Below are 57,671 nucleotides of genomic sequence, written 5' to 3'. Positions count from 1 at the left end.
TGATCTGCAATACCTGCATTGAAGTTGTTCCACACTACAGAACCTAGAGTGTTAAGATCTTTTTCTAATCCTAATAAATTATCTAATTTATCGGCAACAATTAAGTATTTTACCTCCTTGACACCATTCTTGATCACATCAATAGTGTGCTGTTTTCGTTCTTTCCAAGACTTTGATTTATCTTCTGTATGTGCAGCCACAAGTTGGGCAACTTTCTTACCAAAATGTTTTTCTATATCTTCTATTTCATAAATAGTGTCCTCCACGACATCATGTAAATAGCCTGCACAGACTAATTCATCAGAAAAACCTTCACTTTCAAGCCTCTGGGCTACCCGTATTGGATGGGTTATATAATCTGCATCGGAGTTCTTTCGCTTCTGCCCTTTATGTGCATGAGTTGCGAATTCTTTTGCCTTCTCTTTCATTATAAATGCTCCTTTCAAGCTATTAATAATTGAAAATCGTTTAGTATGTTAATGTATTCACCATTTTGTTAGATGTCACGTCTTCTAACCTAAAAGTTCATCACTTTACTTTCATTCAAGATTAGAAACAAGTAAACTGTAGTTAGAAAACATGGATTGGAAGTGAACAAAATGGCAGAACAAGGAATTAATAAACGTAAAACAGAACATATTCGTTTATGTCTGACTGACCAAGTCGAAGGTGTAAATAAATCAACTGGATTAGAAGGAATCTCTTTCATCCATAATGCGTTACCAGAAATTAACTTTAATGATATTAATATAGAAACTACATTTTTAAATAAAGCAATTAAAGCCCCATTTCTCGTAAGCTCTATGACTGGGGGATCGGAACTAGCTACAGAAATAAATCATAACTTGGCGATAGCTGCGGAACAAAGAGGATGGGTAATAGCACTTGGCTCAACTAGAGCATTACTTGAAGGTGATAAACATCAAGACTCTTTCTTAATTCGTAAACAAGCACCATCTGTTCCATTAATTGCGAACTTAGGAGCAGTGCAACTTAATTACGGTTACGGCACTGAGCAGGCACAAAAAATTGTAGATATGACAGAAGCAGATGCTTTATACCTTCATTTAAACACACTGCAAGAAGTAATCCAAGATGAAGGGGATCTAAACTTTGATACATTGCTCCCTAAAATAGAAGAACTATGTAAGGTCTTATCTGTCCCAGTGGGTGTTAAAGAGGTAGGCTTTGGTATAGATGGAACAGTTGCGAAAAAATTACATGATGTTGGTGTATCTTTTATAGACGTGGCAGGAGCTGGCGGTACATCTTGGAGTCAAGTCGAGAAGTTACGTTCTAAAGATCCATTAAGAAAACGGGCTGCTGAAGCATTTAATAACTGGGGAATTCCAACTAAAGACTGCATTGTCTCCGTACGTAGTGAGCTAAACAATGTTCCTCTTGTTGCTAGTGGGGGGATGAAGACCGGACTAGATGCTGCAAAAGCAATTACAATTGGTGCAGATGTTATTGGTTTTGCTCGATCATTACTACAAGCAGCAACAGAATCTGCTGAAGCTGTAATAGAAGTTATGGAACAAATTGAATTTGAATTGAAAATTACGATGTTTGGTATCGGAGCAAAGGATTTAGGAGAATTAAAAAATACGAAACGAGTAACTATAATGGGCAAATCTTTATTAGATGAGAGAGACTAAGCGATAAAAACGCTTAGTCTTTTATATTTTCAGCTTAATAATAAGCTCTTAACTAAATTCTGAAGCAATTAAAATAAGTGCTAAGCTAGGCACATTTTTCCAAGCACAACTTTAACTTTTTTATGTAGTATTGTGCTAAAATATTTTTAATAGGAAGAGGTGTGCGGTAAATGAAGATAGAGATATGGTCTGACTTTGTATGCCCGTTTTGTTATATCGGTAAACGTAGATTAGAAACGGCCTTAAATCAATTTGAACATCGTGAAAAAGTTAAGATTGAATATAAAAGTTTCGAATTAAATCCAAAGGCAACAACAAAACCAAGTCAAAGTTTTCATGAGTATTTAGCTACAGAGAAGGGGATATCGATTGAACATGCTAAGGAGCTAAATGAACGGGTTGGTAGGGAAGCATTAAGTGTTGGATTAAAATATAATTTCGATACGATGCAACATACGAATACATTCGATGCTCATCGCTTAGCGAAATATGCTGAATCCAAAAACTTAGGTGAAGAAATGACGGAAAAACTTCTTTATGCCTATTTTACGGATTCAGATTTAATTAGTGATTATGCCACTCTGAAAAGACTCGCGCTTGAAGCTGGATTAGATAAAGAAGAAGTGGAGGAATTGTTAGAAACGAATCGTTATGCTAGGCGTGTTCGCGAAGATCAAGATTTAGCCAAGCAAATTGGCATTAGGGGTGTACCTTTTTTTGTTTTTAATGAGAAATATGCAATTTCTGGTGCACAATCAGAAGAATTTTTTCTAGAAGTATTAACAAAGGTATGGAAAGAAGAAAGTCATCGTTTAACATCAAGTGAATCAAAGACATCTTATTGTACTGGTAACGAGTGTAATCTAGAAGAATAAAGATGTTACTTGAAAGCTTGCTAAATATATCGCAAGCTTATTTTTATGCACTTGTTCAACGTTCCTTTTTGTACTTTGCACTCCCAGTCATTTATTTAAGGAGAATTTATCTAATTTCTTGTTCTTCTTAGAAGACTGTACTCCTTTATTCTCAATTAGAATGATAACGGTTACCTTAAGTGCTTGATTTTATTGTTTCCTATCTATATAATGAAGGTATACTTGGAATGATAATCATTTTCAATTAGTGCATTAAAAATACACAGATTACGAGGATTACAGATGAAATTGTGGATGTTAATTATACTAGGTGTAGTTCTTTCCTTTGTATCGCTATTTATAGGTGCGATTGATATAAAAGTTACGGATTTACTAGAATTAGATTCTGATAAACTCGAAATCTTTCTAGTTAGCAGAGTACCTCGATTGTTAGCGATTATTTTGGCTGGAGCTGGGATGAGTATAGCTGGATTAATTATGCAAAGCTTAAGTCGCAATAAATTTGTATCACCAACTACGGCTGGTACATTAGATGCAGCAAAATTAGGTATAATGATATCTATGTTGTTTTTAACAAATGTGACGTATACACAACAAGTAATCTTTAGCTTTGCTTTCGCTTTAGCAGGAACATTTATCTTTATGCAAATTCTAGAACGAATTAAATTTAAAGATGTTATCTTTGTTCCATTAATTGGAATTATGTATGGTAATATTTTGTCGTCTATAACTACTTTCTTTGGGTATGAAGCAGATTTACTGCAAAATATCTCTTCGTGGTTAATGGGGAGTTTTACTTTAATAATCTCAGGCCGTTATGAACTTCTTTATATAAGTATTCCAGCCATTATATTAGCTTATTTATTTGCAAATAAATTTACGGTTGCTGGCATGGGTGAAGATTTTGCCAAAAACCTAGGATTAAGCTATAAGTTTGTTTTAAATATAGGGTTAGTGTTAGTCGCAATCATATCAACATCTGTTGTATTGACTGTAGGTGTAATACCGTTTCTAGGTCTTATTGTACCCAATATAGTTTCACTATATATGGGTGACAATCTACGAAAAACTATCCCCCATACAATGGCACTGGGCGTTGTATTTCTATTAATCTGTGACATTATTGGGCGTGTCATCATTCATCCTTATGAAATTCCAGTAAATGTTACAGTTGCCGTAATAGGAAGTGCGATCTTCTTAATTATGTTGTTTAGGGGGAGAGCATATGCGAAAAAATAGTATAAAATTATTATCTTTACTAGTTCTAGCTATTATTTGTATATTATTATATGCCTTTTATGATATAAAAGGTGGGTTTGATTATGCTTTTCCAAGACGAGTAGTGAAAATTGCTGCCATGGTTGTGACCGGGATTGCAATTTCATATGCTACTGTGGTCTTCCAAACAATTACTCAAAATCGTATTTTAACTCCATCTGTTATGGGGATGGATTCGATGTATGGAGTCGTACAAACGTTAATCTACTTCTTTGCAGGATCAATGTCCATTTGGGTAGTGAATAAATACTTAAATTTTGGTGCTGCTATTCTAGCTATGGTATTATTTGCTTTAATCTTGTATCGATTTTTATTCCGTTCTGATAAGCATCCAATTTATTTACTTCTATTAATAGGTATGATAATTGGGACGCTTTTAGGTAGTTTGGTAACATTCTTACAAGTTTTAATTGATCCAGTAGAATATTTAGGTCTACAGTCGATGTTATTCGCAAGTTTTACAAAAGTTAAAGTAGAATTGCTATATATTGCGATGGTTATTCTGGCAGCTTCATTTATATATGGTTTTCAAATAATGGGTAAATTAGATGTGATGTCACTTGGGCGTGAGAATGCAATGAACCTGGGGATTAACTATGACCGAATGGTAATGAACATATTAATTTTATCATCGGTGTTGATTGCTACATCCACAGCATTAGTTGGCCCAATTACATTTTTTGGACTAATAGTAGCAAACTTATCCTATCAATTTTTAGTAACATATAAACACTCTATCTTAATATTAGGTGCGAGTTTAATAAGTATTATTGCTTTAGTTGGAGGCCAATTCCTTGTAGAGCATGTTTTAGAATTACGCACAACATTAAGTGTCATCATTAACTTTATCGGTGGGGTATACTTCATTTACTTATTACTAAGAGAAAGTAGGGCTACAAGATGATTAAAATTAGAGAATTGACAAAGCGTTATGGTAAGAAAAATGTTGTAGAAAATGTTTCACTTACTATCCAACCCGGAACCATTACCTCTTTTATTGGGCCGAATGGTGCTGGGAAATCAACACTATTGTCAATGGTTAGTCGTCTATTAGATGCAGATACAGGTGAAGTATTGCTTGATCAAAACAATGTGAAGAAGTGGAAAGCTGATGCTTTTGCCAAACGTGTGTCTATATTAAAGCAATCAAACTTTATGAATGTTCGCTTAACAGTCAGAGAATTAGTTTCGTTTGGACGCTACCCTTATTCAAAAGGGCGGTTGTCGGAAATAGATGAAAAATACGTTAATCAGGCTTTAGATTATATGAATTTAAGGGAAATACAGGATCAATATATTGATGAGCTCTCTGGAGGGCAAAAGCAACGAGCGTTTATTGCTATGGTTATCGCTCAAGATACAGACTATATCTTGCTGGATGAACCATTGAATAATCTGGATATGAAACATTCAGTACAGATTATGAAGATATTACGTAAACTTGTAGATGAACTTGGAAAAACTGTTGTTATTGTATTACACGATATTAACTTTGCATCTGTTTATTCTGACCGTATTGTTGCATTAAAAGATGGAAAATTAGTAAAGAATGGACCTACAAGTGAGATTATAAACTCTGCGTCTCTCCGCGAAATTTATGATATGGATATACCTGTACAGGTACAAAATGGTTGTCGTATTTGTGTATATTTTAATTCTCATGCTTAATTGAGATTACATTACGTCTTAAATAAATAGTTCGTTGACACGACTATTAGTTTAAGACGTATTTTTGTTTTACGTATAATTTCTGTTAACTACTTTATACTTAAAACGGAGGCCTTTCATAGTTTTTTGTAAGCGCTAAAAATTTTAGATAATTTTTTCGTTTTATATATTGACTATTAGTAAAGTCCAATCTATAATGAAAATTGTTATCAATGATAATGATTATCATTCTTAATAAAATACATATAGGGGGAAAACCTAATGAAAAACTGGAAAATACTTAGTATTATGTTTTTAATGGTAATTTTTGTCCTTGCTGCTTGTGGTGGAGATGATTCTGCAAGTAATAATGAGGATAATTCAAATAATAATCAAACAACTGGTGAAGAAGGATCATCTGGAGAATCTAGCTCAGCATACCCGATGACAATCTCTCCAACTGTATCATCTAGTGAAAATAGAGATGGAAGCGAATCATATACGTTTGAAGATGTAACATTTGAATCTAAACCAGAAAATATTGTTGTGTTCGATTATGGTTTCTTAGATACTTTGGATGCACTTGGTGTAGAAGGAATTGTAGGAGTTGCTAAAGATTCTTCATTACCAGAGCATCTTAGTAAATATGCAGGCGAAGATTACGGAAGTATTGGAACGTTAAAAGAACCTTTACTTGAGGATATTGCAGCTTTAGAGCCAGACGTAATCTTTATTTCTGGACGTCAAGCTCCATACTATGAACAGTTAAAAGATATCACACCAAATGTTGTTTTCGTTGGCGCAGTACAGGAAGACTATTGGAACACATTCTTAGCTTCTGTAGATATCGCTGCTAAGATGTTTGAAAAAGAAGCGGAAGCAGAAGAATACCTAGCAAAATATGATGAAGCGTTAAAAGAAATTGAAGAATTAGCTGGTAATTATGAAACTAGTTTAGTGACGATGTATAACGAAGGCAACTTATCAGGATTTTCTACAAATTCTCGTTTTGGCTATGTCTATGATGTTTATGGATTCAAACCGGTAACTGAAGATATTGAATCTTCTTCCCACGGTTCTAACTTCGGATTTGAAGCAATTTTGGAATTCGACCCAGAAGTATTGTTTGTAATTGATCGTACTGCTGCTGTTGGCGGTGAATCAAATATCGAAAAAGATTTAGAAAATGCTATTGTTAAACAAACTGTTGCTTATCAAAATGATCGAGTAGTATATTTAGATGGACCTCTTTGGTACTTAAGTGGCGGGGGATTACAATCTGAACTAGCAAAAATTCAAGAAATCTTAGATGAATTAAAATAATTTACTTGCTTATCAAAAGCTCTCATTAGTGGAAAACACTATTGAGAGCTTCTTTTATTATGAGTCTAATGTGTGAGTAAAACGATTATATACTATTCTTGCAATGGATATCTAAATTATGGTTGAATAGAACTACAACGATAGGAAATGAGGAATAACATGAAAAAATTCTTATTCATATTAATGATAGCGCTACTAGCTGTACTAGCGGCATGTGGAGAGGATAAAGAAGGAAATAAAGAGCCAAAAGATATCGTATTAGAAGAAGATGAAAAAGTTGATGAGGAAAAAATTGTCATCACTATTAATGAAGAGGATGTTAATGGTAAGCAATACAATACGACATATCTCCAAACAAAAATCTTAGCCTATCAATTAGGTCAAGATATTGATGATAAAGAAAATATTAAAGATATAACACTGAATGAAATTATTGCTCAGGAGCTAATTAAACAGGAAGCAGAAAAGCATGGAATATTACCATCTGAAGAATTAGTTCAGGAAGAATTAGATGCATTAAAGGAACAAGGGGAAGAACAGTTTAATGCATATAAGGAACAATTTGGTTTAACAGAAGAATCCCTTAAAGACCAGATTCGGTTTAAACAAATTCTAAATCAATTTATTGATCAAGAAATTGAAGTAGAAGAAGTAACGGAAGAAGAAATTAAAGAGGCATATGATAACTTGAAAGAAGATATGGAAAATATTATGGAATATGAAGAAGCGGAACCAATTATTAAAGATCAACTTACACAACAACGTGAAGCTGATGCACTTAAAGTTAGAGTAGAAGAATTAATGGAAACAGCTGAAATAAAAAAGCATATTTAGAAGAGAGGCACATGGCAATGACCGTGTGCTTTTTTACTTTCTACAAACTTATAAAAAGTTTCATGAAATCTTACTATATACAATGTAAATGCACATTTTTTTATTGATATACTAGAAATGAATAAATTATTATAAGCTGGTGTTTACTATGTATATCAAGAAGCTGTTTTTAGTAACTGCAGGGCTTGTCTCCTTATTGTTGGCAGTTATTGGGATATTTTTACCATTAATACCAACTACACCACTTCTATTATTAGCAGCAGCTTGCTTTATAAGGAGTTCAGAGCGATTATATGAGTGGTTAATCACAAATAAGTATCTAGGCCCATATATTAAAAATTATCGAGAGGGTAATGGAATCCCTTTACAGGCTAAAATTATTGGAGTTACATTACTATGGATTTCTATGCTCTTTACAATCTTCTTCGTGGTACCTCTTCTTGTTGTGAAAGTACTATTGGCAGGGATAGCTGCATATTTTACGTGGTTTATTTTAAAGCAAAAAACATTAATAAGAGCTCATTAATATGAATTAGGAATGTAATATATTATTATGCATATATATTCAGATAGTGTTGTATATAAGAAACTCTAATAAAGCATACACTAGGTATTTATTCTGTATAATGTGGCATGAATTGCAAAAATACCTTACAATAAGACAGATAGCTTTATTTTGTACTTTAATTAAAGGAATGATTTTTTGTGATCAATCATCATGTATATGAAAAGCTGATTCACATTACATCGGAGAAAAATGTAATGGTTAATGAGCCTTTAAAGAGTCATACGTACACCCGTTTAGGTGGATTAGCTGATTTACTTGTAACTCCAGAAACATATGAAGAAGTTCAGCAAATTGTTAAGCTTGCAAAGGAAGAAGATATTCCTTTTACGTTACTAGGAAATGGATCTAACCTAATTGTAAAAGATGGCGGTATCCGTGGTATTGTCATGAATTTAAATAAATTAAATGAAATAAGAACGGAAGGTACTAAAGTTATTGCCGGAAGTGGTGCTAGAATAATTGATACCTCTCGTGAAGCGTTAAAACAAAGTCTTACAGGCCTAGAATTTGCATGTGGCATTCCAGGTTCAGTAGGTGGAGCATTGTATATGAATGCTGGAGCCTATGGTGGTGAGATAAAAGATTGTTTAGAAAGCACACTTGTTATTGACCATAATGGTAATCTTTTATCACTCCAAGCTAAAGATCTGGACTTAGATTATCGTACAAGTAATATTCCAGATAAAGGATATATTGTGTTAGAAGCAACATTTGCTCTAAATGAAGGTAACTATGATGAGATTAAAGCAGTAATGGATGATTTAACGTTTAAGCGGGAGTCAAAACAGCCGCTAGAATACCCATCTTGCGGAAGTGTATTTAAGCGTCCACCAGGTTATTATGCTGGAAAGCTAATACAAGATAGTGGTTTGCAAGGTACGCAAATAGGAGGAGCCCAAGTTTCCCTAAAACATGCAGGATTTATTGTGAATATAGATAATGCCACGGCAAATGATTATTTACAATTAATCAAACATGTTCAAAAGACTGTAAAAGATAAATTTGGAGTTACGCTTGAGAGGGAAGTACGAATAATCGGTGAAGATATAGAATAAGAAGCTGTGCAGGTGCACAGCTTCTTTTTGCTTGTATAAGAGTATAAAGGGGGACTGTCCCTAACTAACTTCTGAAACGATATAAGAACTGCTGTAAACGTTCGTTATCGGATTCCTCAAGAACTTCTGAAGCTGAGCCCTGTTCAGCTATTACTCCATCGTCTAAGAAAATAACCCGATCAGCTATTTCTAGAGCAAAATCCATCTCATGGGTTACGAGTACCATTGCCATTTCCCCTTCCTCAGCTATATCGCGGATTACTTCTAATACTTCGCCGACAAGCTCTGGGTCTAAGGCTGAGGTAACTTCATCAAAAAGCATAATTTTTGGTCGCATAACTAATGCCCGTGCCATGGCAACTCGCTGTTTTTGTCCACCAGATAATTGACTAGGATAATTATCTAGCTTATCTCCAAGACCAACTTTTTCAAGCATTTCAACTGATCTTTCCCTAGCAGTTTCTTTTGATTCTTTTTTTACTTGAATTGGTGCTGTCATACAATTTTCTAAGATGGTCATATGAGGAAATAGGTTAAAATGTTGGAATACCATGCCAATATCTCCTCTAACTTCACGTAGATGTTTTTCATTTGCAGGTATAGTTTTACCGTTCTTTTTCATATGCCATAGATCTGTACCATCAACAATGATTTCTCCTGAAGTTGGTTGTTCTAATGTCATTAACATTCGTATAATTGTCGTTTTTCCTGATCCACTTGGACCAATCAATGCTACTTTTTCTCCAGGGAAAATATCTAAGTTTAGTCCTTTCAATACTTCTACTTCACCAAATGATTTATAGACATCTTTATATTCAACAATAGGTTTTGCTCCTCGTTTAGGAGTTATCGATTGTTTCATTTCTTTTACCAATTCAGCCATCAAATAACCGCTCCTTTACTTTCCTGCATCACAGCATTTTTATCGAAACGACGATTCATTTTTCGCTCTAACTTATTTATTAAAATAGCAGAAGGATAGCTTAAAACTAAGAAGATAAGCGCGACAATTGTATACGCCTCTAAGTTACGATAGTGCTCTGCCCCGTATGTTTCTGCTAAAGCTAAAATTCCTACGACACCAATTGTAGAAGCTAGTGGAACTTCTTTAAACATGATAATTAAATAGTTTCCTAGCATTGGAATAGTAGGTGGTATTGCTTGTGGTAAAATAATTTTCAGCCATGTTTGTCTAGTGGAATAATTAAGTGCAACAGAAGCTTCCCATTGACCTTTATCCACACTGTCGATCCCTGAACGATATACTTCGCCAATATACGTACTAAAATGAATTCCAAGACCTAAAATTGCACATGTAATGGATGATAACGTAACACCGATACCTGGAATCATTGGCCAAGCATAATAGATAAAGAATAATTGGATTAATGGAGGTGTAGAACGAATGAACTCCATCGTCCAAGTTACTAACCAGTTAATAGGCTTAAACTTAATACGCCTTAAAATAACCCAAACAAATCCAAAAACTAAAGCAAATAAGAAACATGCAAATGTTAAACCGATTGTTACGCCTATACCTTTTAAAATAAAGGGAAATGCATCAAAGAACATATCCCACTTCCAATTTATATTCACCCGTTAGCCACCCCTCTCTTTGATATCTCTTCGCCTTTACGTGTAAGGAAAATTAGTGGTAGTGCCATGATAAAGTAGAATACGAGTAATAATAAGTAAACTGTAGGTGCCATGGAAAGATTGGTACTTCTTAATATATTTCCATGGTATAAAATATCTGTCATTCCTATTAGTGATACGAGTGATGTTGCTTTAAGCATTTGAATGAGATAGTTTCCGAATTCAGGTAACATCATACGAAGAGCTTGAGGAAATACAACGAGTCGCATTCGTTGGAAACGGGTTAAATTAAGAGCGATAGAGGCTTCTGTTTGTCCTTTATCTACTGCTAAAATAGAACCACGGACAATCTCAGACATATAAGCACCGTAGTTTAATGAGATTGCTAAAACCCCTGCCATTAGGCGATTGTCGATACCAATATTAAATAACATTGGAATTGCATAATATAACCAGAATAACTGCACAATTAAGGATGTTCCTCGAAATATTTCAACGTAAAAACTTGTAGTGCTTCGAATTATTATGTTATTAGATAATCTACATAAACCAGCAATGAAGGCAAATAGATAACCAAATATCACAGAGAGAATAAAAACGGTTATTGTAATATGAATTCCCTTCATTAATACTGGGAAAACTTCTATTATTGCATTAATTATAATCACTCCCATATATAGAAAATAAAACTCCATAGGGAACAGACCCCTCATCTGGGGTAAACCCTATGGAGTCATGTTGTTTATGATCTAGATTTCACCATTGCAAATTTTTTCAGTTGTAATTTCATCCGGAACCATATTCATTTGCTCACTGAAGCCATTCTCTTCTAATAGTTTGGCAACAGTACCGTCAGCTTTTAATTCTGCTAGAACTTCATTATATGCTTCTAAAAGTTCTGTATCGTTTTGATTAAATGCTGCCGCTCCGTAACTTGGAACTCCTTCAACATCTGGTTGTTGGAAAGTCTCTACGAATTCGAGTTTATCGGAATTAGCAGAATTCATTGCGTCCTTAATAGTAAATTCTGTAGCGGTTGTAGCATCGGCACGTCCTGATTCTACAGCGGCAATGGAGGCTGGGATATCAGGTACAGAAAGTATTTGGTCGGGATCTACTCCTGCCTCTTTTAAAAAGCCATTCTCTGTCGCTCCTTGCATTACTGCAACAACGACATCCGGATTATTTGCAATATCTTCGTAGCTTTCTAGATTCTGCGGATTTCCATTTTGGACAACTAATCCTTCCCCATATTTCATTTCAGGTTCTCCGAATGCAACATTCTCACAACGGTCAGGTCTAATGGCCATTCCAGCTGTAATAACATCAAACTGTCCAGCATTTAGCCCTGAGATTAATTGACCAAAATCAAGAAGTTCAGACTCTACTTCTTCCACCCCTAATTCAGCAAATACAGCTTTAGCAATATCTACTGCGGCGCCTTTTAACTCGCCATTTTCTTCATAAGCGTATGGCTTTTCATTTGCAAAACCAATAGTGACCTTTCCTTCGTCTTGAAGCTTGGCCAATTTGTCATCCTCACCTGATCCGCATGCAGCTAAAAATACTACAGATAAGCAAAGAAATAATGCTACTAATATTTTCCTCATAAAATAGATAGACCTCCTAGTTTTATTAAAAAGAATCAAACTAAATAGTTTGATATATAAATAAGTTAGAAACAATAGCGACTGTTAAAGTTATGTACAAAATCATAAATGAAATGCCGGCATTATTAATGTACTGCAAACAGTTACATCTTTAATGGTATAGGTTTCTAAAATTTGATACAAACGTGAAATTTTTAGATAATTTTTAATTATTTATGGTTAAATTAGGTTTATCCATAACATCTCTACGATTCTTAAAGATGCTAGTATATAGTGGCAAATACTTTAAAATCCTCAATAATTGCCAAAGTGCAATTTAATATACTTACACTAGAAAATAATTAATTTCATGTTAGAATTATAAACAATAGGATAAAGAAAAGGGGGATTCACATGATTTGGGTTGTTGCAGTTATTAGTGTAGTTATTACAATTATCGTTGTTTGGTTATCAATATTAACTTTAAATAAGGGATACGGCTATAACCATAAAGTAGATCCACTCCCGTCACAATCAGAAGAAAATCAATTGACAGGTGAAGATAATACTAATCTTAAGAAATAAATAAACAGCAGCGAAGGATTAAAAGGGCTTCGCTGCTGTTTATTATTTGGTTGATTTTGTTTCTAATGGCTCTAAATTTGCTTCTATTTCAGCTCGTTGATCTTCTAAAAATGGTGGCAATGCTAATTTTTCACCAAGATGTTCCACATCTTCATCAGTTGCAAAACCAGGGCCATCTGTCGATAATTCAAAAAGAATACGATTTTGGTCCCTAAAATACAGTGCTTTAAAATAATATCTATCTACAATCCCAGAATTGGGCATTCGAGCCTCAATCAATTTCTCATACCATTTTGTAAGCTCTTTATCACTATCCACTCGAAATGCGACATGATGAACACTCCCTTTACCAGGTCTTTCTCTAGGAAGGTCATTCCGTACTTCTAGATGCACTTCTGCACCATTACCGCCTTCACCAGTGGAGAATACTAATATATCTTTCTGTCCAAGAACAGGGGAAGGATAACTTCCGATTTTCTTAAATGACAATACTTTTGTTAAGGCTTTTACTGTAGGTTCTGAATCTGGAACGGTAATTTTTACTGGACCTAATCCGACGATGCCATTTTCTACAGATGCATGACTATGTTTCCATGGTATCCCTCCAGCAACCCCTTGGTTCTTTTCATCGGAAATTAAAGTTAATCGTTGGTTCTCGTGATCACGAAAATGAATAACATGATGGCCATTCTGTTCAGAAATTCCATCATGGTCTACTTGTAAATTATTGAAACGTTGAACCCAATAGTTTAACGCGTTATCATTAGGAACACGTAACGATACTCTAGAAATACTATTATTGCCCTGATAAGTACGGCCGGCATTAGGTATTTCAAAAAAGGTTAAGTCAGTTCCTGGATTGCCGATTTCATCAGCATAAAATAAATGATACATGGAGGTAGCATCTTGGTTGACCGATTTTTTTACTAATCGCATACCTAGAACTTTTGAGTAAAACTCATAGTTCTTTCTTGCATTAGCTGTTATAGCGGATACATGATGTAAACCTTTTAAGATCATAAAATAAAACCTCCTTAATTTAAATATCTCGAATTAGAGATAATAATATTATTATACACCAGTGATTTTGTCTTGTCTATGAGCTTTTAACATAAACAGTTTCAAAAAATATACACATATAAATGTTCCTATATTAAAATATAATATAAGAACTAAGGGGGAGAAATCATGTTCATAGTAATTAGCTTACTAATCGGTTATATTTTTGGCTGTTTACATGGTTCACAACTAGTTGGTAAGTATAAAAAAATAGATATTAAAAAGTCAGGTGTAAAAAATGCTGGGGCATCCAATACGACCATCCTATTAGGGTGGAAATACGGTGTTTTGGTAGGATTTATTGATATTTTTAAAGGGACTGTTGCCGTACTCCTTGTATTATTAATCTTAAATGCAAATGATATTACTGGTAATAATCAAATACTTCTTGCATATCTAACATCATTGGCAGTTATTTTGGGCCATAACTTCCCTATTACAATGAAATTCAGTGGCGGAAAAGGAACGGCATCACTTGTAGGTATACTGCTTGCCATTGATTGGAAGATTGCATTAATTGGTATTGGAATATTGATTATCGTTACATTAGCTACCGACTATCTAGCTATCGGTGTAATGTTAATGTATATTTCCTTTTTAATAACCACTTTTTATTATTTTGGTTTGGAGCCTACATGGATTGTCATGATTCTTACGGTATTAAGTATTGTGAAACATATCGATAATTATAAACGTATTAGAAATAAGCAAGAAACGAAACTGTCTAGTATGTTTCGTAAAAAAGTAGCTTAGTCATTGGAGGAAACATATGGTTGATATTATTTTATGGATTATTATTGTGGCATTATTTATTTTAAGCTTTGTAGGTCTTATTTATCCAATCATTCCGTCTGTAATTGTGATATGGGTTGGTTTTTTACTGTATCAGTTTGCAATTAATGGAGAGGAATTAGGCGTTGTTTTTTGGATAATTATGGCTGTGTTCACAGTTGTCTTATTTGTAGCAGATATAGTGGCAAATAGCTACTTTGTAAAACGGTTTGGAGGCAGTAAATGGGGGGAGCGCGGTGCAGCAGTAGCTGTTATTGTAGGTTCGTTTATTATTCCACCATTCGGTATTATAGTTGTTCCTTTTATTGCAGTTTTATTAATTGAAATGTTACAAAAGAGATCGATAGGTGAAGCATTTAAAGCATCTTTAGGGTCATTATTAGGTTTCTTAAGTGGAACATTTGCAAAAGTTATCATTCAGTTTGTAATGATCGTGCTCTTTATTTTTAATGTAATAGTATAGGGGAGGAAAGGTATGTTTAAGACAAACATTTTTGATGGCTATGTTGTAAGAAAAGCAGAAATCGATGATTATAACGGCATTATTGATTTACTGAAGGCAGCAGCAAAATGGGTACAAGCAAAAGGTATAAATCAGTGGGGCTACTTGTTAGCTGGTGGAGAGGATTTAGAGATAAAGAGTGACATCTTAGCTGGGGATACATATATTGTTGAAAATGAAATTAAAGATATAGTCGCAGCATTTAATATGTCAAGCAAGCAAAATGAGTGGGATATAGAAATGTGGGGGAAACGAGCAGACAATGCCTATTATATCCATCGTCTTGCTGTTCATGAGAATTATCACCATAAACAAATTGGCAAACAGCTCTTATTATGGATAGAAGAAAATATTCAAATGAAAGATGGATATATTCGGTTAGACTGTGTTGGAAATAATCCAAAGTTAAACAATTTCTACAAGAGAGCAGGTTTTACTTTCGTACAGTATGTTGGCGAGGGCGAAGAAAGGTTTTCTTTATATGAGAAAGCATTTTGATGATAAACTTGACTTTCTTAAAGCTGGTGATTATATTAAACTTAATATAGTATATCGAAACGTTGAAAAGGATTAGTACAATAAGTAAGTCTATTCAGAGAGGGAATGGTCGGTGAAAATTCCCATAGACACTAATTGGAACCTGCCTTGGAGTTCGCCTACAGAAAAGGTAAAACCTAGAAGTAGTGCGCGGTTTTTAGACCGTTATCAAATGAAGTGTACTATTTGCTCTTAAACTTTGGGTAATTAGTAAACAAGGGTGGTACCACCAGTCCTCGGTCCCTTATGGATGGAGGTTTTTTTGTGTTTAAAAAAGATTTAAATAATATAAAAAGAGGTGCACAAAATGGCAAAGAAAAACAAAGATTTTGTTGAAAAAATCACTGCAATGGAAGATGATTTTGCGCAGTGGTATACCGACGTAGTAAAACAAGCTGAACTAGTAGAATATGGCCAAGTTAGAGGAACAATGATCATTAAACCTTATGGCTATGCAATCTGGGAAAATATAAAGGGTGAGTTAGATCGAATGATCAAAGAAACTGGTCATTCCAATGTACAATTCCCTTTGTTCATTCCTGAGAGTTTACTACAAAAAGAAGCAGACCACGTAGAAGGATTTGCTCCTGAAGTTGCATGGGTAACACATGGAGGGGACGAAGAATTACAAGAACGTATTGCTGTTCGTCCAACATCAGAAGTGTTGTTCTGTGAATATTACTCTAAAAATATTCATTCCTATCGTGATCTACCTAAGTTATATAACCAATGGGGAAATGTAGTACGTTGGGAAAAGACAACGCGTCCATTCTTGCGTTCTTCAGAATTCCATTGGCAAGAAGGGCATACTGCACACGCAACAGATGAAGATGCAGCTCAGGAAACGGATCGCATGTTAGGGGTTTACGCTGATTTAGTAGAAAATTATTTAGCTGTACCAGTTTATCGTGGCCGTAAAACGGATAAAGAAAAATTTGCAGGCGCAAAATATACATTAACTATTGAAGCTTTAATGCATGACGGAAAAGCATTACAATCTGGAACGAGTCATCACTTTGGCTCTGGATTTGCTGAAGCATTCGATATTACTTACTTGGATAAAAACGGCAAGAGTCAGTTTGTTCACCAAACATCTTGGGGATTATCTACTCGTATTATGGGTGCGTTAATTATGGTTCATGGGGACAATCGTGGATTAGTTGTACCACCACGCATTGCTCCTACTCAAGCTATGATTGTACCAATTGCACAACATAAAGAAGGAGTATTAGATAAAGCATATGAGTTACGTGACCAATTAAAGTCACTAATTCGTGTTGATATTGATGCAAGTGATAAAATGCCTGGTTGGAAATTTAATGAGTATGAAATGAAAGGTATCCCAGTTCGTATTGAAATGGGTCCAAAAGATATTGAAAAAAATCAAGTAGTTCTTGCTCGTCGTGACACTGGTGAAAAAGAATTTGTTGCATTAAGTGAATTGCAAGATCGTTTACCAGCATTACTAGAAGAAATTCAACAAAATCTATACAATAAAGCACTTACACATCGAAACGAGATGACATCCTCTGCAACTAATATGGATGAATTTAAACAAGTCCTTGAAGATAAAGGAGGATTTATTAAAGCGATGTGGTGTGGTGATGTGGCATGTGAAGAGAAAATTAAAGAAGATACAACTGCTACATCTCGCTGTATTCCATTTGAACAAGAAAAAATTGCAGATACTTGCGTATGCTGTGGTAAAGAAGCAAAAGAACTAGTGTACTGGGCAAAAGCATATTAATACTTAAATCAGGTAGTAAGAAAAATTTTCTTACTACCTGATTTTTTTTGTGAAAAAGTATTGTATTTTTATGAAAATGGTGGTATAAATATACAAGTAAATCAATAAATATACATAAAGGTGAATACAAAATGAAAAATTTATTAGATGTAGAATTGCAAAAAATTGAAAAGAGTCTATGGAAGATTAGTAAGGAAATGTATGAAAACCCAGAACTTGGGGATCAAGAATTTGAATCTATGAATCTACTAGTGACTTTATTAAAAGAACATGAATTTCAAACTGAAATCGGAATAGTGGGGAGACCGACTGCATTTAAGTCCGTATTTAATAGTGGAAAGCCAGGACCAACTATTGCCTATCTTGCTGAGTATGATGCTCTCCCCGGCATTGGACATGGCTGTGGTCATAATTTAATTGGCACGATGAGTGTAGGGGCAGGAATTATTCTGAGTAAAATAATTAATAAGATAGGAGGGAGTATTGTCGTACTTGGAACACCAGCTGAAGAAACAAATGGTGCCAAGGTTCCGATGAGTAAAAAAGGAATCTTCGATGATATTGATGTAGCTATGATTGTTCATCCAAGTGATCAATCATATATTAGTGGTGATTCTTTAGCGATGGATGCAATTCAATTTGCATATACTGGGAAATCTTCTCACGCTTCAGCATCTCCTGAGGAAGGAATTAATGCACTCGATGGAGTAATACAACTTTTTAATGGTATTAATGCGCTAAGAGAACACTTACCATCAGACGTGCGAATACATGGAATTATTTCAGAGGGAGGAAAGGCAGCTAATGTAGTTCCAGATTTTGCTGTAGGTCAGTTTTACATACGTGCTAAACAGCGAGCTTATCTTGATAAAGTAGTAGAAAAAGTAATAAGTATTGCACAAGGTGCTGCATTAATGACAGGAACAACCGTAGAGATTTCAAATTATGAATTAAGCTATGATGATATGATAACGAATCAAGTGTTGTCAGACTGTTTCACTAATAATTTACAACAAACTAGTAAGCTACCAATCAATGAAGCGAAACAGACTTATGGGTCAATTGATATGGGAAATGTAAGTCATGTTGTACCAGCGATTCACCCATATATCGGATTAAATAAACCAGGATTAATTGCTCATACGAAAGAGTTTGCTGCTCAAACCACTACAGAAGATGGTTATGAAACATTAAAAACAGGTGCGTTGGCACTAGCTTATACTGGCTACGACGTACTAACAGATAAGAAACTATTGGAATCGATTCAACAAGAGTTTCAACGTAATAAATAAGTATTTTTTTGCATCATAATGCATATTTATGAAATTTATTTTATGTTTATAAAGGAGAGATTTAATATGAGAAAAGTAATCATTCTTATGATATCTGTTATTTTACTTGCAGTTCTAGCTGCTTGTGGGTCGAGTGAGGCTACATCAGATGATAAAAAAGTTTTAAAAATGGCAACTTCAGCTGATTTTCCACCATTTGAAACGTATGATGATAGCGGAAATTTTATAGGATTTGATATTGAATTAGCACAGGCAGTTGCGGATGAGTTAGGATATGAACTAAAAATAGAAGATATGAACTTTGACGGGTTAATAGGAGCTCTACAATCAAAACGAGTAGATTTGGTCCTTTCTGGGATGAGTGCAACAGAGAAAAGACGTAAAAATGTTGATTTTAGTGATGAATACCATCGCTCCGGAGAAATGTTTATTTCGAAAGCAGATGTAGCAATAGAAGATTTAGCTAGTTTAAAAGGAAAAGTAGTTGGTGTTCAATTGGGGACGATTCAAGAAGAAGGTGCTGAGGTTTTAGCAGAAGAATATGGATTTGAAATTAAGAAGATTGATAATGCCAGTATAATGATTCAAGAATTAAATTCTAATCGAATTGATGTTGCATATATGGATAAGACAGTTGCAATAGGCTATATCAATTCCCAAGGATTTGTTGGGTTTGATGATCCGACTACTAGTTCACCAGGAATGGCTATTGCATTTCCTAAGGGGAGTGAATTAGTAGACGAAGTGAATGAAGTACTAGAAAAGTTTAAAGAAGATGGCACAATAGAAAAATTGAAGGAAGAATGGTTATCGGATTTCGAATAATTTTTGGGCAAGAAGGTGAGGTGAAGGCATGAATTTGGACTTTAGCCAAATCGTGCCTTCAATTCCTTTTATATTAAAAGGAATTGGAGCAACATTACAGTTTGTTAGTGTATCCATAATTGTGGGGTTAGTATTAGGAACAATATTAGCATTAATGAAAATAACAAATAAGAAATGGTTAAAATGGCCTGCTGATATATATACATCTATATTTAGAGGTACACCTTTAATTTTACAATTAATTATTATTCACTTTGGAATACCTCAATTGTTTGAATATGATATCCCAGTGTTTATGAGCGCAGTTTTAGCTTTTGGCCTTAATTCTGCAGCATATGTATCAGAAATTATCCGTGCTGGGATTATGGCAGTTGATAAAGGGCAAATTGAAGCAGCAGAAGCATTAGGGATAGGATATCGACCAATGATGTTTAATATTATTTTACCCCAGGCTTGGAAAAATATATTACCAGCAATGATGAACGAATTTATTACGTTAACGAAGGAATCAGCCCTTGTGTCTACGATTGGCTATATGGATATCATGCGCCGTGCAGAAATTGTCGGTGCGCAAATATACCGGAATTTAGAACCATTACTTTTTGCTGGGCTTATTTATTGGGTCATGATTTTTATATTAACGAATATTGGTAGTTGGGTAGAGCGGAGGATGAGACAGAGTGATTAACATAGAAAACTTAACGAAAAAGTTTGGAGACAATGTTGTATTAAGTAACATATCAACCACTATTAATAAAGGTGAGGTCGTTGCAATAATTGGTCCATCTGGCTCTGGAAAATCGACATTTTTACGCTGTATCAATTTGTTAGAACAACCTTCAAATGGTCATATTTGGATTAATGGAGAAGAAATTACCCATCCAAAAGCAAATAAGATGGAGATTAGGAAAGCAATTGGAATGGTATTTCAACACTTTCATTTATTCCCTCATTTGACGGTTCTTGAAAATGTTTCCTATGCACCAGTAAAAGTGAAGCATCTAAAAAAAGATTTTGCAGAAAAGATTGCGAAAGAATATTTAACTAGAGTTGGTTTAATGGACAAAATGGATGCATATCCAAATCGGTTATCAGGTGGACAAAAACAACGTGTTGCAATCGCTAGAGCGCTAGCAATGGATCCTGAAATCATGCTCTTTGATGAACCAACTTCTGCACTAGACCCAGAAATGGTTAAAGAAGTTCTTGATGTCATGAAAGACTTAGCACAGACCGGTATGACTATGGTTGTTGTGACACATGAAATGAATTTTGCAAAAGAAGTTGCAGATCGAATTATTTTTATGGATGATGGAAGGCTGGTAGAAGAAGGAAATCCTAATAACTTCTTTACAACTCCTCAATCGAATAGAGCAAAAGAGTTTTTAGAAAAGGTATTATAATAAATTTAAAAGGTTATCCATAATTGAAAAAGGCGACCAATAGGCCGCCTTTTTTTACGCTTCTTGAGCTATTTTTTCTTCTGCAATTGCATCCAATCTAGCTTGGATTTCTTCAGGAGAAAGATTATGCTCTATTACATATAGATTTCTTGGATGTACACGGCATTCATGTGTACAGCCTCTCATATATTTATGCTCGTTTTCTTCAGAGCAAAGAATTTGTTTATTACATTCAGGATTTGCACAATTTACGAATCGTTCGCATGGTTCACCATCGAAGTAATCTTTTCCAACAACAACATGGTCTTTACGGTTGATTGGAACTGCAATTCGCTCATCAAATACATAGCATTGACCGTCCCATAGTTCACCTTGTACTTCAGGATCTTTACCATATGTTACGATACCACCATGTAGCTGTGCTACGTCTTCAAATCCTTCTTTAATCATCCAACCAGTAAATTTCTCACAGCGAATTCCACCAGTGCAGTATGTTAAGATTTTTTTACCTTCAATTAAATGTTTATTTTTACGGACCCATTCTGGAAGATCGCGGAAGGTTTCGATATCTGGATTGATAGCCCCGCGGAAATGACCTAGTTCAAATTCGTAATCATTTCTTGTATCAAGGATAACGACATCATCACGTTCCATTGCCTCGCGCCACTCTTTAGGTGTTAGGAATTCCCCTGTTAATTCTTTAGGGTCATGGTTCTCCTCTTCTTCCAAACGGAGTGTAACTAGTTCTTTTCGTGGTCGAACATGCATTTTCTTAAAAGCATGCCCATCATGTTCATCCACTTTAAAAACTAAGTCAGCGAATCTTGGATCATTGTGCATCATTTCCATGTACTTGTTAGTGTTCTCAATAGTACCAGATACTGTTCCGTTAATTCCTTCTTTTGAGACAAGAACTCTACCTTTAAGTTCAATATCTTTGCAAAATGCTAAATGCTCTTTTGCAAATGTCTCAGGGTCTTCAATGTCTACATACTTGTAGTACAATAATACTCGATAATCTGCCATTTTATTTACCACCTATCATTCATATTTGCAAGATATAAATGTTGGTAGTCGCTATTTGCTTTTTTATATTCTTGCAAGTGTATAGTTTAGCAAGATTCAACAAAAAAATCAAGATAGTTTTCAGGCTATTCATTTAGTGTTTATCTTATATAAAGTACATTTACCATCGTAAATATTCTTCAAATAAATACGTAGATTAACTAATCTTTTGTAGAAAATTGTCGTATTTTATCATAAGATGCCGGTGCAGTAAAGATTAATTTAAAAATATTTTAGATTTACTTGCATTTTTCTTTTTAAACAGTTAAAGTTAATAGTAGCAAAAGGAAATTGAAATTAGTAATACTTTACGGATCTCTTTGTCAGAGTAGGTGTAAAAGTATTAGATTCAATTGTACTTTGCAAGCTATTCGATAAGGAGGTCATATAAATGACTGGTAAAGTAAAATGGTTTAACGCAGAAAAAGGTTTCGGTTTCATCGAGCGCGAAGACGGTGACGATGTATTCGTACACTTCTCAGCAATCCAAACTGATGGTTTCAAAACTCTTGAAGAAGGTCAAGACGTTGAATTTGAAATCGTTGAAGGTAACCGTGGACCACAAGCAGCTAACGTTGTTAAACTTTAATTAAAACCACAACCACAAGGCTTATCTCTTCTTAAGAGATAAGCCTTTTTATATGTATTACCATTCTAAAGTGAACATTGGTGGTGAAAATATGAGTATGTTTAATTGGCTAGATCAATCTAAAGAAGAATGGGATAATCGGGCCTCCTTTTGGAACTCCCGTAGTAAGGAGATGTGGGAAAAAGGTAGTCGGAAAGATATCCTCCCCTTTTTAGGAAAACATTTGGAAGGGAAATCCAAAGTGTTAGATGTTGGCTGTGGAGATGGTTATGCGTCTTACAAATTACATATGATGGGACACGAAGTTATTGGTGTTGATATTTCAGTAGAAATGATCGAGAAGGCAAAGGAACGGACCTCAGCCATTCCATTTTTAATTGCTAATATTGAAAATTTACCGATAGATAGTAATACAATGGATGCTGCTTTGTGTATCAATGTATTAGAATGGGTAGAAAATCCAGCGAATGCGTTAACTGAATTATCAAGAGTGTTGAAACCTAATGGATTTCTAGTTGCTGGTATCTTAGGGCCAACTGCTGGACCTAGAGCAGTTTCATTTCCGAAAGTCTATGGAATAGATACTATTTCAAATTCCATGATGCCGTGGGAATTCTATAAGCTTTCGCAAGAATTAGGTTTTGAATTAGTGAATGACTTTGGTGTATTTAAAAAAGAAGTAAAAAAACAACATTACGAGGACTTGCCTGTAATGTTAAAACAAGCATTAAGCTTTATGTGGGTATTTCTGCTTTGTAAAAGAGAGGTGTAATAAATTGAATAGAAAAGAAATAGAGGAACAAATAATAAAAAATTATCAAAACGACGAAAAAATGATGATATTAATTTTCGCCCAATGGTGTGTGAATAATGATTTAGATCCAAAAGAATTATACAAAACTGCATATCCAAATCAGGAAAAAAATGTAGTTTTAGAAGAAGCGTTACAATTAACCGTTCCCAAAAAGGAATCTGATGTTATCACTGATGGGACAGTATTAAATGTATTGCAACTTTTTGGGAACGATGAATTAGCATTTGTTATACAACAATATATTGAAAAAAATTAAATGGATGAATCAAATAGTTTAATTAATGCTTGTGTACCACTATCAGCTTCACCTTTTTCAGCTAATTGTTTATATAATTGAAGAGAAAGTGATAGTCCTGGAGTGGAGAAACCCATCTCCTCAGCTGATTCTAAAGCAATCGTCATATCTTTGATAAAATGTTTTACATAGAATCCAGGGTCAAAGTCACCTTCAATCATACGCGGTGCAAGTTTTGATAAGGAAAAGCTTCCTGCTGCCCCTGTTGATATACTTTCTAATACCCGGGCTGGATTAAGACCAGCTTTTTTTGCATATACAATTGCTTCGCAAACACCGATCATATTCGTAGCAATTGCAATTTGGTTACTTAATTTAGTATGCTGACCAGCACCAGCTTTTCCTTGTAAAATGATGTTTTCTCCCATTGCTTTAAAGATTGGAAGTACCTGGTTAAATGCATCTTCATCACCACCAACCATAATAGCAAGTGTTCCATTTTTAGCCCCAATATCTCCACCAGAAACTGGTGCATCTAGGGCATGGATACCTTTCTCCATAGCCTTTTCATATATCTCTTTTGCGAGTTTAGGTTTAGAGGTCGTCATGTCGATAACATAAGTACCAGGATTAGCGTGAGCAATAATCCCATTATCATTTAAATATACTTCCATTACATCTTGTGGATAACCAACGATAGTAATAATTACATTAGATTGACTAGCAACTTCAGCGACTGAATTTGTCCATGTTGCTCCTTGTCTAATTAACTCTTCAGCCTTAGCTTTTGTCCTTGTATAAATATTTACTTCATATCCTGCGAGCAGTAGATTTTTAACCATACTTTTTCCCATAACGCCGGTACCAATAAATCCTATTTTCATCTTTGAAAGCATTTTATCAAGCTCCTCTCTGAATTTACTATATAATTAATTTTAAAATTATAAAAGTGAAGAACATCAATGGAGTGATTTAAAATGGAACTTAACATTAAGAAATTTGAAGAACTTACTACGAATGAATTGTACATGATACTGAAAGCAAGAACGGATGTTTTTGTAGTCGAACAAAACTGTCCATATCCTGAACTTGATAATCTTGATCAAAGTTCCCTTCATTTATATTGTGGTTCTAATAGCAATATCGGAGCTTATCTTAGAATCATACCAAAAGGGGTTAAATATAAAGACGCAGTAGCAATTGGTAGAGTATTGGTAGTGGAAAAACATCGTAGAAATGGCATTGCTAGGGAAATGATGGAAAAAGCGCTAGAGTTTATTACTGAAGTGATAAAAGAAGAAACAATCAAAATTCAGGCACAAGTATATTTGAAAAGTTTTTATCAGTCCTTAGGTTTTGAACAAATCTCTGATATTTATGAAGAAGATAGTATTCCACATATTGACATGCTTTTAAAGCAACATTAAAGAATCAATATAATGCATTTACACATAGTATGATTAGCAACCTTTTTCGTAATCTAAATCGTTCTCAAGGAGGCTAATACATGATTTCAAGTGAACAATTACTTCAGTGTAAACAAGCATTATTAGCTCGGCAAAATGAATTGATTGACCATGTGCAAGATCACTTTGGCTTAACGCAAGAATTAATCAAGGAATCTACAGGTGAGCTCTCTAATTATGATAATCACCCTGCTGACCATGGTACTGAACTATATGAAAGGGAAAAGGATATTGCACTTAATGAACATGCAGAAAAAGAGTTAGAAGAAATAAATGAAGCATTACATGCAATAGAACAAGGAACTTATGGCATTTGTCGTGAATGTGGAGCAGATATTCCATATGAAAGGTTACAAGCAATGCCAACAGCTGACCGTTGTATCAACCATGCAGAAAAAGATAAATTTGAGCGTAATCGCCCAGTGGAAGAAGAAGTCTTCAGTCCAAATATAAACCCTGATGAAGTAACGGACGAGGAACAAGTTGGATATGATGCAGAAGACTCATGGCAAGAAGTAAGCCGTTACGGGACATCTGAGACAACAGCAGATTTCTATGATGACCAAGATAATTACGATGAAATGTATCCTAATAGTGATGAGAATGTTGGAAGTGTAGAGGACATTGAAGGATTTGTCGCTGCTGATCAACACGGGAATTTTATAGGTGTTACACCAAATCATGAGAAATATGAAAAAGAATTAGAAGAGTAAAGATTATGGACAGTCCCTTAAGTGAAGGCACTGTCCATAATCTTTTTTTATTCAAAACGCTCCGTTAGTTCTAATTCTACAATTTGTTTCTCGCCATTTCGGTAAATTTCCAATTCAATGGTGTCACCTACTTGAGTTTCTGTATACATATATTTTCTTAGTTCAAGAGGAGTTGGTGTATCATGTCCATCAATCTTTGTAATGATATCAAATTGTTGCAAACCAGCTTTATCAGCTGGAGATTCAGGTTCGACACTTGCCACAACCATTCCATGATCAACACCCTCTGGAAGGATAATGTTATAGCGGTATTGCATCGGTACTTGGTTAATGGTTGCCATACTTATGCCTATATAAGGACGTTGGACTTTTCCTGTTGTTTCTAATTGATTCATAATTGGAAGTGCGGAATCGATTGGTATCGCAAACCCAATACCCTCCACTTGTGTACTAGCAATTTTCATTGAGTTAATCCCAATGACCTCACCATTAGCATCTACTAATGCTCCGCCACTGTTTCCAGGGTTAATTGCTGCATCAGTTTGAATGACTTCCGTTATCCAATCAGCAACTCTATCTCCATTCGTATCTACAGAAACAGATCGTTCCAGTCCACTAATAATACCTTTAGTCAATGAGTTTGCAAATTCAATTCCTAATGGGTTTCCAATGGCGAATACGGTTTCGCCTACTTGTTTCCCATCTGTTGTTCCAAGTGTAGCAACTCGGGTGACATGCTCTCCATCAATTTGTAGAACAGCTAAGTCGGTTAATTCATCTGTACCGAGCACTTTTGCAGGTACTCGTTCATCATTAGATAATACGACTTCCACTTGTTCTGCTCCGGATACAACATGGTGGTTCGTTACAACATATGCTTTTCCATCTTCTTTTTTGTATATTATTCCTGAACCAGTTCCAGCTTCTTGGCTATCTGTCCAAATGCTTTGTTTTTGTAAATTAGTAACGCCAACGACAGCTTCCGATACTTCAGCGAGATTTGTTGAGGAACTTGCATCTTCAACTGCCATTGTTGTGATTACGTCAGGTTTCGTGTTGTTATTTGCAACTACAGAAGAGTTATTAGTTGTATTACTTGTATCATGAAAAGAAATAATTTCTGTTGAAAGTAGGAATAAGAAAATAGTTAATGGAATTAATCCTCCCAATATACCGAAAAAGAACGACTGTAGATTGACACGACTTTTTGATTCCTTTTTAATTTGGTCTTTCTTGTTCACTGCATTGGTGTTAGATCCGTCTTGGTCTATATCCTGTTTTTGGTAATCAGAATCGTAATAGTTAGTCGATGTATATTCAAAAGTATTACTCTGATCTACTTGATTATATTCAATAGAATCACTTTGTTTTTCATTATTATAATCATTTAGATCCAATGATTTTTTCTCATCATTATTTTCCAATTAAGTTCATCCTTTCGTAAGTTCTTATTTATATCATAACCATAAGCGTCGGAATAGCTTCGGTATAATTGTGGAATAAATGTGGAAATAAGCAAAATATATTGTCACTATCTAGAATTTTTGTGAAAATAGATACAAAATTAAGATAAAGCGGTGAGGGATAATGAATTATCATATTGCAGTCATTGAAGACGACAAAAACATACAAAATATAGTTTCTGCCTTCCTCAAGAAAGAGGGCTATCAGGTTTCTGTTATGGATTCTGCAGAAAAGGGAATAAAATTATGGAAATCGAATCCACCAGATATGTGGATTGTGGATATTATGCTTCCAGGGATGGATGGATATGAGTTTTGTAAAAGAATACGTAATGAATCTGAAGTCCCAATTATTATTATCTCTGCAAAAGATGAAGAAATCGATAAAATACTCGGTCTAGAGTTAGGTGGGGATGATTACTTAACGAAGCCATTCAGCCCAAGAGAATTAATGGCTCGTATTAAGCGGATTTTTAAGCGTTACCGTCCTGTAGAAACTGAACCGAAACATGAGGAACAAGTAATTGCAGATGAACTTGTAATCGACAAGAGTGATCGTCGAGTATTTTGGATAGGTAAAGAACAAGAGGTCACGACAAAGGAATTTGATATGTTGTTATTATTTGCAGAAAATGTTAATCGAGCTTTTTCGCGGGAAGAGCTCTTATTAAGTGTATGGGGAGAAGACTATTTTGGTAGCGATCGAGCAGTAGACGATTTAGTAAAAAGAATCCGAAAAAAATTAAAAGATATACCATTAGAAACGGTATGGGGTTTTGGTTACCGTTTACGTGGTAATAAAGAGGAATAATATGAGGCTTCAATATCAATTAAATGCTGCATTTACATTATTGTTACTCGTCATCATGGCGATTACTGGCTTTGTCATATATTCGTTAATTTTAAATTTACTTATTCAAGATGAACAAAGGCAGTTAGAACAAAAGGGTGAAATATTAGTTAATGTTTTAGATGACGCATTTATCTCCAGAGGAAATCTAAAAGAGTTTAATGAGTTCTTAAAAGAGCAAGACTTACAACTATTTTTGTATGATCGTGAACAAAATTCGGTGCTTTTTTCAACACTTCCAACCCCAGTCGTTACAGGGTTATTTATGAACAATGATTTTAAAAATCAAAGTGAAGAACTATGGTCATATGGAAATGAAAAATATGTTACGTCAAGGATACTTATTGTTCCAAAAAGTTTAGGACTTGAACTCATATTACTGACTCCTTTGCAAGATTTACGTATAGTTCAACATAATTTTATCCAACGATTATTGATTGTGTTTTTAATTGGCGCGATCGTTGCGAGTGGATTAAGCTACTTTTTGACAAAGAAATTAGTCACTCCGTTATCCCGTTTAAAACTTCAATTGAAGAAGATTGAGAAAAGGAATTTTGACGAAATTGTACCAATAGAATCTTCAGGAGAGATTAATGAGGTTGCACAAAGTGTTTATGAAATGGCAGATGAATTGCAACGGTATATTAATACACAACGGTCATTCTTCCAAAATGCTAGTCATGAATTAAAAACTCCATTAATGACTATCCAAGGATACGCAGAAGGAATTAAAGAAAAGGTATTTAATCAGCAAGAGGAAGAAAAAGGTCTAGAAGTTATTGTTTCTGAAGTAAACAGATTGAAAAAAATAATAAATGAAATGATACTACTGGCTAAACTAGAAAGTGAAGAGATTACCTATCATACCGAGAGAATTGAATTGCAGAATCTAATTGACAAAGTAATCGAACGGGCAATCCCAATAGCAACAGAAAAGAATTTAGAACTCAAACATAGAATTGAACCGAATATTTTTATAGTGGGAGATGAAGAGCGATTATTACGGGCTATGCTCAACCTAACGTTTAATGGTATTAGACATGGGAACAGTACGCTTCTTATTACGGGATCGCTAAAACGAGGACAAATAACTATTACAATTGAGGATGATGGTGAAGGAATTTCAGAGGAATTATTACCACATATTTTTCACCGTTTTGTGAAAGGTAAGAATGGAGAGACAGGTCTTGGTTTAGCTATTTCTAGAGCAATTATTGAACAGTCCAATGGAAAAATCAAGGCCGAAAACTCAAACCTTGGCGGAGCAAAATTTACGTTAACATTTCCTTTTAAAGAATAAGTTATTCAGAAACTCGATAAAAAAGGAAAAAAAGTTAAGACTTACCACCTCCCATGTGATATAATTATCTAGTTTAATTCTACTCGGAAAATAAGAGGAGCGTAACTTTATGCAATTAAGAAATGATATTCGTAATATCGCAATTATTGCTCACGTTGACCACGGAAAAACTACATTAGTAGACCAATTGCTTAAATATTCTGGAACATTTCGTGAAAATGAGCAAATAGATGAACGTGCAATGGATTCTGGCGATATTGAACGTGAACGTGGTATTACGATACTAGCTAAAAATACTGCAATTAACTATCAAGATACGAGAATAAATATTTTAGATACACCGGGCCACGCTGACTTTGGTGGTGAAGTTGAGCGTATTTTGAAAATGGTTGATGGTGTAGCTTTAGTAGTCGATTCCTATGAAGGAACAATGCCACAAACTCGTTTCGTGCTTAAGAAAGCATTAGAACAGAAATTAACACCAATTGTTGTTTTAAATAAAATTGACCGTCCTAATGCAAGACCAGAGGATGTTGTTGATGAAGTGTTAGACCTATTTATTGAATTAGGTGCAGATGATGAACAATTAGAGTTCCCCGTTGTCTATGCATCAGCTTTAAATGGAACATCAGGTCTTGAACCAAATGATCAACAGGAAACGATGGATCCAGTTTTTGAAACGATTATTAAGCATATACCAGCGCCAATCGATAATCGTGAAGAACCATTACAATTCCAAGTAACATTATTAGATTATAATGATTATGTTGGACGTATCGGTGTTGGTCGTGTTGTCCGTGGGAAAATCCATGTTGGACAACAAGTAGTTGTTATGAAGAAAGACGGATCACAAAAGTCATTCCGAATTAGTAAACTTTTTGGATTTATTGGCTTAAAACGAATTGAAATTGAAGAAGCGGGAGCAGGGGAAATTGTCGCAATATCTGGTCTAGAGGACTTAAATGTTGGGGAAACGATCTGCCCACAAGATCATCCGGATGCACTGCCAATATTGCATATTGATGAACCAACACTTCAGATGACATTTGTTACAAACAATAGCCCATTTGCTGGACGTGAGGGGAAATATATTACGTCTCGAAAAATTGAAGAACGTCTAATGAAACAGTTAGAAACGGATGTTAGCTTAAGAGTCGACCCTACTGAGTCTCCAGATGCATGGGTTGTATCTGGTCGTGGTGAGCTACACTTATCTATTTTAATTGAAAATATGCGACGTGAAGGCTTTGAGTTACAACTTTCCAAACCAAAAGTAATTTTGAAAGAAATTGATGGCGTACTATGTGAGCCAGTAGAACGTGTACAAGTAGATGTTCCTGAGGAGCATACAGGATCCATCATGGAATCTTTAGGAGAACGTAAAGGTGAAATGTTAGATATGGTAAACTTCGGGAACGGCCAAGTCCGTCTTGAGTTTAAAGTACCATCTCGTGGCCTCATCGGATATACAACAGAATTCATGTCGCAAACCCGTGGATACGGGATTCTAAACCACACTTTTGATTCTTACGAGCCGGTTATTAAAGGAAATGTCGGTGGTCGTCGTCAAGGAGTTCTTGTTGCATTAGAGAATGGAAAGGCATCTGCATATGGTATTTTAGGTCTAGAGGATCGTGGAACTATCTTCGTTGAGCCTGGTACCGAAGTATATGCGGGAATGATTGTAGGGGAGCATAACCGTGATAATGACTTAACAGTTAATATTACAAAAGAAAAACACCTAACAAACGTAAGGTCTGCAACGAAGGATCAAACGTCAGTCATAAGAAAAACTAGAAAAATGTCACTAGAAGAAGCATTAGAGTATTTAAATGATGACGAGTATTGTGAAGTTACACCTGAATCGATTCGTTTACGTAAGAAAATTCTAAATAAAAATGAACGAGAAAAAGCAGCAAAACGTGCTAAAGTAGAATAGGATATTAGAGGGATTGTCCCTCTAATATCTTTTTTTATATCCATATTATAAATTTTCAAAAACTGCTCTACAATGTAGCTAAGACTATAGGAGGAGTGGGTAATCATTCGATATATGTTTATTATGTTATTTTTTATGTTTCTGGTAGGATGTTCAACGGACGATGCAGTTGAATCTTTACCAACAATGAATCAAGAAGAATTTAAGGTAATTGCAGCAGATTTAGAGATACCATGGGAAATAGTAAAGCATAACGATGTAATATACGTTAGTGAGAGACCAGGAGCAATTGTTGAGGTTCATTCAAGTCATGTAGAACGAATCCCTGTTCAATTAGAGAAGGAGCTATCTAAACAGCCTGAGGCAGGACTTCTTGGTATCGCTTTACCGCCAGATTTTAGTGATACTGCATATGCTTATTATTCTTGTGTAGAAAATAATGAATATTATCAGCGAGTAGCAAAGATAAAGAGGAAAGAAAATCACTGGGAAGAAACAAGTGTCATACTTGATAAAATACCTGGAGGAAAATATCATCAAGGCGGCAGAATTGAAATTGGTCCAGATCAAAAATTATATGTTACAACTGGTGATGCTACATCACCTGAGTTAGCACAAGATTTAACCAGTTTAGCTGGTAAGATACTAAGGATAAATCTAAATGGGACGGTACCTAGTGATAATCCTTTTAAAGGTAATTATATCTATTCTTATGGTCACCGAAATCCACAAGGAATTACATGGGATGGGAATGGAAAGTTATATGCAACGGAACATGGGCAAAGTGCTCACGATGAGTTGAATCTAATCGAAAAAGGGAGAAATTATGGCTGGCCAATTATTCAAGGCAACGAGACTCATGAAGGTATGGAAGTTCCCATTATACACTCTAACGATCAAACATGGGCCCCCTCAGGATTAGCATTTCTTGGAGATAGACTTTATTTTTCAGCTTTAAGAGGAGAAGGGGTACGGGTGTATAATCTAAAGACTGGTGAGCTTGATGCTTTCTTAACTGAATTGGGCAGAGTGCGAGATGTTTTAGCAACGGACGAGGGATTATATGTAATTACTAATAATACCGATGGACGAGGAAATCCAGAAGATGAGGATGATCGATTGATATTAGTCCCGCCGCTAGAATAATAAATAAAAATAATGTCTAGAGAAAACCGAGACGAGGTTTTCTCTTTTTTTATGGCCACCGTACGTAGTATATTTCTGTTCGATTCGTAATGCTAATATTTTTTTCGGATAAGCTAATTGAAAGATGATGTAAACCTTTACAAACTTGTATATACAAGTTATACTAACCGAGTGGATAAAACTTGTATATACAAGTTTTTGGTTATATGAAAGGAGTTTCCTAAATGAAAGATAATCAATATGAACAATTAATATATGCTCCCATAAGTGGAGATGTAATTCCTTTAAACAAGGTACCTGACCCAACTTTTGCAGAAAAAATGATGGGGGATGGTATAGCAATTGAACCTTCAGAAGGGAAAGTTGTTGCGCCATTTGATGGAGAAGTGATTCAAATTTTCCCAACTAAACACGCAATCGGTCTTAAAAGTGATTTAGGATTAGAGTTATTAATTCATATAGGAATTGAAACAGTAGGACTAAAAGGTGAAGGTTTTGAAACTCATATTGAAGCAGGTCAAAGAGTGAATGCTGGTGACGTTTTAGTTACATTTGATTTAGAATTTATACGTAAACGAGCGAAAAGCTTAATTACCCCGATTATTGTGACGAATGGTAATGAGTTTGCGCCACTTAAAAAAACCGAAGAAAAGGATGTAGTCGCTCTAGATTCCATACTGCTAGGTACAATGAAAAGTATGGAAGAAAGTAAGAGTGCATCTCCATCTACAAAAAATAGTAGCTCTTCCATGCAATATGGCTCAGAAGCAAAACAGATTGTCGAGGCAGTAGGTGGAGTTGATAACATTGCGGCAGCAACACACTGTGTTACAAGACTGCGTTTTGCATTAAAAGATGATACTCAAGTGAATAAAGAGGAATTGGAAAATCTGAATATAGTTAAAGGGTCTTTTTCAGCAAGTGGTCAATTCCAAGTTGTTATCGGACAAGGTACAGTTGATAAAGTTTATAACGCAATGGTTCATGAAACGGGAATACAAGAGTCGTCTAAGGATGATGTTAAAGCGATAGGAAGTCAAAAGCAAAATGCATTGCAACGAGGAATAAAAACGCTTGCTGATATATTTATACCTATACTACCAGCAATCGTTACAGCAGGTTTACTAATGGGGATTAACAACATATTAGTAAATCCTATCTTTGCTGATGAATCGATAGTAGTCATGTATCCTTCATGGGCAGGCATTGCAGATATGATTAATATCATTGCCAATACAGCTTTTACGTTCTTACCTGCGTTAATTGGTTGGTCGGCTGCGAAGCGGTTTGGTGGTAGTGAATTACTTGGTGTCGTATTAGGTTTAATTTTAGTTCACCCTGATTTAATGAATGCATGGGGATATGGATCGGCATTAACAGAAGGAACAATCCCAACATGGAACTTATTTGGTTTAGAAATTGAGAAAGTTGGATATCAAGGGCAAGTTCTTCCAGTACTAATTGCTTCTTGGGTATTAGCTAAAATCGAGATTTTCTTAAAGAAACGTGTTATTGATTCTTTACAATTATTAGTTGTAGCACCTATTGCTTTATTAGTTACTGGTTTCCTAGCATTTATCATTATTGGCCCTGTTACATTTACAATCGCCACTTGGATTACTGATGGATTAGTAGCAGTATTTGAAGCATTTCCGATTATTGGTGGACTATTGTATGGAGGGTTATATGCACCTCTAGTTATTACAGGAATGCATCACACTTTCCTTGCTGTTGACCTTCAATTAATTGGTAGCACAGGTACAACGTTCTTATGGCCTATCGTTGCTTTATCTAATATCGCACAAGGAGCAGCTGTATTTGCCATGATGCTTCTTGCAAGAGATGAAAAGTTAAAAGGGTTAGCAGGAACTTCAGGAGTCTCCGCATGGCTTGGAATTACGGAGCCAGCAATGTTTGGGGTTAATTTACGATATCGTTATCCGTTTTTTGCAGCGATTATCGGAACCGGTATTGCAGGTGCATTCATCACATTTAGTGATGTACAGGCAAACTCAATTGGAGTCGGAGGAATACCAGCGCCACTATCAATTCTTTCAGAGGATTGGATTGCATTCTTAATCGGAATGGGGATCGTAATTATTGTTCCGTTTATTATAACCTTTGCTATTGGTAAACGTAAATTTTCGAAATAAGGCCTTAAGGAGTGTTTGATTATGCAAAGAGAACCTTGGTGGAAAAAAGCTGTTGTCTATCAAATCTATCCAAAAAGCTTCAATGATACGACTGGAACAGGTGTAGGAGATATAAGAGGTATCATTGAAAAACTAGACTATTTGAAAAAATTAGGTGTCGACGTTCTATGGTTGACACCTATTTATCAATCCCCTCAAAAGGATAATGGTTATGATATTAGTGACTATTATTCAATAAATCCAGAGTATGGCACGATGGAGGATTTTGAGGAACTTTTATCTGAAACTCATAAACGTGACATGAAATTAATCATGGATTTAGTTATAAATCATACATCTACTGAACATGAATGGTTTAAAGAATCAGCAAAATCGAAGGATAATCCTTATCGTGATTTTTATATATGGAAAGATCCGATTGAAGGTAGAGAACCAAATAATTGGGTGTCGAAATTTGGTGGTAATGCTTGGAAATATGATGAAAAGACAGGACAGTATTACCTACACTTATTTGATGTGACACAAGCAGATCTCAACTGGGAAAACGAACAAGTACGTCAAAAGGTTATAGAAATGATTACGTATTGGGCAGAAAAAGGCATTGATGGATTTCGCTTAGATGTTATAAATCTAATCTCTAAAAATCAGAACTTCCCAGATGATTATGAAGGAGATGGCAGAAGATATTATACGGATGGTCCTAGGGTTCATGAATATTTGAACGAACTAAATCAATCCGCATTTTCTCCTTATCAAATGATGACTGTTGGTGAAATGTCTTCTACAACAATTGATGATTGTATTTTATATACAAGACCAGATCGTGATGAATTAAGTATGACTTTTCAGTTTCATCACTTAAAAGTAGATTATCCAAATGGCGAAAAATGGACAAAAGCTCCGTTTGATTTTGTACAATTAAAAAAGATCCTCTCTGATTGGCAAGTAGGTATGCATGAAGGCGGTGGATGGAATGCTCTATTCTGGTGTAACCATGACCAGCCTCGAGTCGTTTCTAGATTTGGAGATGATAATAAATACCGAGTGGAATCTGCTAAAATGCTTGCGACCGTGATTCATATGATGAAAGGGACTCCATATATATATCAGGGAGAGGAAATTGGGATGACCAATCCTAATTTTGAACGTATTGAGGATTATCGAGATGTAGAATCAATCAATGCATATAAACTCTTGCTTAAAGAAGGAAAAACTGAAGAAGAGATATTAGAGATTTTGAAACAGAAATCTCGTGATAATGCACGAACCCCAATGCAATGGTCGGCAGAAGATAATGCAGGATTTACAAGTGGTACACCATGGATTAACCCCGCTTCAAATTATAAAGAAATTAATGTCGAAAAAGAGTTAAATTCGACCGATACAATTTTTTCGTATTATCAAGCATTAATCTCTTTACGTAAAAAATATGATATTATTACTTATGGGGACTATCATCTGGTTCTTGCAGATGATCCACAAGTTTTTGCCTATACACGGAATTGGAATGAGGAGCAGTTAGTTGTTGTTTCTAATTTTTACGGTAATGAGGTAGAATTAGAACTGCCTGTTACACTGAAGAATAATTCTGAGATATTAATTTCAAATTATCATGATTCTAAGACGAATAACAAACTGACGTTAAGACCATATGAATCCATCGTGTATTATGCAAAATAAAAGAGGGAGAATATGCAGAGGAAGTACGTTATTATATACGATGATCTCGTAAATGAAATAGTAAATAAGAAATGGAAAGCATTTGACATGCTTCCCTCTGAAAATGAACTTGCAAAGGAATACAATACTTCAAGGGAAACTGTACGCAAGGCATTAAATTTGCTTTCGCAAAATGGCTATATTCAGAAAATCCAGGGGAAAGGTTCCATGGTTTTGGATATACATAAGTTTTCTCTTCCTGTTTCTGGAATAGTCAGCTTTAAAGAAATAGCTAGAAAACAAAAACTAGAAAGTCGTACTATTCTACATTCATTGGGATTATTAGAGAAAAATCACCCTATGTATGAAAAGCTAAAACGTACGAAACATCGAATATGGGCAGTGGAAAGAGTTAGAGAAATATCAGGTGAAAAGATAATCTTAGATAAAGATTATTTTTCTGATGAATATGTCCCTCTTCTAACCGAAGATATAGCCAAGGGATCTATCTATGAATACTTAGAAGATGAGTTGGGACTTTCTATCGGGTTTGCTCATAAAGAAATTGTGGTAGAAGAAGTGACAGAGGAAGATAAAGAACTTTTAGATGTCAACGGTTTTCAAGTAATTGTTGTAATAAAAAGTTTAGTTTATTTAGATGATGCGAATATTTTCCAATATAATGAGTCAAGGCATCGGCCAGATAAATTCCGATTTGTAGACTTTGCTAGAAGAATTAAATAGAGATATATAAGAGGATAGTTTAAACAAACGTTTGTTTTACTATCCTCCTATTAGGAGGATCATGATGGAAAGACATTGGTGGAAAGAATCTATCGTATATCAAATCTATCCTCGAAGTTTTTATGATAGTAACGGGGATGGAATTGGAGATATAAATGGAATTATCCAGAAATTAGATTATTTAAAGAACCTAGGAATAGATATCATTTGGTTATCTCCTGTTTATCAATCTCCTAATGACGACAATGGTTATGATATATCAGATTATCAAGCTATTCTAGATGAATTCGGAACAATGGATGATTGGGAGTTACTCTTAAAAGAAATTCATAATCGTGATATGAAGTTAATTATGGATTTAGTAGTTAATCATTCTTCAGATGAACATAAATGGTTTGTAGAATCAAGAAAGTCTAAGGATAATAGCTATCGTGATTATTACATTTGGCGTCCAGGTAAAAATGGCAAAGAGCCAAATAATTGGAAATCGACATTTAGTGGTTCTGCATGGAAGTATGACCCACAAACTGATGAATATTATCTACATATTTTTAGTGAAAAACAACCTGACTTAAACTGGGAAAATCCAAAACTTCGTAATGAAGTATATAATATGATGAAATGGTGGCTTGATAAAGGAATAGACGGCTTTAGAATGGATGTTATTAACTTTATATCTAAAGTGCCTGAATTACCTGATGCCCCGAATCCTCATAACGAGAAATATGTATCTGGTAGCAAATATTTTAAAGACGGACCGCGTATTCATGAATTCCTACAAGAAATGAATCGAGAAGTGTTATCCAAGTATAATGTAATGACTGTTGGTGAAATGCCTGGAGTAAATGTGGAAGAAGCAAAAAAATATACCAACCCAAGTCGAAATGAACTTCAGATGGTTTTTCAATTTGAACATATGGACCTTGACTCTGGTCCACGTGGTAAATGGGATTTAAAGCCACTGGATCTGAGAGACTTGAAGGAGAATATTTCAAAATGGCAAATTGGTTTACATGGAATTGGTTGGAATAGTCTATATTTAAATAACCATGACCAACCAAGGATGGTATCTAGGTTTGGAAATGATAAAGAATATCGTGTAGTTTCTGCAAAAATGCTTGCAACTCTTTTACATATGCTTCAAGGTACTCCTTATATTTATCAAGGAGAAGAAATTGGCATGACTAATATACAATTTGAGTCAATCGACGATTATAAAGACATTGAGATATTGAACATGTATAAAGAAAAAGTAATCGAAGGAAATGAATCTCATGATGAAGTTATGCAAGCGATCTATGTTAAAGGAAGAGACAATGCAAGGACCCCATTTCAATGGAATGATGAGAAAAATGGTGGCTTTACAACTGGAGAACCATGGATAAAAGTAAATCCTAACTATAAAGAGATAAACGCTGAAGAAGCTATATCTGATCCTGATTCAATATACCATTATTATCGTGAACTAATACGATTACGGAAAAATCATGATATTATTGTCTATGGGGACTATCAGCTATTATATCCAGATGATCAAGATACGTTCTGCTATTTGCGTACACTTAATGAGGAAAAATTACTAGTTATTACTAATTTTACAGAAGATGAAGTTACTTGGAGTAAACCATCTGATCTTGACTTTACAATTAGTAATAAACTAATAGGAAACTACGAAAGTAATGAATCCATAGATCTCAATAAAATTACATTACGACCATTTGAAGCAATAGTTTATTTAGGTAAATAAGATAAAAAGAAGTAAAACAAACGTTTGTTTTACTTCTTTTTTGTTTTCTGATCAGGTATATATTTTGTGAAATAGGCTGCGAGCAATAAACAAATAAAGGTTAATCCCCATGTGACTGCTCCAGTCCATTGTAGATCAATTCGCAGACCGAAAAACAATATAAATGCACTTATAATCAAGAATATTGCGGTTAAATAGCGTTTCATAGTTACACCTCAGAAGGATAATTCATTCATAGTTCAATGATATTATATACTACCCTACTTATATTGTGTGAGTTTTAACTATTATTTAACCTTAAAATATTGTTAATCCTCGAGGGGTACGACTGGTTTTCTCGCGAAACATAAAATACCTGCGATTAAGTAAAGTATTCCGCTTAGAATACCTCCACCTAATGTAATGATAGGATAAAGAACTCCTACGGCAACGAAAATGATACCAGCTGCAATAGGTTGTTTATTACCTTTCAATAAAATCATAGCAATGACACCTAAAATAATAGCAAATAGCGGTAGTATAACTAATAGTATTCCACCCGGCGCTAAGTTGACGGACATTAACTGTTCAATACTCTCTAATTCTACTGATGTAAATTGCATTTCATCCTGATGTTCATATACATAGTTTTCAAGAAATTCTTTATTATTTTCTGCCCAAACTCTTAATGCACCTATCACAATTGAGAATAAATAAAAGACAGCACCGATAATTCCTAGTACAATTTCTGCAGTTCGTCTCATTCCAATCCCTCCTTACTTATATTGTATACAAAAAAATAAAGGATGGCTCGTATTAGATATTTATTTGCGCTAATTTTTATTGTGTAGAATAATTAGAATTAATAATCTATAATGTGGGAAGAGAGGAGGAATTTTGGTGAGAGAAGTGGTTATAGTTGATGGAGTTAGAACGGCAGTCGGAAGAAAAGGTGGAGCATTATCTAACTATCGACCCGATGACTTAGCTGCAATAGTCTTAGATGAATTAGTGAAACGGTCAAACGTAGAAAAAGATCTTGTAGAAGATGTCATTCTTGGATGCGTAACGCAAATAAATGAACAAGGTGGTAATATAGCACGAACAGCTGCACTAATAGCAGATTTTCCTATTCATGTACCAGGTGTTACGATAGATAGACAATGTGGCTCTAGTCAGCAAGCTATCCATTTTGGTGCTCAAGCTATTGCAGCTGGAGATATGGATATTGTAATTGCTGGTGGAGTAGAAAGCATGAGTAGAGCTCCAATGTTTGCTAATATGGGAAGAACAAAACCAAGTGAGAAGTTACAAGAGAAATATGAAATTGTTAATCAAGGTATCTCTTCAGAAAAGATTGCTAATCAATGGGGATTTACTCGAGAAGAGCTAGATATCTACTCACTAGCTAGCCACCAAAAAGCATTTAAAGCAATTGAAAAAGGCAACTTTTCTAGTGAAATTATCCCAATAGAGTTAGAAGATATAGATGGACGGAAGCGGATGTTCAACATGGATGAAGGTCCAAGACATGATACCTCATTGGAGGCATTATCGAAATTGAAACCTGTGTTTCAGGAGGATGGGAAAATAACTGCAGGGAATGCTAGTCAAATGAGTGACGGAGCAAGTGCAATATTATTAATGAGTGGCGAAAAGGCTAGCGAGTTAGGGATTAAGCCAAAAGCGAAAATAATTGCTCGTACGGTTGTTGGTTCTGATCCAACTCTAATGCTAACAGGTCCAATACCAGCAACAAAACGTGTTTTAGAACTAGCTGGACTCAGTATCGATGATATAGATTTGTATGAAATTAACGAGGCTTTTGCACCAGTTCCACTTGCATGGTTAGAAGAGATTAAAGGTGATCCAGAAAAGTTAAATGTAAATGGTGGAGCAATTGCCCTTGGTCATCCTCTAGGAGCAACAGGAACAAAACTTATGACATCCCTTTTATATGAATTAGAACGAATGAATGGAAGGTATGGGTTACTAGCAATTTGTGAAGGAATGGGGATGGCTAACGCAACGATTATAGAAAGAATATAATTACTAAAGTGACGACCACTTAATTCAGTGGTCGTTTCGTTTTGTCCTAGATGAATTTAATACACCGAAATATGTCATATTAATACTGAGTATGTTGGACAAGTATGAAGAAATTTGTAGAATTATTCAATTATAAGGAATTTTTTACCTGTTTTTGTGCTATACTTTAGTAAAAATGTATGAGGAGTAATTGCTTATGTCTAGGGGGAAATTTATAGGGGCAATACTTATTGTAATTGTTATGATTAGTTTATTACTCGTTTCTTGTGGCGGTAATAATTCTACTAGTAGTTATGATACTAATCGAACAGCAGGTTCTCATTCAGAAAAAGAAATGAAGGAAAGAGAAGAAAAAGAACCAATTGAAATTGTACAGGAGATTTCTATAGCTGCAATTGGAGATATGTTAATACACAACAGTGTATATAACGATGCATACAATGGGGATGGGTATGATTTTACACCAATGCTAAAACGAGTTAAGCCATTTCTTTCAGAAGCTACCATATCCATCGCTAACCAAGAGACGATGATAGGTGGAGTAGAATTAGGTTTATCTTCTTACCCAACATTTAATAGTCCAACAGAAGTAGGAGATGCTCTTAAATGGGCAGGGGTAAATGTTGTCTCACTTGCAAATAATCATACATTAGATCGAGGCGAAGAAGCGATCCAACGAGCAATAAAACATTGGGAAACCATTGACATGATGTATACAGGTTCTTACAAAAATCCTGAAGACCGAGAAGATATGCGATTATTTGAGACGGAAGAAGGAATTTCAGTTGCATTCTTGTCTTATACGTATGGGACAAATGGGATTCCTGTTCCAATTGGTAAAGACTATCTTGTTAATCTAATTGATCAAGAACTAATGGCAGAGGATATAAAACGGGCAAAGGATAAAGCCGATGTTGTTGTATTGAGTTTGCATTTTGGGAATGAGTATGAACGGATGCCAAATCAAGCACAGAAAGATTTAGTTCAGTTTGTCGCCGATGAAGGTGTAGATGTTGTTCTTGGACATCATCCACATGTTCTTCAACCAATAGAGTGGGTCTCTGGTGAGAATGGAAACCGTACATTAGTGATATATTCATTAGGAAATTTTTTATCAGGTCAAGATGAGTTCTATCGTCAAATTGGTGGTTTATTTAAATTTCATGTGAAGAAATCTATTATAAATGGTGAAACCGAAGTTAAGGTTCATTCACCAGAATTTCTTCCAACGTATGTGAAATATACTAATTGGCGTGATTTTGAAGTAATTCCTATGTATCAATTAACAGATGAAGAGTTACCAAATGCAAAAGAACATTATGATGAAATAAAAAAACATATGTCTATTTGGTTGCAAGATTTAAAGTTTATTGAAGAATGATAAAAAAGGATGCACGAAAAATTTTTCATGCATCCTTTTAAGTTATTTAGTCAATCTGAATTTCTTGTTTAGTATATATGCAATAAGGAAAAGGATTACACCTAAGACAGCAAAAGAAATAACTGGTATAGAAATTTCAGCTCCGAAACTTGGCATAATTATTGGAACTAGTACAGATAGTCCAATAAAGATGGTACTGATTAGCCAAATTTGTAGAAACTCTACCCACTTTTTTGGTTTCTTTATCTTAAATGTAGTGCTTTTTATCCACTTTAATACTAATAAAATGAATACTGTAAGAATTATTAAATCGGTTATAATGACAATAATCCCACTACCTAGTGAAAAACTAAAGACATTTGATCCTTTATCGAAAAAATAGTAGATAGCATATTCTCCAATACCTTTAAATGTACTTAAAATGGCTAAGAAATAAATAATAATGTAACTTCCGAATAAAAATGCTAATGACTTCTTCTCATTTGGTATTTCTTTAATTAAATCATCACAATATGCTTTTAAATTATTTCCAAATACTTCTTGAGCTGTTTTACCTTCCTCTTGTGCCTGGATAAGATGCTCTAAAATTTCATATAAAACTTCTTCTGTATGTTGCTCGGATTTATTATTTAAACGGATGTATACAAGCATATCTTCGTAGATCTCTTTGTTTGTTGCAGTTAACTTTTCTCTAAGTTCATTGTTTAATTTTACAATGTCTTTTGAATTCATACATATCCTCCCCTTTGTTTAATGATGTGATCAACAGGAATTTTTATATTTTCCCATTGCAGTTTAAATTCAGTTAGTGCTTCTATACCAGCATCTGTAAGATGGTAATATTTTCGTTTTGGACCTAACTCAGATTTCTTCATCGTTCCTACAATTAAATTTTCTTTTTGAAGTCTAAGTAAAATAGGGTATATAGAGCCCTCACTTACATCTGATAAACCAAATTCTTGTAAACGTACGGACAGTTCATAACCATAGGTTGGTTGTTGGTCAATAATGGAAAGAATGCAACCTTCCAATACTCCCTTTAACAGTTGACTTCTTAATGACATTTTTTCACCTACCTTGCAAAACAAGATACCGTTTCTTTTTATAGCTACCTTGTATGGCAAAGTAGCTTAATTTAACTATACATGTATTTTCTGAATAATGCAATCCCTATTAATAATAAAATATAAAGTATTAAATAAATAGATAATTTGGTATGATTAACAATAGCTATTTTACTTAAAAAGGAGAAAGTTCAATGGAGTGGAAGAATATTTATCGGGGGCTAATTATGGGGGCGAGTGATGTAATCCCAGGTGTTAGCGGTGGTACAATAGCAGTGTTACTCGGTATTTACGACCGGTTAATTGCAGCTATTAACGGATTGTTTAGTAAGGAATGGAAGAAACATCTCATGTTTTTAATTCCTTTAGGAATTGGTATTGGTACTGCAGTATTACTCTTAAGTAATGTAATTGAATGGTTATTTGAGCATTATCCAGGACCGACTCAATTTTTCTTTCTTGGGTTGATTATTGGGATTCTACCATATTTATTTGCTCAAGCTGATGTAAAAAGGAACTTTAAAGTAAACCATTATATTCTCTTACTTGTTGGGTTTGTCATTGTCGGTTCCATGATATTTCTACATAGTAATGAAGGGGCAGTAATAGAGGAGTTTACATTTACAACTTATTTATTTCTATTTTTTAGTGGATTTATTGCCAGTGCTGCAATGATCTTACCTGGAATAAGCGGATCGTTTATTTTGTTAGTACTAGGGGTATATACTACTGTAATTAGTGCTATTAGTAATCTCGAGTTGGATATTATAGCAGTTGTAGGAATTGGAATTGTTCTTGGAATTATTACTATGAGTAAGATAATTAACTATTTCTTAACTCACTTTAGAAGCGGTACATTTGCCGTTATTATTGGATTAGTCATTGGTTCTATCTTAGTTATTTTTCCAGGTTGGCCAGATTCAACTAATCTTCTACTCTTAAGTGTAGTCTCATTTGCAGTAGGGCTTTTTACAGCGTATATCTTAGGTAAAGTTGAGTATACAGATTAAATGCAATTGGTTCAAACGTTCGTTTGAACGCAGAGGATGCAAACTATTAGGACAAACGTTTGTTTATTCGTACAATGGAAATAGTATCGGTTAAAGGAGTGTTTAGAATGGAATATATTCAAACAATGGACAAGTTTAATGAAGTTATTCAAAGTGAAAAACCAGTAATTATTAAATTCTTTGCTGATTGGTGCCCAGATTGTAAACGAATGGATATGTTTATTGATGGAATATTAGAAGAGTTTAAGAACTATGAATGGTATGAAGTGAATACAGATGAACTAGAAGGTATTGCTCAAAAATATGAAGTAATGGGGATTCCGAGTGTACTTATTTTCCAAAACGGAGAAAAACTAGCTCACCAACATAGTGCATATACCAAGACACCAGAATCAGTGACTGAATTTTTACATCAACAATTAGGATAATGTAAGAAAGCAAAGAGGCCAACGGTATGTTGACCTCTTTTTATAATAATTCAAACGAGAACTTTTCTTTATCAGTAAATACGATTTTACTATTGCTAAGTGAAAATTGATTTAACAAGCTTTTTTTATCTTTTAGTCTATAGATTTTATTAAATGTATCTTTATCTACACCGTTATAATATATTTTCATAATTGCTTGAGGGTTAAGGAGTCCTTTTGACATCAAATTTGATTCTGTGTCATCCCATTGAATTAGAAACGGTAACATTTCTTTATGATAATTATAAACAGGAAATAACATTCTCCATGATATAAGTGTGCCATCTGATTTTTTTCGTTTTCCAGGGAATGGTCCTAGAAAAGGGATATCATTTTCTTGAAAATGTGTAACATATTCATCCATTTGATTAGTGCGAAGTGCAAACTGAAATGGACCCTTTTTGTCTTGGTCTAATATATGAACCAAATGCTGAATTAATGGATTATTACTACTTTTTGCTTTATCATAATCTTGAATTCCTAGCCATTCGATATAACTCTCATTTGAAAAATAGGCGAGATAATTATACGTACCCCAATTCTCATGTTCTCCACCTTTAACAGCCTTAATAGCTAGTTGCTTATTATATGTAATACTATCTTCTTCTGCATCTTTACCAGCAATGACGATATGATCCAGTGAAAGCATTTAATCCCTCCTTTGTTTTTGTTTACATTTTAACGTAAAGTAACCTAAATGCAATTTTAACGAACTGAAACTAAAATCTCATTACATTTTTGAGAAACTTTGTTATAGTATACAAAAAAGATATAAAAAAGTAGGTGTGGCGGATGACGAAGCCTAGAATATTGATTGTAGAAGATGAAGAAAAATTAAGTCGAGTATTGCAACTAGAGCTTGAATTTGAAAACTATGAAACGGAAATAGCCAATAATGGAAAATCCGCATTAAAATTAATGGAAGATAAAGAGTGGGATCTTGTGTTACTCGATATCATGATTCCAGAATTAAGTGGATTAGAAGTATTAAGACGAGTGAGGCGTACAGATGAAAATACCCCAGTAATTTTATTAACCGCTCGAGACGCAGTCCATGATAAAGTAAGTGGCCTTGATTTAGGTGCAAATGATTACGTGACAAAACCTTTTCAAATCGAAGAACTTCTAGCCCGTATCCGTGCTCAACTTCGCAAACCAGTAGAAGTACAACAAAACAAAAAAGTCTTATCTGTTGGAGATTTGCAAGTTGATATCAATGCACATGAAGTGAGACGTGGAAATCAAGAAATTGAGCTTACTCCTAGAGAATATGATTTATTAGTATGTTTATTACAAAATAAAAATATCGTATTAACTCGAGACCAAATCTTAGAGCAAGTGTGGGGATTTGATTATTTTGGCGAGACCAATGTAGTGGATGTGTATGTTAGGTACTTAAGGCAAAAAGTAGATAAAGGATATCCACAAGAATACATTCAAACCGTTCGCGGCGTGGGTTATACGATAAAGGACTAGTTATATGAAATTACGAACAAAGATTCAGTTATTCACTAGTATCTTTATGCTTGTATTAATATTATTTATAAATACATCAATTTATATCTTGTTCTACAAAAACTCTGTTAATACGGAGTTAGAAGAACTGAATGAACAAGCAATTTCGGTTGTTAAAGTATTGAAAGATAATCCCAATATTCCTCCTAAAGAACTTCTCAAAGCTTTTGTACCAGCTGATGGAATGATAAAAGTTTTCCCAGAAACAGGAAAACCATTACATGAAGAAGCCAAAAAGCGTGAATACTTTGGATTACCTGGAAGGTTCACCAATACGGAATATAGAGAAATTATAACTTATCAGGATAGTCCTTTTGCTATTGTAACGAAGCCAATTATATCCTCAGACGGGGAAATTGTAACACTACAGATATCTAGGCAACTTATTGCACTAGAAGAAAATATGAAAACACTATTCTATGTACTTGTTATTGCCTCGATTATTACATTGATTCCTACGGTTATTGCAGGAAACCTTTTAGCGCGATTTTTACTACAACCCATTAAAGCCCTAATTAATACGATGAGGGAAAATATGAAGTTTGGAAAATGGAATAAGATCACGTTAGATAATAGGTCCCAAGATGAACTACATGAAATGGAAAAGACATTTAATGAAATGATTGATTATCAAAAAGAAAACTATGAAATGCAAGAAATATTCGTTTCAGATGCTTCCCATGAACTAAAGACACCTATTTCCATTATCAAAAGTTATGCACAATTATTGGAAAGAAGAGGAACTGAAAATCCCTCCATTGTAAAGGAATCATTGGATGCTATAAATTCAGAAGCGGAACGAATGCAAAAGCTAGTTGAACAAATGCTTGCATTAGCCAAGAATAAAGATGTTTCCAATGTGGAAAACATTAACATTACAAATTTATTAGAAGAAACGATAGCAATATTTAAGGGAGCATATGGAAGAGAAATTAATTTCTACCCTGCTTCAAAGGGATATGAAATTCAAGGTAATCAAGATCAATTGAAACAAGTTTTTTATATTCTTATTGATAATGCCTTAAAATATAGTGATAAGAATGTTGATGTTACAGTAGAAATTAAGGATGACAATTTGGTTATTTTCGTTAGGGACTATGGACAGGGAATTCCAGATGAGGAGAAGGATCGACTCTTTGAACGTTTTTATCGTATGGATAAAGCAAGAAATAGAAACACCGGGGGAACGGGCTTAGGTCTTGCAATCGCTAAAACGATTACTACATCCCATGGTGGAAGTCTTTCAGTTGAAAGTGTATTAGGTGAGGGATCTACATTTATTGTTGCTTTACCATTAAAATAAAGTATTTCTTAGAATAACGACTTAATTTCTCATCAAATTCTAATCTTTCTCTCAGTGTTATTTCATTCTTGGAGTATATGATTAAGACATCAAGAAGAAATGAGGAGGAAATAAATATGAAAAAGAAAATAATGATTACAGTATCAAGTATTGCTATAGCTGGGGTACTAGGATTTGGAATATATCATTCTAATGCAGCTCAAGCAGCACCGGAATTAACAAAGGCTGATATTCAAGCATTAGTTGAATCACAATATCCAGGCAAGATAACAGAAATTGAACTAGATAAAGGTTTTAATAAGGTTGTCTATGAAGTTGAGGTTGAAGGTAATGGTAAGGAATATGAATTAAAAATTGATGGTAATACTGGAGAAGTTCTTAAATTAGAGGAAAGGGAAGTTAAAGTTGCTAATGATTCCTCTAATGTAAAGGTTACTGAAAAAGATAAAGATGATGATAAATTAGAAGATAAATCTAAAAATAACTCATCTGAAAAAGTTGCTCAATCCGATGACGATCAGGCTGATGATAAGCAAAAAGATGTGAAAAAGGAAGAAAAACCAAAAGTAACAATTAAAGAAACAAAGAAAGATTCTAAATCTAATGAAACTAAAAAGACTAATAAACCTAAGCGTGTTGTAATAGATTACGCAACTGCTAAGAAAATTGCACTAGCTGAGTTTCCTGGAACAATAAAGGAAATTGAACTAGATGAAGATGACGGTCGTTTAAGTTATGAAGTAGAAATTAAAGGTTCAAATGGTGAAGCAGATATTGACATAGATGCTTATACTGGTGAAGTCATTTCAATATCTATCGATAGATATGATAATGATGATGACTGGGACGATGATGATGACGACGATGACGACGATAACGATAACGATGATGATGACGATGATGACGATGACGATGACGACAATGATGATTAATCAAAAGTAATTAATAAAAGGAGCTACTAAAATGTAGCTCCTTTCTATACTTTTACTGTAAAATTTGCAACAATTTCTGCCTTTACTTTTTTATACTTCTCAAAGTATTCATGAATTAATTCCACTGCGTCTTTTTGTATTTCTTTAATGACAGGTTTATTTTTAAACATATCATAGTTTCCTCCGCCTGTTGCACGATAGTTGTTTAGCACCACTTTATATTTACCTTCATTTTTTAGAGGTTGACCATGATACGAAAGATTCACTATACGAGTCCCAACGGGGTTAGAAACTTTAATAGTGTATTGTATTCCCTCCCACATATCATAATTATAATGTTGTGGTTTCGGTTCCATATAGGTTGGATTAACAACAATTTCTCCATTCTCATCTATTGTGAAATATTCTGCGCTTTTCTCTAACGCTTGTTTAATATCTTTTCCTGTTAATTCAAGGACAACTAGTGTATTGGGATACATATAATTAGAGACAATATCGCGCATGGTAACAACAGATTGGAATCCTTTTGACTCATTATTTAAAAGGGATGTAACAGATATTTCGACACCACTCGCCTCCATTTGAACATTTTGGATAAATTGTATAAACGGATGTTTCGATAAACGAGCGTGAAACGGATTATTGATGGTCATATCACCTTCAATGAACCCAGTTGGTTCGTCTAACCAATGCTGAGTAGAGGACTCTAACTCTTCCATATATGCTAATATTTCGTTATCAGCTTGAACATTCCCAATTGGTACGATATCAGCATGTTTTTTTAATATATGCCATTTTCCATTGGTTTGATTTAATTCAATTTCGATAGACCCATACATTAGTCCGTTATTTCCAGGCTGAGCGACACAAACTCCATTAATTTCTCCAGCTAAAATTCGATGTTGATGTCCAGTTAACAATATGTCGATGCCATCAATTTCCTTACACATTGCATAACCTTGATTTTCTCCAGTTAACTCTTCAGTTGGTTCACCAGTTAAAATATCTCGTTCAAATCCGCCATGATAAGAGGCAATTAACAAATCAGGATTTTCTTTTGAATGAATATATTCTACCCATTTTTTTAAGGTATCTAATGCATCTTGAAAATAGATACCTTCAATATGTGCAGGTGATTCCCAGTTTGGAATATAATGTGTTGTAACTCCGACAATTGCAATACGGACGCCATTGCTTAATGTTTTGATTGTATAGGGTTTTCCGAAAAAAGGGTCTCCATTTTCGTCAACAAGATTTGCAGAGAGCCAAGGGTAAGATGATTCATTAAAAGCATTATGAAGAATCTCTTTTCCAAAATTAAATTCATGGTTTCCAATAACACCAGCATCAATACCTATCCGGTTCATAATCCCAATCATTGGATTTTCTTTATCTTTATGCTCTTTTACATAATGCGTCATGAGTGGGGTACCCTGAATTAAATCCCCATTATCCAATACGACTACATGCTCATTTTCTTTTCGTATCTTTTTTACAATAGTTGCGTATTTAGCGAGACCTAAATTTGCCTCTTCATTTGTTCCATATTGTATCGGCATCGCATGTCCATGAACATCACTAGTATAGATGACTTTTACCGTTACATTGTTTGTCAATTTATACATCCTTTCTAACAAAAGAAACGAAATTAAAGAGGATATTCTTCAATTTCGTTTCTATGAACGTTTTTCTATTATACAATTTTACGTCTAATCTTTGCAGATGCAAAGTCGATTATTGTAACGACAATGATAATACCTAATAGAATGGTTCCCATTTGGCTCCAATCACGGTTGGAGGACGCGAAGAAGATCATTGTACCAATACCACCTGCACCTACAATACCGAGAATGGATGAAGCACGAATATCTACTTCAAAGCGATAGATCGCATAGGATAGGAACTCTGGAATAACTTGTGGCATGACTGCAAAGAACAAAATTTGAATTCGATTGGCACCGTTTGCCTGCATAGCTTGAACAACATCCATATCAATCGATTCAATGATTTCAGAGAACATTTTTCCAAGCATTCCAGTTGAACCAATTGCAATTGCAAGTACACCTGCAAATGGATTAGGACCAACAGCAACAACAAATAGAATTGCTAAAATAATATCAGGGAATGCACGAACAGCAGAAAGGATCCATTTTCCAACAGCAGACCCAATTTTTCCACCCATCATATTATTAGCAGCAAGAAAAGCTAGTGGTATAGAAAGAATTGCAGCCATTAAAGATCCGGCAAATGCAATCGTAATAGTCTCTAGCATACTAAGTGCAACATCACCAGTAGCAGCCCAGTTTGGCTGGAATAAACCAGAAATGACATTTCCGAAGTTTTGTCTCACTTGTTCAATTGCTTTAGCAAAGTCTATATCAATACTAACGAATGTCCAAATATAAATTGCAGCAACGATTAAAAAGATTAAAATTCCTTTTATTTTCTTATAAAGTGAATTCTTTGGTTTTGGAGGTAATTGTAAAGCTGCCATTAGATTAATGCCTCCCTTATCTTGTTGCTAATGTACTCAATAACAAGAACAACAACAAAAATCATAACGATAATAGCCATTGCATTTGGATAATTATAGAAACCAATTTGTTGGTTTAATAATAATCCGATACCGCCTGCACCTACATATCCTAATACCACTGATGCACGTACATTAATTTCGAAAACATAGAGTACTAGAGATGTATATTGTGGTAGTACTTGTGGTATCAAACCATAGTAGATCATTTGCAGCGTGTTAGCCCCAGATGCACGCATTGCCTCTAGAGGATTCATGTCTACAGATTCAATTGTCTCACTAATTAATTTCGCTAAAATACCTAATGAAAACACAATTAATGCTAAAATACCAGGGAATATTCCAATTCCAAATAGTCCTACAAAAATTACAGCTAATACTAAATCAGGAATAGTACGTAATAAGTTCAATAAAGTTCTAGTTGCAACATAAAGCGGTTTAAACGTTGTTACGTTTTGCGCTGATAATAGTGCTAAAGGTACTGTAATAATTGCTGCAATTGTAGTTGCGATTATTGCCATTTGAATAGTTTGGAATAGTGGCCCCATGATTGCTGATAAGACACTAAGATTAGGAGGAAAGAATTTTTCAAGTACTTGAAACATGTTAGATAGTGCTCCAGAAAATCCTCCTACCATTTCACGTTGTGTCCAAAACATACTAAATAAGTACATACCAAGAACAATTAGACCAATTAGTGTAACTTGTTTTTTCGTTTTGACTGGGTACATGGATAGTGAGTCACTTTTATTCTTCGACACTATCTGCACCTCCACGCAAATCATCCTCACGAATGGAACGGCCATAGATTTCTTCAAAGGTTTTTTCGGTTACTTCAGAAACTGGTCCATCAAATACAACTTCACCCGCACGCATACCGATAATACGATCCGCATATTCCATTGCCATATCGATAAAGTGTAAGTTAACAATTGTAGTGATATTGTCTTCTTTATTAATCTTTTTTAGATAAGACATTACTTGATGTGATGTAGGTGGATCTAATGATGCAACAGGTTCATCCGCTAATATATATTTTGGCTGCTGAGTTAAAACACGGGCAATACTGACACGTTGTTGTTGACCGCCACTTAGCTCATCAGCACGATTATATAACTTCTCCTCTATATTAACGCGTTTTAAACTTTCATAAGCTAACGCTTTATCTTCATCTTTAAATAATCCTAGTACAGAACGTAAAGTACCTGAATGACCTAATCGACCTGCAAGTACATTTTTTAATACGTTTGAACGTTTTACTAGATTGTAATTCTGGAAAATCATTCCAACTTTTGTTCGTAATTTACGAAGGTTTTTTCCTTTATAGTCTAATATGTTTTCACCATCAACTTCTAAAGAGCCTGAAGTAGGCGTAACTAATCGATTTATACTACGGATAAAAGTAGATTTCCCAGCCCCAGAAAGACCTACAATTACTACGAATTCACCGTCGTTAATCGTTACATTAACATTTTTTAATCCTTCTGTTCCATTTGGATACACCAAGCCTACATTCTTAAATTCTATCATTTTTAGAAATCCTCCAGTACAGGCATAAAATTTTCTCTATTATATCATGGTATTGAACCAAAGAAAAAGGGAAGTTGGATACCCTTCCCTTTTCTTGCTATTAAACTTTCAATTCAATTTTATAGGTCATCAATTGAGATATTCTCACGGAATTTCTCGTAAGTTTTACGAACTACATCATATTCTTCATCAGAAGCTTCTGAAATAGCATCCCAGTTGTATACATCATTCATAATTTGAATCATTTCATCATCGTCATTGAATGATAGGAAAATATCTTTAATTTTTTGGACTAACTCATCATCAAGATCAGCTGTAACCGAAATAGTATCGTTTGGAATATCAGCTGTATAATCTAGTACTGTAAGTTTATCCATAATATCTGGATACTCTTCTTCAAGGTTAGTACGAACATCATCAAATGTTGTTGCTACATCAGCTTCTCCATTATAAACTGCAAGTGCAGAGTTATCATGAGAACCAGATTGAACAGTTCCTTTAAAGAAACCAGACTCTAAATCTGCAGCTGTTTCGATGTCGAATTGCTCCATTAACTCGTTAGCAGGGAATAGGTAACCAGAAGTTGATAGTTGGTCTCCATAAGCCCATACTGTACCTTCTAGATCTTCAAGGCTTTCAATTCCAGAATCAGAACGCACAAGATACTGTGCTTTGTAAGTTCCAGAACCATAACGAATGGATTTTAAGATTACTTCTACATCATACTCTTGGCTTGCTAATACATAACCAAAAGCTGGAACAAATCCTACATGTACTTGATTAGCACCCATTGCTTCTACTAATGAGCTGTAGCTAGTCATTACTTTACTTTCTACTTTTTTATCAAGCTCTTCACCAAGTTTTTCTGCTAATGGTTCTACTGTTTCAGCAATAGTGTCAGAATCTGATGAAGGTACAAAACCAATAACTAATGTATCAGGATTTGAAGCATCATTTGATCCACATGCTGCAAGTACAAGTGCCAGCCCAAGAATAAGCACTAGACTATAAAGTTTCTTCATTGTGACCCTCCTAAAAGTGTTAAGATATTTTTTAACTTACTCTATTATTAAATAACAAATTTACAGAAAAAGCTAGACTTGTTTTAAAATTTTATATCAAATTAACACTTTTTTTACGAAAAATTTACAAAAAACGACGTGGATTATTCGGATTTAGTGAAAAAAAGTATGTTACATTAATTTCTTAGAAACCTTTTCCCGTCCAAATCCGTAGTATGTATGTAGGTGGTGATAAAGATGAATATATTAGATGTTGATGGATTAAATGTACAAATTAAATCCACCAAATTATTAGAAAATATTTCATTTACAATTAAAAAAGGATCAGTAACTGCTCTAGTAGGTCATAATGGTGCTGGGAAATCGACTTTAATGAAAACGATTATGGGGATCCAAGAAAAAGAATCCGGAGAAATTATCATTCGAGAAAAGTATAATCAAGATAAAAACTTTCTTGAATATAAGCAACATATTGCATTTATCCCAGAAGAGCCTTTATTAATGTCTGAATTAACGGCTATGCAGCATTTTCAATTATATGGAAAGAGCTATCAGATGGAAGAAAAGGAACTTATAAATCGTGTTGAAAAATATGTTAAAGGTTTTGAATTAGAAGGGAAGCTAGATGAATATCCTGAATCTTTATCTAAAGGAATGAGACAGAAGGTACAAACAATATGTGCAATGTTGCCGGATGTTCCATTATTAATTATTGATGAACCATTTATGGGGTTAGATATTTATGCAGTGGATTATTTTGAAGAGATATTAAAAGAAAAGATAGTTAAAGGTACGAGTATTATTTTGACAACACACCAACTCGACAGAGTGAAAGATATTGCAGATCATTTCATTATGTTACAAGATGGAAAATTGTTACATAAAGGATTAATTACAGAATTTGAAACGATAACAAGGAGAAGTGGAAAGTAATGAAGTATCCTTCTACTTGGCAAGCTTATTGGTTTATAAAACAGAACCGCATCCGTAAAAAGAGAAAAGTAAGAAAGCAATTTGTACAACTAAATTTTGATTTAACTACTACGATTTATTCATTAGTATTAGTCGGCTATTTGTTTGCCACTATATTCATTTTTAATGATTTCTTAGGCCAATTTCATGAACAATTTATGTTTATAGAGAGCCAAATGGTAGACCGTTTTTGGTTAATTTTAACTATTGTTCCGATTCGTTTTATCTTTAAATCCTTTCGAGAACCAGGAATATTAATCACGAATTCAGAGTATCAACTCGCAATGCTTCCACATTCTATAAAAAAAATAGCAGTTTTTGTAATGGTCGAAAAGTGGCTAAAATCATTAATTCAATATTTGCTAATTGCTACTCTAGCTATTTTAATTACCCCAATTGAAACTATGTTAATTGTTATTTACTTTAGTTTATTTTGGTTAATGGAAGTGTTGTGTACAATACCGCAATGGAAGTTATTTCAGTCACATATAATGATTAGAATTAGTTTATTTATTTTACTAATTTCATTAGATATAATTGGGGTTTTCACAAGTCAATCCATCTTAATTAGTATATTTATTTTAATGTTAATGGTAGCTACTAATTTAATATATTGGAAAAATATGTTTATGCATATACATTGGGGTAGAGTGATAGAAGTTAATGACTACATGGTATGGAATATGCCATTAATATCAAAAGCAACGAAGATAAAATTTAAAAAGCAGCGGAAGTATAGCATTTTTCAAAACATGGCATCAAGAAGGAAACCATTTCCATATAGAGATTCTCCTATACATAGGCGATTATGGATTCAACTTCTTAGAGAAAATGTTGAATTTATCTTACAAGTAATAGGTGGTCTATTTTTTGTTATATTAGTTTTACCTTTTATCAGCGATTTAGTTACATTAATAGGGATTGCGATTAGTATTCATGTTTATTCTGTTTTTATAAGTAGTATTTATAGAGAAAGATTTTATTCTGGTATTGTCCAAGTCCTTCCGTGGCATGTCGGTAGCTATCGAAACACCTTTACTATATGGTCAATTTTAGGTTTTTCACCGATTTTCTTGGCAATCTTAATTTATACAATCATTCACTTCTCCTGGATGATGAGTTTAGGATTTATTCTTCTTGTTATTAGTTTATATGTAGTCAATTATAAAACGAAAATGGACAATGCAATGGCGATATTGGATAGAAGAATAGGAACGTTAACTGTAAGAGAAACCATAGCTTTTTGTAGCTTAGGATTGATCCCATTATATGAGTATCACCCATCCATTTCTTTACTGATTATGGTTTTTATTTATTTAGTATTATTCCTATTCAATAGTAGTAAAAAGAAGAATGAATGAGTTAACAAATAAGTTAAGAAGAAAAAAACAAGCCCAAATATGCACCTGAATCAGGTAGGTTTGGGTTGTTTGTTTTGTTAAGATTTGATAAAAAAGCGTACAGTCAAACACACAAAAGTTTACTGCTGCATAAATTATAGTAAAAAGGCAGAAAGGGAAGGTGCTGTGTTTTGAGACAGTTTCAATACCCACCAACTATGAGTAATTATCCACCAAATTATTTTCCGCCTAATCAACAGCCTTTCCACCCTCCGCAGTATCAACAATACTACCAAAACCTATATGAAGCGCCACAGTCTCCATTTGAGCAGTTTGCTAAACCAAAACAACCTCAGGATTGGTATGCGAAGTATCAAGAAGTAGACAGTAATAATCAACAAGCCCAACAACAAGGAATGATGCCACAACCAAACGTACAAAATGGGCAAATAAACTTGGATAAAGTACTTACAACTGTAAGTCAAATGGCAAGCACATATCATCAAGTATCTCCAATTATAAAACAATTTGGCGACTTTATGAAAACATTTCGTTCGTAAAATGAAAGAGGGAATATGAGAGCTAATGGTATTAATTTAATTAAATTAGGGTAAAAGAAAAACAATATGATAATTTAAGCTCTTACACCAAGATTTTCATAAAGGAGAATATATATGATTGGATGTCTAATTATCCATGGTTTTACTGGAGGCCCACATGAGTTGGAGCCACTTACTAATTATCTAAAAACAAATACAGATTGGCATATCTCCGTCCCAACGTTACCAGGTCACGGAGAAAAATTGGCGCTTGAGAATGCAAATTATAAAAGTTGGCTTGAGACTGCAGAAGATTCTCTAAAGGAAATAAAGGAAAAGTATGATGAAATATATATAATTGGTTTTTCAATGGGTGGAATGATTGCAGCATATTTGGCAGCGAAATATAAAGTCGATAAATTAGTTTTATTAGCTACTGCTGGTAAGTACTTATCTTTTAAACAAATTAGTGTTGATATTGGGTATATGTTAAAGGATGGTCTCTCTGGGAAGTTAGAGCAAAACAAGTTGTTTCGCCACTATAAAAGAAAGATGGGTAGCGTACCGTTTAAGGCTAATTTAGAGTTTTTAAAGCTTGTACGTTTAACTCGAAAATCTTTAAAAAATGTAGATACTCCAGTATTAATTGCGCAAGGTCAAATGGACAATATGGTTCCTTATAAGACGGCGTACTATCTTGATAAAGAAATACCTTCTAAGAAGAAGGAAGTAGTTTTCTTTGAACGATCAAGGCATTTAATATGTCTTGGAAATGATAAAGATACGTTAAATAAGATGGTATTTGAGTTTTTGCGAAAAAGACCAAGTACAACACAAGCGATTACTAACTAATAAAATAGAAAGAGGCTGGGACAAAACTAGCCGAAAATAACTAAAAATGGTTCCTATCATCAAAAATAGATGATAGGAACCATTTTTCTTTGGATTATTTTCACAATTTATTGTTCGATTGCCTTTCATGGCGGT

The 57,671-nt window shown here is 34.4% G+C and carries 60 protein-coding genes and 1 other annotated feature (1 of these 61 running past the window's edge); of the genes, 42 read left to right on the top strand and 18 right to left on the bottom strand.

Going from position 1 to position 57,671, the window contains the following annotated elements:
• Positions 1 to 428 carry the 5' portion of an HD domain-containing protein gene (locus tag IEV35_RS14965; protein WP_188385471.1) on the bottom strand. Its footprint begins 112 nt before the window's first position, so only the first 428 of its 540 coding nucleotides appear in the window; the start codon lies at positions 426 to 428; the stop codon falls past the left edge of the window.
• Positions 429 to 599: 171 nt separating this feature from the next.
• On the opposite strand from IEV35_RS14965, the gene fni reads away from it, so the two are divergent.
• From fni to murB, 9 genes are all read left to right on the top strand, one after another.
• Complete coding sequence (gene fni / locus IEV35_RS14960) at positions 600 to 1,658, top strand: type 2 isopentenyl-diphosphate Delta-isomerase (protein ID WP_188385470.1); 1,059 nt, start codon at positions 600 to 602, stop codon at positions 1,656 to 1,658.
• 170 nt (positions 1,659 to 1,828) lie between these two features.
• Positions 1,829 to 2,533 carry a DsbA family oxidoreductase gene (locus IEV35_RS14955; RefSeq protein ID WP_188385469.1) on the top strand — a complete coding sequence of 235 codons (705 nt, stop codon included), beginning with the start codon at positions 1,829 to 1,831 and terminating at the stop codon, positions 2,531 to 2,533.
• 282 nt (positions 2,534 to 2,815) lie between these two features.
• Positions 2,816 to 3,772 carry an ABC transporter permease gene (locus tag IEV35_RS14950; RefSeq protein ID WP_188385468.1) on the top strand — a complete coding sequence of 319 codons (957 nt, stop codon included), beginning with the start codon at positions 2,816 to 2,818 and terminating at the stop codon, positions 3,770 to 3,772.
• On the top strand, positions 3,759 to 4,715 hold the full coding sequence (locus IEV35_RS14945) for an iron chelate uptake ABC transporter family permease subunit (protein WP_188385467.1): 957 nt from the start codon (positions 3,759 to 3,761) through the stop codon (positions 4,713 to 4,715). The genes IEV35_RS14950 and IEV35_RS14945 overlap by 14 nt, the downstream gene beginning before the upstream one ends.
• Positions 4,712 to 5,479 carry an iron ABC transporter ATP-binding protein gene (locus IEV35_RS14940; protein WP_188385466.1) on the top strand — a complete coding sequence of 256 codons (768 nt, stop codon included), beginning with the start codon at positions 4,712 to 4,714 and terminating at the stop codon, positions 5,477 to 5,479. The genes IEV35_RS14945 and IEV35_RS14940 overlap by 4 nt, the downstream gene beginning before the upstream one ends.
• Before the next feature lie 261 nt (positions 5,480 to 5,740).
• Positions 5,741 to 6,781 (top strand): siderophore ABC transporter substrate-binding protein, encoded by a 1,041-nt coding sequence (locus IEV35_RS14935; RefSeq protein WP_188385465.1) that lies wholly within the window; start codon positions 5,741 to 5,743, stop codon positions 6,779 to 6,781.
• 159 nt (positions 6,782 to 6,940) lie between these two features.
• Positions 6,941 to 7,615: a SurA N-terminal domain-containing protein gene (locus tag IEV35_RS14930; RefSeq protein ID WP_188385464.1), complete on the top strand. Its 675-nt coding sequence runs from the start codon at positions 6,941 to 6,943 to the stop codon at positions 7,613 to 7,615.
• A gap of 148 nt (positions 7,616 to 7,763) precedes the next feature.
• Entirely contained in the window at positions 7,764 to 8,141 is a 378-nt protein-coding gene (locus IEV35_RS14925; RefSeq protein WP_229740766.1) for a YbaN family protein, read from the top strand.
• A 179-nt stretch (positions 8,142 to 8,320) separates the two neighbouring features.
• Complete coding sequence (gene murB, locus IEV35_RS14920) at positions 8,321 to 9,238, top strand: UDP-N-acetylmuramate dehydrogenase (protein ID WP_268237934.1); 918 nt, start codon at positions 8,321 to 8,323, stop codon at positions 9,236 to 9,238.
• Between the two features lie 64 nt (positions 9,239 to 9,302).
• Here the strand turns inward: murB and ehuA are convergent, their stop codons facing one another.
• Genes ehuA through ehuB form a run of 4 tightly spaced genes read right to left on the bottom strand, consistent with a single transcriptional unit; the run spans position 9,303 to position 12,444 of the window.
• A complete protein-coding gene (gene ehuA / locus IEV35_RS14915; protein WP_229740765.1) occupies positions 9,303 to 10,121 on the bottom strand; it encodes an ectoine/hydroxyectoine ABC transporter ATP-binding protein EhuA in 819 nt (272 codons plus the stop codon).
• Positions 10,121 to 10,810 carry an ectoine/hydroxyectoine ABC transporter permease subunit EhuD gene (ehuD, locus tag IEV35_RS14910; protein ID WP_188385500.1) on the bottom strand — a complete coding sequence of 230 codons (690 nt, stop codon included), beginning with the start codon at positions 10,808 to 10,810 and terminating at the stop codon, positions 10,121 to 10,123. The genes ehuA and ehuD overlap by 1 nt, the downstream gene beginning before the upstream one ends.
• A gap of 20 nt (positions 10,811 to 10,830) precedes the next feature.
• Complete coding sequence (gene ehuC, locus IEV35_RS14905) at positions 10,831 to 11,529, bottom strand: ectoine/hydroxyectoine ABC transporter permease subunit EhuC (RefSeq protein WP_268237933.1); 699 nt, start codon at positions 11,527 to 11,529, stop codon at positions 10,831 to 10,833.
• Between the two features lie 54 nt (positions 11,530 to 11,583).
• On the bottom strand, positions 11,584 to 12,444 hold the full coding sequence (gene ehuB / locus IEV35_RS14900) for an ectoine/hydroxyectoine ABC transporter substrate-binding protein EhuB (protein ID WP_188385463.1): 861 nt from the start codon (positions 12,442 to 12,444) through the stop codon (positions 11,584 to 11,586).
• A gap of 393 nt (positions 12,445 to 12,837) precedes the next feature.
• Here ehuB and ytzI point away from each other — a divergent pair, with 393 nt between their 5' ends.
• Positions 12,838 to 13,008, top strand: a complete 171-nt coding sequence (gene ytzI, locus IEV35_RS14895) for a YtzI protein (protein ID WP_188385462.1) — start codon at positions 12,838 to 12,840, stop codon at positions 13,006 to 13,008.
• A gap of 42 nt (positions 13,009 to 13,050) precedes the next feature.
• Here ytzI and IEV35_RS14890 read toward each other — a convergent pair whose 3' ends face one another.
• On the bottom strand, positions 13,051 to 14,028 hold the full coding sequence (locus IEV35_RS14890; RefSeq protein WP_188385461.1) for a ring-cleaving dioxygenase: 978 nt from the start codon (positions 14,026 to 14,028) through the stop codon (positions 13,051 to 13,053).
• A gap of 168 nt (positions 14,029 to 14,196) precedes the next feature.
• On the opposite strand from IEV35_RS14890, the gene IEV35_RS14885 reads away from it, so the two are divergent.
• From IEV35_RS14885 to IEV35_RS14850, 8 genes are all read left to right on the top strand, one after another.
• Positions 14,197 to 14,820 (top strand): glycerol-3-phosphate acyltransferase, encoded by a 624-nt coding sequence (locus IEV35_RS14885; RefSeq protein ID WP_188385460.1) that lies wholly within the window; start codon positions 14,197 to 14,199, stop codon positions 14,818 to 14,820.
• A gap of 16 nt (positions 14,821 to 14,836) precedes the next feature.
• Positions 14,837 to 15,322: a DUF456 domain-containing protein gene (locus tag IEV35_RS14880; protein ID WP_188385459.1), complete on the top strand. Its 486-nt coding sequence runs from the start codon at positions 14,837 to 14,839 to the stop codon at positions 15,320 to 15,322.
• A 12-nt stretch (positions 15,323 to 15,334) separates the two neighbouring features.
• Positions 15,335 to 15,859, top strand: a complete 525-nt coding sequence (locus tag IEV35_RS14875; RefSeq protein WP_188385458.1) for a GNAT family N-acetyltransferase — start codon at positions 15,335 to 15,337, stop codon at positions 15,857 to 15,859.
• 53 nt (positions 15,860 to 15,912) lie between these two features.
• Positions 15,913 to 16,146 (top strand) — a binding site (T-box leader).
• A 59-nt stretch (positions 16,147 to 16,205) separates the two neighbouring features.
• Positions 16,206 to 17,645, top strand: a complete 1,440-nt coding sequence (gene proS / locus IEV35_RS14870) for a proline--tRNA ligase (RefSeq protein WP_188385457.1) — start codon at positions 16,206 to 16,208, stop codon at positions 17,643 to 17,645.
• 131 nt (positions 17,646 to 17,776) lie between these two features.
• Positions 17,777 to 18,937 (top strand): M20 family metallopeptidase, encoded by a 1,161-nt coding sequence (locus tag IEV35_RS14865; RefSeq protein WP_188385456.1) that lies wholly within the window; start codon positions 17,777 to 17,779, stop codon positions 18,935 to 18,937.
• 66 nt (positions 18,938 to 19,003) lie between these two features.
• Positions 19,004 to 19,762, top strand: a complete 759-nt coding sequence (locus IEV35_RS14860) for a transporter substrate-binding domain-containing protein (protein WP_188385455.1) — start codon at positions 19,004 to 19,006, stop codon at positions 19,760 to 19,762.
• A 28-nt stretch (positions 19,763 to 19,790) separates the two neighbouring features.
• Positions 19,791 to 20,450 carry an amino acid ABC transporter permease gene (locus IEV35_RS14855; RefSeq protein ID WP_188385454.1) on the top strand — a complete coding sequence of 220 codons (660 nt, stop codon included), beginning with the start codon at positions 19,791 to 19,793 and terminating at the stop codon, positions 20,448 to 20,450.
• Positions 20,443 to 21,165, top strand: coding sequence for an amino acid ABC transporter ATP-binding protein (locus tag IEV35_RS14850; protein WP_188385453.1), 723 nt, complete (start codon positions 20,443 to 20,445; stop codon positions 21,163 to 21,165). Before IEV35_RS14855 ends, IEV35_RS14850 begins: the two co-directional genes overlap by 8 nt.
• Positions 21,166 to 21,219: 54 nt before the next feature.
• On the opposite strand, the gene trhO is transcribed toward IEV35_RS14850, so the two are convergent.
• Positions 21,220 to 22,191 carry an oxygen-dependent tRNA uridine(34) hydroxylase TrhO gene (trhO, locus tag IEV35_RS14845; protein ID WP_188385452.1) on the bottom strand — a complete coding sequence of 324 codons (972 nt, stop codon included), beginning with the start codon at positions 22,189 to 22,191 and terminating at the stop codon, positions 21,220 to 21,222.
• A gap of 430 nt (positions 22,192 to 22,621) precedes the next feature.
• Between trhO and cspD the strand changes: the two genes are divergently transcribed.
• The 3 genes from cspD to yxiS all read left to right on the top strand — a co-directional run bounded on the left by cspD (position 22,622) and on the right by yxiS (position 23,889).
• Positions 22,622 to 22,819, top strand: coding sequence for a cold-shock protein CspD (cspD, locus tag IEV35_RS14840; RefSeq protein ID WP_188385451.1), 198 nt, complete (start codon positions 22,622 to 22,624; stop codon positions 22,817 to 22,819).
• 91 nt (positions 22,820 to 22,910) lie between these two features.
• Positions 22,911 to 23,591 carry a class I SAM-dependent methyltransferase gene (locus tag IEV35_RS14835; RefSeq protein WP_188385450.1) on the top strand — a complete coding sequence of 227 codons (681 nt, stop codon included), beginning with the start codon at positions 22,911 to 22,913 and terminating at the stop codon, positions 23,589 to 23,591.
• A 4-nt stretch (positions 23,592 to 23,595) separates the two neighbouring features.
• Complete coding sequence (gene yxiS, locus IEV35_RS14830) at positions 23,596 to 23,889, top strand: protein YxiS (protein WP_188385449.1); 294 nt, start codon at positions 23,596 to 23,598, stop codon at positions 23,887 to 23,889.
• Here yxiS and IEV35_RS14825 read toward each other — a convergent pair.
• On the bottom strand, positions 23,886 to 24,764 hold the full coding sequence (locus IEV35_RS14825) for an NAD(P)-dependent oxidoreductase (protein ID WP_188385448.1): 879 nt from the start codon (positions 24,762 to 24,764) through the stop codon (positions 23,886 to 23,888). The genes yxiS and IEV35_RS14825 overlap by 4 nt on opposite strands.
• 81 nt (positions 24,765 to 24,845) lie before the next feature.
• Here IEV35_RS14825 and IEV35_RS14820 point away from each other — a divergent pair, with 81 nt between their 5' ends.
• Together IEV35_RS14820 and IEV35_RS14815 are read left to right on the top strand one after the other, a co-directional pair.
• Positions 24,846 to 25,295 carry a GNAT family N-acetyltransferase gene (locus tag IEV35_RS14820; RefSeq protein WP_188385447.1) on the top strand — a complete coding sequence of 150 codons (450 nt, stop codon included), beginning with the start codon at positions 24,846 to 24,848 and terminating at the stop codon, positions 25,293 to 25,295.
• A gap of 80 nt (positions 25,296 to 25,375) precedes the next feature.
• A complete protein-coding gene (locus tag IEV35_RS14815; protein ID WP_188385446.1) occupies positions 25,376 to 26,047 on the top strand; it encodes a TraR/DksA C4-type zinc finger protein in 672 nt (223 codons plus the stop codon).
• A 47-nt stretch (positions 26,048 to 26,094) separates the two neighbouring features.
• On the opposite strand, the gene IEV35_RS14810 is transcribed toward IEV35_RS14815, so the two are convergent.
• Positions 26,095 to 27,471: a S1C family serine protease gene (locus IEV35_RS14810; RefSeq protein WP_229740763.1), complete on the bottom strand. Its 1,377-nt coding sequence runs from the start codon at positions 27,469 to 27,471 to the stop codon at positions 26,095 to 26,097.
• A 163-nt stretch (positions 27,472 to 27,634) separates the two neighbouring features.
• On the opposite strand from IEV35_RS14810, the gene IEV35_RS14805 reads away from it, so the two are divergent.
• The 8 genes from IEV35_RS14805 to IEV35_RS14770 all read left to right on the top strand — a co-directional run bounded on the left by IEV35_RS14805 (position 27,635) and on the right by IEV35_RS14770 (position 39,048).
• The gene (locus IEV35_RS14805; RefSeq protein WP_188385445.1) at positions 27,635 to 28,321 is read left to right on the top strand and encodes a response regulator transcription factor; all 687 of its coding nucleotides are present in this window, start codon (positions 27,635 to 27,637) and stop codon (positions 28,319 to 28,321) included.
• Position 28,322: 1 nt separating this feature from the next.
• The gene (locus IEV35_RS14800) at positions 28,323 to 29,660 is read left to right on the top strand and encodes a sensor histidine kinase (protein ID WP_188385444.1); all 1,338 of its coding nucleotides are present in this window, start codon (positions 28,323 to 28,325) and stop codon (positions 29,658 to 29,660) included.
• Positions 29,661 to 29,769: 109 nt separating this feature from the next.
• Positions 29,770 to 31,599, top strand: a complete 1,830-nt coding sequence (typA, locus tag IEV35_RS14795; protein WP_188385443.1) for a translational GTPase TypA — start codon at positions 29,770 to 29,772, stop codon at positions 31,597 to 31,599.
• 135 nt (positions 31,600 to 31,734) lie between these two features.
• A complete protein-coding gene (locus IEV35_RS14790) occupies positions 31,735 to 32,745 on the top strand; it encodes a PQQ-dependent sugar dehydrogenase (RefSeq protein ID WP_229740762.1) in 1,011 nt (336 codons plus the stop codon).
• 224 nt (positions 32,746 to 32,969) lie between these two features.
• Complete coding sequence (treP, locus tag IEV35_RS14785) at positions 32,970 to 34,898, top strand: PTS system trehalose-specific EIIBC component (protein WP_188385441.1); 1,929 nt, start codon at positions 32,970 to 32,972, stop codon at positions 34,896 to 34,898.
• A gap of 21 nt (positions 34,899 to 34,919) precedes the next feature.
• Entirely contained in the window at positions 34,920 to 36,578 is a 1,659-nt protein-coding gene (gene treC / locus IEV35_RS14780; RefSeq protein ID WP_188385440.1) for an alpha,alpha-phosphotrehalase, read from the top strand.
• Between the two features lie 12 nt (positions 36,579 to 36,590).
• Positions 36,591 to 37,301, top strand: a complete 711-nt coding sequence (treR, locus tag IEV35_RS14775; RefSeq protein WP_188385439.1) for a trehalose operon repressor — start codon at positions 36,591 to 36,593, stop codon at positions 37,299 to 37,301.
• Positions 37,302 to 37,365: 64 nt separating this feature from the next.
• Positions 37,366 to 39,048, top strand: coding sequence for a glycoside hydrolase family 13 protein (locus IEV35_RS14770; protein WP_188385438.1), 1,683 nt, complete (start codon positions 37,366 to 37,368; stop codon positions 39,046 to 39,048).
• Between the two features lie 308 nt (positions 39,049 to 39,356).
• Here the strand turns inward: IEV35_RS14770 and IEV35_RS14760 are convergent, their stop codons facing one another.
• Positions 39,357 to 39,791, bottom strand: a complete 435-nt coding sequence (locus tag IEV35_RS14760) for a DUF4064 domain-containing protein (RefSeq protein ID WP_188385436.1) — start codon at positions 39,789 to 39,791, stop codon at positions 39,357 to 39,359.
• Positions 39,792 to 39,927: 136 nt separating this feature from the next.
• Between IEV35_RS14760 and IEV35_RS14755 the strand changes: the two genes are divergently transcribed.
• Both IEV35_RS14755 and IEV35_RS14750 read left to right on the top strand, forming a co-directional pair.
• A complete protein-coding gene (locus IEV35_RS14755) occupies positions 39,928 to 41,076 on the top strand; it encodes a thiolase family protein (protein WP_188385435.1) in 1,149 nt (382 codons plus the stop codon).
• 196 nt (positions 41,077 to 41,272) lie between these two features.
• Positions 41,273 to 42,457, top strand: coding sequence for a CapA family protein (locus IEV35_RS14750; RefSeq protein WP_188385434.1), 1,185 nt, complete (start codon positions 41,273 to 41,275; stop codon positions 42,455 to 42,457).
• 42 nt (positions 42,458 to 42,499) lie between these two features.
• Here the strand turns inward: IEV35_RS14750 and IEV35_RS14745 are convergent, their stop codons facing one another.
• Together IEV35_RS14745 and IEV35_RS14740 are read right to left on the bottom strand one after the other, a co-directional pair.
• Positions 42,500 to 43,189, bottom strand: coding sequence for a DUF1129 family protein (locus IEV35_RS14745; RefSeq protein ID WP_188385433.1), 690 nt, complete (start codon positions 43,187 to 43,189; stop codon positions 42,500 to 42,502).
• On the bottom strand, positions 43,186 to 43,521 hold the full coding sequence (locus IEV35_RS14740) for a PadR family transcriptional regulator (RefSeq protein WP_188385432.1): 336 nt from the start codon (positions 43,519 to 43,521) through the stop codon (positions 43,186 to 43,188). Before IEV35_RS14740 ends, IEV35_RS14745 begins: the two co-directional genes overlap by 4 nt.
• A gap of 194 nt (positions 43,522 to 43,715) precedes the next feature.
• Here IEV35_RS14740 and IEV35_RS14735 point away from each other — a divergent pair, with 194 nt between their 5' ends.
• Together IEV35_RS14735 and IEV35_RS14730 are read left to right on the top strand one after the other, a co-directional pair.
• Positions 43,716 to 44,531: a DUF368 domain-containing protein gene (locus IEV35_RS14735; RefSeq protein ID WP_188385431.1), complete on the top strand. Its 816-nt coding sequence runs from the start codon at positions 43,716 to 43,718 to the stop codon at positions 44,529 to 44,531.
• Positions 44,532 to 44,638: 107 nt separating this feature from the next.
• On the top strand, positions 44,639 to 44,959 hold the full coding sequence (locus IEV35_RS14730) for a thioredoxin family protein (protein ID WP_188385430.1): 321 nt from the start codon (positions 44,639 to 44,641) through the stop codon (positions 44,957 to 44,959).
• A 40-nt stretch (positions 44,960 to 44,999) separates the two neighbouring features.
• Here IEV35_RS14730 and IEV35_RS14725 read toward each other — a convergent pair whose 3' ends face one another.
• On the bottom strand, positions 45,000 to 45,647 hold the full coding sequence (locus IEV35_RS14725; RefSeq protein WP_188385429.1) for a VOC family protein: 648 nt from the start codon (positions 45,645 to 45,647) through the stop codon (positions 45,000 to 45,002).
• A gap of 143 nt (positions 45,648 to 45,790) precedes the next feature.
• Here IEV35_RS14725 and IEV35_RS14720 point away from each other — a divergent pair, with 143 nt between their 5' ends.
• The 3 genes from IEV35_RS14720 (at position 45,791) to IEV35_RS14710 (ending at position 48,748) form a co-directional block, all read left to right on the top strand.
• Positions 45,791 to 46,474, top strand: coding sequence for a response regulator transcription factor (locus IEV35_RS14720; protein ID WP_188385428.1), 684 nt, complete (start codon positions 45,791 to 45,793; stop codon positions 46,472 to 46,474).
• Positions 46,475 to 46,478: 4 nt separating this feature from the next.
• A complete protein-coding gene (locus IEV35_RS14715) occupies positions 46,479 to 47,816 on the top strand; it encodes a HAMP domain-containing sensor histidine kinase (protein ID WP_188385427.1) in 1,338 nt (445 codons plus the stop codon).
• A gap of 116 nt (positions 47,817 to 47,932) precedes the next feature.
• Entirely contained in the window at positions 47,933 to 48,748 is an 816-nt protein-coding gene (locus IEV35_RS14710) for a PepSY domain-containing protein (protein WP_188385426.1), read from the top strand.
• 44 nt (positions 48,749 to 48,792) lie between these two features.
• Here IEV35_RS14710 and IEV35_RS14705 read toward each other — a convergent pair whose 3' ends face one another.
• The 5 genes from IEV35_RS14705 to IEV35_RS14685 form a co-directional block, all read right to left on the bottom strand.
• Entirely contained in the window at positions 48,793 to 50,373 is a 1,581-nt protein-coding gene (locus tag IEV35_RS14705) for a bifunctional metallophosphatase/5'-nucleotidase (protein WP_188385497.1), read from the bottom strand.
• 68 nt (positions 50,374 to 50,441) lie between these two features.
• The gene (gene phnE / locus IEV35_RS14700; protein WP_188385425.1) at positions 50,442 to 51,242 is read right to left on the bottom strand and encodes a phosphonate ABC transporter, permease protein PhnE; all 801 of its coding nucleotides are present in this window, start codon (positions 51,240 to 51,242) and stop codon (positions 50,442 to 50,444) included.
• The gene (gene phnE, locus IEV35_RS14695; protein ID WP_373284766.1) at positions 51,242 to 52,012 is read right to left on the bottom strand and encodes a phosphonate ABC transporter, permease protein PhnE; all 771 of its coding nucleotides are present in this window, start codon (positions 52,010 to 52,012) and stop codon (positions 51,242 to 51,244) included. Before phnE (IEV35_RS14695) ends, phnE (IEV35_RS14700) begins: the two co-directional genes overlap by 1 nt.
• 16 nt (positions 52,013 to 52,028) lie before the next feature.
• The gene (phnC, locus tag IEV35_RS14690) at positions 52,029 to 52,811 is read right to left on the bottom strand and encodes a phosphonate ABC transporter ATP-binding protein (RefSeq protein WP_188385423.1); all 783 of its coding nucleotides are present in this window, start codon (positions 52,809 to 52,811) and stop codon (positions 52,029 to 52,031) included.
• A gap of 119 nt (positions 52,812 to 52,930) precedes the next feature.
• Positions 52,931 to 53,833, bottom strand: coding sequence for a phosphate/phosphite/phosphonate ABC transporter substrate-binding protein (locus IEV35_RS14685; protein ID WP_188385422.1), 903 nt, complete (start codon positions 53,831 to 53,833; stop codon positions 52,931 to 52,933).
• Between the two features lie 237 nt (positions 53,834 to 54,070).
• Between IEV35_RS14685 and IEV35_RS14680 the strand changes: the two genes are divergently transcribed.
• From IEV35_RS14680 to IEV35_RS14665, 4 genes are all read left to right on the top strand, one after another.
• Positions 54,071 to 54,766 (top strand): ABC transporter ATP-binding protein, encoded by a 696-nt coding sequence (locus IEV35_RS14680; protein ID WP_188385421.1) that lies wholly within the window; start codon positions 54,071 to 54,073, stop codon positions 54,764 to 54,766.
• Positions 54,766 to 56,166, top strand: coding sequence for a hypothetical protein (locus IEV35_RS14675; protein ID WP_188385420.1), 1,401 nt, complete (start codon positions 54,766 to 54,768; stop codon positions 56,164 to 56,166). Before IEV35_RS14680 ends, IEV35_RS14675 begins: the two co-directional genes overlap by 1 nt.
• 170 nt (positions 56,167 to 56,336) lie before the next feature.
• Positions 56,337 to 56,705: a YppG family protein gene (locus IEV35_RS14670; RefSeq protein ID WP_188385419.1), complete on the top strand. Its 369-nt coding sequence runs from the start codon at positions 56,337 to 56,339 to the stop codon at positions 56,703 to 56,705.
• A gap of 114 nt (positions 56,706 to 56,819) precedes the next feature.
• The gene (locus IEV35_RS14665; RefSeq protein WP_188385418.1) at positions 56,820 to 57,536 is read left to right on the top strand and encodes an alpha/beta hydrolase; all 717 of its coding nucleotides are present in this window, start codon (positions 56,820 to 56,822) and stop codon (positions 57,534 to 57,536) included.
• Positions 57,537 to 57,671 lie beyond the last annotated feature (135 nt).

The sequence above is a fragment of the Ornithinibacillus halotolerans genome (genome assembly GCF_014637405.1).
Taxonomy (GTDB): domain Bacteria; phylum Bacillota; class Bacilli; order Bacillales; family Amphibacillaceae; genus Ornithinibacillus; species Ornithinibacillus halotolerans.
The sequence above is the reverse complement of the archived record's forward strand: the minus strand, read 5'-3'. Positions and strand labels throughout refer to the sequence as shown.

Bases quoted from the DNA above. Each gene is read 5' to 3' on its own strand.
- fni (WP_188385470.1), top strand. From the start codon at position 600: ATGGCAGAACAAGGAATTAATAAACGTAAAACAGAACATATTCGTTTA.
- IEV35_RS14955 (WP_188385469.1), top strand. From the start codon at position 1,829: ATGAAGATAGAGATATGGTCTGACTTTGTATGCCCGTTTTGTTATATC.
- IEV35_RS14950 (WP_188385468.1), top strand. From the start codon at position 2,816: ATGAAATTGTGGATGTTAATTATACTAGGTGTAGTTCTTTCCTTTGTA.
- IEV35_RS14945 (WP_188385467.1), top strand. From the start codon at position 3,759: ATGCGAAAAAATAGTATAAAATTATTATCTTTACTAGTTCTAGCTATT.
- IEV35_RS14940 (WP_188385466.1), top strand. From the start codon at position 4,712: ATGATTAAAATTAGAGAATTGACAAAGCGTTATGGTAAGAAAAATGTT.
- IEV35_RS14935 (WP_188385465.1), top strand. From the start codon at position 5,741: ATGAAAAACTGGAAAATACTTAGTATTATGTTTTTAATGGTAATTTTT.
- IEV35_RS14930 (WP_188385464.1), top strand. From the start codon at position 6,941: ATGAAAAAATTCTTATTCATATTAATGATAGCGCTACTAGCTGTACTA.
- IEV35_RS14925 (WP_229740766.1), top strand. From the start codon at position 7,764: ATGTATATCAAGAAGCTGTTTTTAGTAACTGCAGGGCTTGTCTCCTTA.
- ehuA (WP_229740765.1), bottom strand. From the start codon at position 10,121: ATGGCTGAATTGGTAAAAGAAATGAAACAATCGATAACTCCTAAACGA.
- ehuD (WP_188385500.1), bottom strand. From the start codon at position 10,810: ATGTTCTTTGATGCATTTCCCTTTATTTTAAAAGGTATAGGCGTAACA.
- ehuC (WP_268237933.1), bottom strand. From the start codon at position 11,529: ATGGAGTTTTATTTTCTATATATGGGAGTGATTATAATTAATGCAATA.
- ehuB (WP_188385463.1), bottom strand. From the start codon at position 12,444: ATGAGGAAAATATTAGTAGCATTATTTCTTTGCTTATCTGTAGTATTT.
- ytzI (WP_188385462.1), top strand. From the start codon at position 12,838: ATGATTTGGGTTGTTGCAGTTATTAGTGTAGTTATTACAATTATCGTT.
- IEV35_RS14890 (WP_188385461.1), bottom strand. From the start codon at position 14,028: ATGATCTTAAAAGGTTTACATCATGTATCCGCTATAACAGCTAATGCA.
- IEV35_RS14885 (WP_188385460.1), top strand. From the start codon at position 14,197: ATGTTCATAGTAATTAGCTTACTAATCGGTTATATTTTTGGCTGTTTA.
- IEV35_RS14880 (WP_188385459.1), top strand. From the start codon at position 14,837: ATGGTTGATATTATTTTATGGATTATTATTGTGGCATTATTTATTTTA.
- IEV35_RS14875 (WP_188385458.1), top strand. From the start codon at position 15,335: ATGTTTAAGACAAACATTTTTGATGGCTATGTTGTAAGAAAAGCAGAA.
- proS (WP_188385457.1), top strand. From the start codon at position 16,206: ATGGCAAAGAAAAACAAAGATTTTGTTGAAAAAATCACTGCAATGGAA.
- IEV35_RS14865 (WP_188385456.1), top strand. From the start codon at position 17,777: ATGAAAAATTTATTAGATGTAGAATTGCAAAAAATTGAAAAGAGTCTA.
- IEV35_RS14860 (WP_188385455.1), top strand. From the start codon at position 19,004: ATGAGAAAAGTAATCATTCTTATGATATCTGTTATTTTACTTGCAGTT.
- IEV35_RS14855 (WP_188385454.1), top strand. From the start codon at position 19,791: ATGAATTTGGACTTTAGCCAAATCGTGCCTTCAATTCCTTTTATATTA.
- trhO (WP_188385452.1), bottom strand. From the start codon at position 22,191: ATGGCAGATTATCGAGTATTATTGTACTACAAGTATGTAGACATTGAA.
- cspD (WP_188385451.1), top strand. From the start codon at position 22,622: ATGACTGGTAAAGTAAAATGGTTTAACGCAGAAAAAGGTTTCGGTTTC.
- IEV35_RS14835 (WP_188385450.1), top strand. From the start codon at position 22,911: ATGAGTATGTTTAATTGGCTAGATCAATCTAAAGAAGAATGGGATAAT.
- IEV35_RS14825 (WP_188385448.1), bottom strand. From the start codon at position 24,764: ATGCTTTCAAAGATGAAAATAGGATTTATTGGTACCGGCGTTATGGGA.
- IEV35_RS14820 (WP_188385447.1), top strand. From the start codon at position 24,846: ATGGAACTTAACATTAAGAAATTTGAAGAACTTACTACGAATGAATTG.
- IEV35_RS14815 (WP_188385446.1), top strand. From the start codon at position 25,376: ATGATTTCAAGTGAACAATTACTTCAGTGTAAACAAGCATTATTAGCT.
- IEV35_RS14805 (WP_188385445.1), top strand. From the start codon at position 27,635: ATGAATTATCATATTGCAGTCATTGAAGACGACAAAAACATACAAAAT.
- IEV35_RS14800 (WP_188385444.1), top strand. From the start codon at position 28,323: ATGAGGCTTCAATATCAATTAAATGCTGCATTTACATTATTGTTACTC.
- typA (WP_188385443.1), top strand. From the start codon at position 29,770: ATGCAATTAAGAAATGATATTCGTAATATCGCAATTATTGCTCACGTT.
- IEV35_RS14790 (WP_229740762.1), top strand. From the start codon at position 31,735: ATGTTTCTGGTAGGATGTTCAACGGACGATGCAGTTGAATCTTTACCA.
- treP (WP_188385441.1), top strand. From the start codon at position 32,970: ATGAAAGATAATCAATATGAACAATTAATATATGCTCCCATAAGTGGA.
- treC (WP_188385440.1), top strand. From the start codon at position 34,920: ATGCAAAGAGAACCTTGGTGGAAAAAAGCTGTTGTCTATCAAATCTAT.
- treR (WP_188385439.1), top strand. From the start codon at position 36,591: ATGCAGAGGAAGTACGTTATTATATACGATGATCTCGTAAATGAAATA.
- IEV35_RS14770 (WP_188385438.1), top strand. From the start codon at position 37,366: ATGGAAAGACATTGGTGGAAAGAATCTATCGTATATCAAATCTATCCT.
- IEV35_RS14760 (WP_188385436.1), bottom strand. From the start codon at position 39,791: ATGAGACGAACTGCAGAAATTGTACTAGGAATTATCGGTGCTGTCTTT.
- IEV35_RS14750 (WP_188385434.1), top strand. From the start codon at position 41,273: ATGTCTAGGGGGAAATTTATAGGGGCAATACTTATTGTAATTGTTATG.
- IEV35_RS14745 (WP_188385433.1), bottom strand. From the start codon at position 43,189: ATGAATTCAAAAGACATTGTAAAATTAAACAATGAACTTAGAGAAAAG.
- IEV35_RS14740 (WP_188385432.1), bottom strand. From the start codon at position 43,521: ATGTCATTAAGAAGTCAACTGTTAAAGGGAGTATTGGAAGGTTGCATT.
- IEV35_RS14735 (WP_188385431.1), top strand. From the start codon at position 43,716: ATGGAGTGGAAGAATATTTATCGGGGGCTAATTATGGGGGCGAGTGAT.
- IEV35_RS14730 (WP_188385430.1), top strand. From the start codon at position 44,639: ATGGAATATATTCAAACAATGGACAAGTTTAATGAAGTTATTCAAAGT.
- IEV35_RS14725 (WP_188385429.1), bottom strand. From the start codon at position 45,647: ATGCTTTCACTGGATCATATCGTCATTGCTGGTAAAGATGCAGAAGAA.
- IEV35_RS14720 (WP_188385428.1), top strand. From the start codon at position 45,791: ATGACGAAGCCTAGAATATTGATTGTAGAAGATGAAGAAAAATTAAGT.
- IEV35_RS14715 (WP_188385427.1), top strand. From the start codon at position 46,479: ATGAAATTACGAACAAAGATTCAGTTATTCACTAGTATCTTTATGCTT.
- IEV35_RS14710 (WP_188385426.1), top strand. From the start codon at position 47,933: ATGAAAAAGAAAATAATGATTACAGTATCAAGTATTGCTATAGCTGGG.
- IEV35_RS14705 (WP_188385497.1), bottom strand. From the start codon at position 50,373: ATGTATAAATTGACAAACAATGTAACGGTAAAAGTCATCTATACTAGT.
- phnE (WP_188385425.1), bottom strand. From the start codon at position 51,242: ATGGCAGCTTTACAATTACCTCCAAAACCAAAGAATTCACTTTATAAG.
- phnE (WP_373284766.1), bottom strand. From the start codon at position 52,012: ATGTACCCAGTCAAAACGAAAAAACAAGTTACACTAATTGGTCTAATT.
- phnC (WP_188385423.1), bottom strand. From the start codon at position 52,811: ATGATAGAATTTAAGAATGTAGGCTTGGTGTATCCAAATGGAACAGAA.
- IEV35_RS14685 (WP_188385422.1), bottom strand. From the start codon at position 53,833: ATGAAGAAACTTTATAGTCTAGTGCTTATTCTTGGGCTGGCACTTGTA.
- IEV35_RS14680 (WP_188385421.1), top strand. From the start codon at position 54,071: ATGAATATATTAGATGTTGATGGATTAAATGTACAAATTAAATCCACC.
- IEV35_RS14675 (WP_188385420.1), top strand. From the start codon at position 54,766: ATGAAGTATCCTTCTACTTGGCAAGCTTATTGGTTTATAAAACAGAAC.
- IEV35_RS14665 (WP_188385418.1), top strand. From the start codon at position 56,820: ATGATTGGATGTCTAATTATCCATGGTTTTACTGGAGGCCCACATGAG.